Source organism: Amycolatopsis sp. NPDC051371, from assembly GCF_040682155.1.
Classification (GTDB): domain Bacteria; phylum Actinomycetota; class Actinomycetes; order Mycobacteriales; family Pseudonocardiaceae; genus Amycolatopsis.
This window is the reverse complement of record NZ_JBFBAG010000040.1, coordinates 57,277-108,476: the sequence shown is the minus strand read 5'-3', so window position 1 is coordinate 108,476 and position 51,200 is coordinate 57,277. Positions and strand designations below refer to the sequence as shown.

Here is a 51,200-nt window from a genome sequence, read left to right as displayed (position 1 = left end):
CTGCGCGGTGATCGAGGGCGACCAGGAGACGCTGCTCGACGCCGAGCGCATCAAGGCGACGGGCGCGCCGGTCGTGCAGATCACGAACCCTGTTTCTCACTCACGACCGGCCGCGGCAGACCCGCTCAGGCGCGGGAGGTGGTGAGCAGCCCCTCGATGCCGTCCAGGACCCGGTCCAGGCCGAAGTCCACCCCGCTCGGCGCCGGGTACTCGCCCCGCGCGGTGAGCGCGGCCAGGTGTGGGTAGCCGCCGTCGGCCAGCAGGGGCCGCAGGAAGGCGCGGACGCCCTCGGCTCGTTCGGGGAAGTCCGCCGAGTCCGGGTCGGCGCGGGCGCGGCGGCGGTCGGCCGTCGCGCGGGCGAAGTCGGACACCAGCTGCGCGCAGCCGAGCGCGTCCGCATCGGACAGACCGGCGCCGGCCAGCGTGGCCAGCAGCCGTTCGGTCCACCGCAGCCGGTGCGGGGTGACCGCGCTGCCCCGGACCGGCAGGTCCAGCAGCCACGGGCGGGCCCGGTAGCGGTCCAGCGCGGCGTACGTCCAGTCCCGCGCGGTGGCGCGCCAGTCCGCGCCGGGTGAAGCCGGTGGCGGCGGACCGAACCCCGCGTCCTCCAGGAGGACCAGCAGTTCGTCCTTCGAACCGACGTAGCGGTACAGCGCGTTGGTGGTCAGGCCGAGCGACGCGGCGATGTTGGGCAGCGACGCCGCGGCCAGCCCGTCGGCGTCGGCGAGCTCGACGGCGGCGGCGACGATCCGGGTCACGCTGTGCGAAGGCTTGGGGCCACGGCGGGGCCGCGGAGCGGCACCCCACGCCGAAGCCAGTCCGGGCGGCAGATCCGGACGGTCGTCCGGCTCGGGTTCGGTGGGCATCTATCGCTCCGCGGTCCGTATCGGTAAACTGTGCAAGTCTTACACTAATCGCAGCTGGGGGCGAGTGCTTGTGAGCGAGAGCAGCCGGTTCGGACTGGGCCGGGTCACCGAGCTGGACCGGAAGCTGGCGGCCACCGAGATCGAACACGCCCGGTCCACCGGCGCGTACGACGGCGGGGAGGCCGCCCGGCGGCTGGCCCACGTGCGGCGGGCCGCCACCCGGGCCGCGCTGCGTGCCGCGGTCGCGGGCGGGGCCGGAACCGCCCCGCCGCCGGCGCTCGAAGCGGCGCCGCGGATCGCCGGCGCGTTGTGGGCGGCCGTCAGTGCGGCCAACTTCGTCATCTGGCTGTTCATCGGGCTGATCGGCGGTCAGTGGGACCCGCTGTGGCTGATCTGGGTGGTGCTCGGCGGCGGCGTCCTGGCGGTCGGCGTCTGGGGTGCCCGCGACCGGGATCGCCGCATGCGGACAGCCTCGGAGAGCGCCCCCTAGCCGGGGTGGCTTCCCCGGATGGGGGCACTGCGCTAAACTGTGTATGTCTTGCACTATTAATCCGACCGTGCGGCCGGCCACCGATATGTGGGGGAGCTTGATGTCCGAAAGCGCAGAGGGAAGCCGGCCCCCGGGCGGTCTCGCCCGCCGCGTCGTCACGATCGTGTGGGCGGTCGTCGGCGGCATCCAGTTCGTGATCTGGCTGCTCATGTGCCTGATCAGCATGTCCTTCAAGGCGCCGTTCTGGCTGTGGACGATCGTCGGCGGCGGCCTCGTCCTGGCCGTGTGGTGGTACCTCGACCCGGCGCGGCGCGCCCGGGAAGGATCGGAGTGAACGACGTGCCCACGATGACTTCCGTCGAGTCACCGGTCCAGCTGGACGCGGTGCACAAGACCTACGGTTCCGGCGAAAGCGCGGTCGAAGCGCTCGCCGGGGTCACCGTCGACTTCCCGGCCGGCACCTTCACCGCGGTGATGGGCCCGTCGGGTTCCGGCAAGAGCACGCTGCTGCACTGCGCGGCGGGCCTGGACCGGCCGACGTCCGGCCGGGTGACCCTGGTGGGCACCGACCTCAAGGGCAAGAACGAGACCAAGCTGACCGAGCTCCGCCGTGAGCACGTCGCGTTCATCTTCCAGTCCTTCAACCTGATGCCGGCGCTGAACGTCGAGCAGAACGTCACCCTGCCGACGCTGCTGGCCGGCCGCGAGCCGGACCGGGCGTGGGTCGACGAGGTGATCGCGCGCGTCGGGCTGACCCAGCGCGTCAAGCACCGCCCGGGTGAGCTGTCCGGCGGCCAGCAGCAGCGCGTCGCGATCGCCCGCGCGCTCGCCGCCCGGCCCGCGGTGGTCTTCGCCGACGAGCCGACCGGCGCGCTCGACACGAACACCGCGCTCGAGGTGCTGAACCTGATGCGCGAGCTGGTGAGCGCGGGGCAGACCATCGTGATGGTCACCCACGACCCGGTCGCGGCGTCCTTCGCCGACACCGTGCTCTTCCTGGTGGACGGCCAGATCGTCACGCAGCTGGCGGCGCCGGGCGTGGAGGCCGTCGCGTCGACCTTGGCCCAGCTGGGTGCCCGGGCCAAGCAGGCACGGGGTCAGCGGTGAGCTCGCGGCGGGTGGTGGTCAACCTGGCCCTGGCGAGCCTGCGCTACCGCGCGGCCGCGTCGCTCGCGTCGTTCGTCGCGATCCTGATCGGCTGCGGCCTGCTCATCGCGTGCGCCGGGCTGTTCGAGACGGCGATCGTGCTGCAGGCGCAACCGCAGCGGCTCGCCGCGGCGCCGGTCGTGGCCGGCGGTTCGTCGGCGTTCAAGCTCCCCGACGAAGAGTCGGAGGTCGTCCCGTACGCCGAGCGCGCCGGGCTGACCGCGGACCAGCTCGTCAAGATCGGTGCGGTGCAAGGCGTCCAGCGCGTCGTTCCGGACGTGTCGTTCCCGGCCGTGCTGCTGAAGGACGGCGCGCCCGCGGACACGTCCGTCCTTTCCGGACACGGCTGGGACTCCGCCGCGCTCGGTGGTTACCACCTGCGGGAGGGGAACCAGCCGCAGGCGCCGGGCCAGGTCGTCATCGACTCGGCCACGGCGGACGCGGCCGGGATCAAGGCGGGCGCCCCCGTCGATCTCGCGGTCGACGGGCGGAAGCAGACCTTCACCGTCGCGGGCGTCGCGGAACCGGGCCAGGCCGTGCAGTCGCCGGCGTTCTTCTTCTCCGCGCCGGACGCGCAGCAGTTTTCCCCGCACCAGGGCCGGGCCGACCTGGCCGGCGTGTTCCCGGCCGAGGGCGTGGACGCGGGCGAGCTCGCCGCGCGCGTCGCGGAGCAGGTGCCGGGCGTCAGCGTGCTGACCGGCGACGACCGCGGTGCGGCCGAGTTCCTCGGCGTCGACAACAGCCGGCTCCCGCTGATCCTGCTCGCCGCGGTGTTCGGCGGCATGGTCCTGGTGGTCATGGCGCTGGTCGTCTCCGCGACGATCAGCCTCACCGTGCGCCAGCGCCGGCAGGAACTCGCGCTGCTGCGGGCCACCGGGGCGACGCCGAAGCAGGTGCACCGGATGGTGCTCGCCGAGACCATGGCCGTCGGCGCGGTCGCCGCGCTGTGCGGCGTGGTCCTGGGCAGCCTGCTCGGCAACCGGATCTTCGCCACCAGCATGTCGCTCGGCATCGTGCCCGACGAACTGGTGTTCCGGCAGGACATCATCGCCTTCGGCGCAGGAATCGTCGCCACGCTCGTGATCGTCTACGCCGCCGCGTGGTTCGCCGCGCTGGCCGCGTCGCGGGCCCGGCCGATCCAGGCACTGGCCGAGGCCGCGATCCCCAGTGCCAAGGTGAACCCGTTGCGCCGCACCGGGGCCGCGGTGTTCGGGATCGCGACGGTGCTGCTCGCCGGCACCACGTTGTTCATGCCGGCGGACACCGCCAGCGCGATCGGCGGCCCGGCGGTGCTCACCGGCGCCATCGCGGTGGCTCTGCTCGGCCCGGAGATCATGGTCTACGTCGCGAACCGCTTCGGCCCGTTCGTCCGGCGGGTCGCGGGCCGGGACGCCACCCTCGCGGTGATCAACTCGCAGGCGCGCGCCGTGGCCTTCGCCGCGGTGCTCACGCCGATCACCCTGGCCACGGCGGTCGCGCTCGGCAACGTGTACTCGGAAACCACGGCGCAGGAAGCGCAGATCGCGGCTTACGCCGACCAGTTGAAGGCCGACGCCGTGATCAGCAGCGCGACCGGCGGGATCACGCCGGAGGCGCTGGCGCAGATCCGGAGCACGCCGGGCGTCGCCACCGCGTCGCCGCTGGTGACCAGCTCCGGCTGGATCGAACAGCCCTACGACGGGAACGGCAGCGACCCGCTGCGCCTGCTGGGCGTCGCCGCCGAGGACCAGGGCGGCACGGTGCTCGCCACCGAAGTCACCCAGGGGTCGCTGAAGAACCTCACCGGCGACGCGGTGGCGCTGCCGGAGGACGTCGCCGACGACCTCGAGCTCAAGGTCGGGGACAAGATCACCATGCGGCTCGGCGACGGGGCGCAGGCGCAGGTGACCGTCGCCGCGCTGCTCGACAGCCCGTCCAGCTACGCGAGCATGGTCCTGCCCGCCGATCTCCTCGCCGCGCACACCACGAGCGGCATGGCGGCGCAGGTGCTGGTGAAGGCCGCCGACGGGAGCGACGTGGTGTCCGCGCTCACCGACCGGCTGAAGGACTGGCCGGGCATCACGGTCGGCGACGACGGCGCGCTGCTGGAGAGCTTCCAGGCCGGCGCGGACGTCGAGGCGATGATCAACTACCTCCTGGCGGTGCTGGCGATCGCCTACGCGGCGATCGCGGCGGTGAACACCCTCGCCGTGGCCGTGCTGGCCCGGCGCCGGGAGTTCGGCGCGCAGCGGCTCGCGGGAGCGGATCGCGGGCAGGTCCGCCGGATGCTGTTCATCGAAGGCGGCATCGTGGCGGTGGCCGGGCTCGTCCTCGGTATCGTGATTTCGTTGTTCACGGTGCTGCCGATGGCGATCAGCACGGGCCAGATCATCCCGTCCGGGCCGATCTGGGTGTTCCTCGCCGTGGTGCTTTCGGTGTTCCTGATCATCTGGCCGGTCACTTCGCTTTCCGCGCGGCTGGCGATGCGCAAGAGCCCGATCGAAGCGGTGACGCTGCCGGGCCAGTAAATGTTTTCGTAGGGGTTCGCGGGCCGGACCGGCGCGGATAGTGTCGAATTCGACTATCCGCACCGGGCCGGCCCGGTTTCCTTTTCTGGAGTGGATCCCATGCGCGTACTCCTGGCCGCCCCGTCGTCGCCCGCGCGGCTGCACAACCTGGTCCCGCTCGCGTGGGCGCTGCGGACCGCGGGGCACGACGTGAAGATCGCCGGCCGGACCTCGTTCGTCGACGAGATCCTCAGCACCGGCTGCGTCGCCGTCGACCTCGAAGACGGCGACGGGACCGACCTCGCCGAGTCCGCGGCGCTCGTGGAGTTCGCCGAGCTGTGGCGGCCCGGGGTCGTGGTGTCCGACGCGGCGGCCCCGGCCGGGACGGCGGCCGCCGAGGCGGTCGAGGCCGTCGCGGTCCGGCTGCTGGGCCCGCTGGACGAGCCCGGCGCGGGTTTCGACACGGTGCCGCCGTCGCTGCGAGACGGGGCCGCCGGTGCCCGCCCGGTCCGGCACGTGCCGTACTTCGGACCGGTCGTGGTGCCGGGGTGGTTGCGCCGCAAGGCAAGGCGTAACCGGGTGCTGCTGTCCCTCACGGACGCGACGCCGGCCGGACCGGTGTTCGACGCCGTCGCGAGCCTGGACGCGGAGGTCCTGTGGGCGACGGATCCGGCGCGGATCCCGGCGGGGGTGACGATGCCGCCGAACGTCCGGCTGGTCGACGCGGCACCCCCGGCGGCGGTCCTGCCGACGTGCACGGCGGTGATCCACGACGGCGACGCGAACCTGGCGCTGGCGGCGGTGACGCACGGGCTGCCCCAGCTGTCGTTGACGGAGACGGCGATCGGCGCCCGCATCGCCGCGGCGGGGGCCGGGGAGGTGGGCCCGGCGGAGCGGGCCGGCGAGCTGGCTTCGTGGCGCGGTGGGGCGGAGGCGGTGCGGGACGAGATCGCGGCGCTGCCCGCGCCGCGTGCCGTCGTGGCGGAGCTGCTCCGCGCGTAGCGGATCCCGGCTCGCCTCCTGACCCGCTGATTGTGGGGCCGTTAGGGGTGGGGCGGCACAAAGACCGTCGGTAGCGTTTTCGACGTGGCACCTTCCACCCCATTCGCGGTTAGGTGGTCGATTACGTGAGTACCGTTTTTCCTGCCATTTCCCGGCCACGCGCCGGAACGGGGGTAATGGCGTGAGCGCCGAGAACGAACGGAAACTGCTCGACTACCTCAAGCGCGCGACCGCCGACCTGCGCGAGGCCAAAGGGGCCCTGCACGAGGTCCGGCGGCGCGACACCGAGCCGATCGCGATCGTGGGCATGGACTGCCGCTATCCCGGCGGGGTCTCCTCGGCCGACGACCTCTGGGAGCTGGTCGCCACCGGGACCGACGGCATCGGCGCGTTCCCGGCCGACCGCGGCTGGCCCCTCGACCGCCTCTACGACCCGGCGGGCGAGCGGCCCGGCACCACGAACACGCGGGAAGGCGGCTTCCTGCGCGACGCCGCGGAATTCGACCCCGAGTTCTTCGGGATCTCACCCCGCGAGGCGCTCACCATGGACGCCCAGCAGCGGCTGCTGCTCGAGACGTCCTGGACCGCGCTGGAGCGCGCGGGCATCGTGCCGGAAACCTTGCGCGGCAGCAGCACCGGCGTCTTCGCCGGCGTGATGTACCACGACTACCTCGGCCACGCGGCCGCCGGCAGCGTCGTCTCCGGCCGGGTCGCCTACGCCCTCGGGCTGGAAGGCCCCGCGGTCTCGGTCGACACCGCCTGCTCGTCCTCCCTGGTCGCCCTGCACTGGGCCACGCAGGCGCTGCGCCGCGGCGACTGCTCGCTGGCCCTCGTCGGCGGCGTCACGGTGATGGCCACCCCCGAAACGTTCGTCTACTTCACCGAGCAGCGCGGCCTGTCCGACGACGGCCGCTGCAAGGCCTTCGCCGCGGGTGCCGACGGCACCGGCTGGGGCGAAGGCGTCGGCGTCCTCGTCGTCGAACGGCTCTCCGACGCCCAGCGCCTGGGCCACGACGTTCTCGCGGTCGTTCGCGGCAGCGCGGTCAACTCCGACGGCGCCTCCAGCGGCTTGACCGTCCCTAATGGACCGGCACAGCAGCGCGTGATCCGCCAGGCCCTCGCGACCGCCGGACTGTCCACAACGGACGTCGACCTCGTCGAAGGCCACGGCACCGGCACGAAGCTCGGCGACCCGATCGAGGCGCAGGCGCTGCTGGCCACCTACGGGCAAGACCGGGAAGAGCCCCTGTGGCTCGGCTCGCTCAAGTCCAACATCGGGCACACCCAGGCGGCCGCCGGGGTCGGCGGCGTGATCAAGGTCGTCCAGGCCATCCGGCACGGCGTCCTGCCGAAGACGCTGCACGTCGACACGCCGTCGCCGCACGTCGACTGGTCGGCCGGCGCCGTGGAACTGCTCACCGAGGCTCGCGCATGGCCGTCGGTGGAGCGGCCTCGCCGAGGCGCGGTGTCGTCGTTCGGCATCAGCGGCACCAACGCCCACGTGATCATCGAGCAGGCCGAGCCCGCGCCCCGCGAATCTGCCGGGGTCGAACTTCCCGTCGTCGCGTGGCCGATCTCGGCCGACTCTGCGGACGCTGTCGCCGCTCAGGCGCAGCAGCTTGTCGACCACGTCGGAGACTTGGCGGACATCGGGTTCTCGCTGGCCACGACCCGCTCGGCGCTGGACCACCGCGCCGTCGTCGTCGGCTCCGACGCCGCCGAGCTGCGCGCCGGGCTGGCCGCGCTGGCCGCCGGCGAGAACGCGCCCAACGTCGTCCGCGACCGTCGCGGCACCGGCCGGACGGCCTTCCTCTTCACCGGCCAGGGCGCCCAGCGCGCCGGCATGGGCAAGGTTCTCGCCGCGAAGTACCCGGTCTTCGCCGAAGCCCTCGACGCCGCGTGCACCCGCCTGGACCTCGACCGGCCGATCCTGGACGACGCCGAAGCCCTGCAGCAGACCGGATTCACGCAGCCCGCGCTGTTCGCGTTCGAGGTCGCGCTCTACCGGCTGCTCGAGTCGTGGGGCGTCCGGCCCGACCACCTGCTGGGCCACTCGATCGGCGAGCTGGCCGCGGCGCACGTCGCCGGGATCCTCTCGCTCGACGACGCCTGCACGCTCGTCGCGGCCCGCGCCCGGCTCATGCAGGCCCTGCCCACCGGTGGCGCGATGGTCACGATCCCGGCCACCGAGGCCGAGGTGACCCCGCTGCTGACGGCCGGCGTGAGCATCGCGGCGATCAACGGCCCGAACTCCCTGGTGGTTTCGGGCGCCGAGGACGAGGTCGCCGCCGTCGTCGCGCACTTCGAGCGGCCCAAGAAGCTGCGCGTCTCGCACGCCTTCCACTCGCCGCTGATGGAGCCGATGCTGGCCGAGTTCGCCGCCGTGGCGGAGAAGCTCACCTACGCGAAGCCCGAAATCCCGATCGTCTCCACGGTTTCTCTTGATGCTGACCTCGCTTCGCCGGAATACTGGGTGGAGCAGGTCCGCGCGACCGTCCGGTTCGACGACGGCGTGCGCGCACTCGTCGCCGAGGGCGTCCGGACGTTCGTCGAGATCGGCCCGGCCGCGGTCCTGACCGCCGCCGCGAGCACCGCGCTGGACGACGACACGCTCGCCTTCGTCCCGGCCGCCCGCAAGGACCGCGACGAGGCTCAGGCCGTCGTCACCACGGTCGCGACCCTGCACGCCCGCGGGATTCTCGTGGACTGGCAAGCGTTCTACGCCGGTGCCCGCCGCGTCGAGGTGCCGACCTACGCGTTCCGCCGCACGCGCTACTGGCTGTCGGCCACCACCACGACCGGCGACGCCGAGGACCACGGCCAGCAGCCGGCCGCGCACCCGATGCTCAGCGCCGTCGTCCGCGTGCCCGAGTCGGACACGGTCGTGCTGACCGGACGGCTGTCGGCGGACACCGTGCCGTGGATCGCCGACCACGTCGTGCTCGGCACGATCCTGTTGCCCGGCACGGCGTTCGTCGAGCTGGCGCGCGCCGCCGCCGACGAGGTCGGCTGCACCGGCATCGAGGAGCTGACGCTGCAGGCGCCGCTCGTCCTGAGCCAAGGCGCCGCACTGCAGGTGTCGCTCGGCGCCGAGGAGAACGGACGCCGCCGCGTCACCGTCCACTCGCGACCCGACGGAGAGGACGCCTGGACGCTCCACGCCGAAGGCTTCGTGACCGCCGAAGCCGCCGCGCCGTCGTTCGACCTCACCGAGTGGCCGCCCGCGGGCGCCACCGAGGTCGCGCTCGCGGATCCCTACGCGCAGCTCGCGGACCTCGGCTACGACTACGGCCCGGCGTTCCAGGGCCTGCGGGCGATGTGGCGGGCCGGCGACGACGTCTACGCCGAGGTCGCCCTGGCCGACGCCCGCGACTACGGCCTGCACCCGGCCCTGCTCGACGCGGCCATGCACGCCCAGCTGCTCGGCCCGGTCCCGGCGGACGGCGAAGCGAAGCCGATGCTGCCGTTCGCCTTCAGCGGCACCACCTGGCACGCCGCGGGCACGTCCGCGCTGAGGGTCCACGTGTCGCCGGCCGGCCCCGACACCATCACGCTGCGGATCGCCGACGCCGCCGGCGTCCCGGTGCTGTCCGTCGATTCCTTGGCCGCCCGGCCGATCTCACTCGAAAAGCTCGCTCCCAGCTCGCTGTTCCGCGTGGCTTGGGAGCCGGCGCCCTCGGGCACCGCGGTCGTCGCGAAGGTCCTGGAAGTGTCCATATCGGACGGCTCGGTTCCGGAGCGAGCACGCGCGGCCGCCCGTCAGGTGCTGGCCGCCATCCGGGACTCCGAGGACCGCCTGGCCGTCGTCACGCGCGGCGCGGTCTCGGTGGCCGGCGAGGACGTCGACCCGGCTCTCGCGACGGTCTGGGGCCTGGTCCGGGCGGCCGAAGCCGAGAACCCGGGCCGGTTCGTGCTCGTCGACGGCGACGACGTCAACGCCGCGCTGGCCACCGGCGAACCCGAGGTGGCCATCCGCGACGGCAAGGTTCTGGTGCCGCGCCTGGTCGCGGCGACGCCGACCGGCGACCTGGGCTGGAACCTGGACCGCACGGTCCTGATCACCGGCGGTACCGGCGGACTCGGTGCCGTCGTCGCGAAGCACCTGGTGACGAACCACGGCGTCCGGCACCTGCTGCTCACCAGCCGCCGCGGTGCCGACGCGCCCGGCGCAACCGAACTACGTGACAAGTTGCAGTCTCTGGGCGCCGAAGTCACGATCGCGAGCTGCGACGTCACCGACCGCGCGTCGGTCGCGGCGCTGGTCGACGGCGTCGAGCTGACCGCGGTGGTGCACGCGGCGGGCGTCCCGTCCGCCGGCCGCATCGAGAACCTCACCGCGGAAGAACTCGACCGCGTCTTCGCCCCGAAGGTCGACGGCGCCTGGAACCTCCACGAGTGCACGGCGGACCTCGACGCGTTCATCCTGTTCTCGTCGGCCGCGAGCACGGTGCTGGCCGCCGGGCAGGCCGGATACGCCGCGGCCAACGCGTTCCTCGACGAACTCGCCCGCCACCGCCACGCCCAGGGCCTCCCGGCGACGGCGCTGGACTGGGGCGCCTGGGCCGAGGACGGCGGGATGGCCGGCGAGCTGGTCGAGGCCGACTTCCGCCGCCTGCGCCGCCTCGGCACCCCGCCGATGGCCACCGCCGACGCGCTCGCCCTGCTCGACGCCTGCCTGGTCGCGGAGGACGCCGTCCTCGCGCCGGTCAAGCTGGACCTCGCGGCCCTGCGGTCCCGCGCGGACTCGCTGCCGCCGGTCCTGCGCGGCATGGTCCGGCCCGCGGCCCCCCGCCGGACGGCGGCGAAGAACGACGGCGCCGTCACGGCACGGCTCGCCACGTTGCCGGAGTCCGAACGTCAGGCGTACCTGCTGGAAGTCGTATCCGACCAGGTCAAGGCGGTGCTGGGGCTCGGGTTCGTCGAGCCGGAGCGCGCCTTCCAGGAGATGGGCTTCGACTCCCTGACATCGGTGGAGCTGCGCAACCAGCTCGGCGCTCTGACGGGCCTGAAGCTGACGGCGACGATCGTGTTCGACCACCCGACCCCGGCGGCGCTGGCCGCCCGGCTGCACGCCCTGCTGGGCCCGAGCCGCGGCGCGGCCGACTCGCTGCTGGCCGAAATCGACCGTCTGGAAGCACTCCTGGCCGGCGCGGGATCGCTGAACGGCTCGACGGCGAAGGTCACCGCGCGCCTCGAGGCGCTGTCCCGCAAGTGGACCGAGGCGAACACGGGCGTCCCCGAAGCGGCCGACCTGGACGAAGCCACCGACGACGAGCTTTTTGCCGTGCTGGACGAGGAATTGGGCATCTCATGAGCAACGAGGACAAGCTCCGCGACTACCTGAAGCGCGCGACGGCGGACCTGCAGGCGGCCCGGCGCCGGGTGCAGGAGCTCGAGGCCAAGCACGCCGAACCCATCGCCATCATCGGCATGAGCTGCCGCTACCCCGGGGACGTCCGCACGCCGGACGACCTGTGGGACCTCGTCGACCAGGGCCGCGACGTCATCGGGGAGTTCCCCGCCGACCGCGGCTGGGACCTCGAGGGCATCTACGACCCCACCCCCGACCGGCCCGGCAAGACCTACACGCGCCACGGCGGCTTCCTCTACGACGCCCCGGGTTTCGACGCCGAGTTCTTCGGCATCAGCCCGCGCGACGCCCGCCGCGCCGATCCGCAGCAGCGCATCCTCCTCGAAGCCTCGTGGGAGGCCTTCGAACGCGCAGGGCTCGACCCGCACGCGCTCAAGGGCAGCCCGACCGGGGTCTACGCCGGCGTGATGTACCACGACTACAGCGGCGGCAGCCCCGACGGCAGCCTCGTCTCCGGGCAGGTCTCCTACACCCTCGGCCTCGAAGGCCCGTCCGTGTCGGTGGACACCGCGTGCTCGTCGTCGCTGGTCGCGCTGCACATGGCCGCGCAGGGCCTGCGCGACGGCGACTGCACGCTCGCGCTCGCCGGCGGCGTCGCCGTGATGGGTACCCCTGAGATGTTCGTCGACTTCAGCGGCCGCCGCGGGCTCGCCGCCGACGGCCGCAGCCGGTCCTTTTCGGACGATGCCGACGGGACGTCGTGGGCCGAGGGCGTCGGCGTCCTCGTGCTGGAGAAGCTTTCCGACGCGCGCCGCAACGGCCACCGCGTCCTCGCGCTGCTGCGCGGCTCCGCGATCAACCAGGACGGTGCCAGCAACGGCTTCTCCGCCCCCAACGGCCCCTCTCAGGTCCGCGTGATCGAAGCCGCGCTGGCCGACGCCGGGCTGTCGCGGTCCGATGTGGACCTCGTCGAGGCGCACGGGACCGGCACCGCGCTCGGCGATCCCATCGAGGCGCAGTCGCTGATGGAGACCTACGGGCAGCGCGCCACCGGCGAGCCGCTGCTGCTCGGCTCGATCAAGTCCAACATGGGCCACCCGCAGGCCGCGGCGGGCGTCGCGGGCGTGATCAAGATGGTGCAGGCGCTGCGGCACGGCAAGGCGCCGCGCACCCTGCACGTCGGCACGCCGTCGACGCACGTCGACTGGACGGCCGGCGCGGTCGAGCTGCTCACCGAGCCGCGCGACTGGCCCGAGGTGGGCCGTCCGCGCCGGGCGGCGGTCTCGTCGTTCGGCGTCAGCGGCACCAACGCGCACGTCATCCTGGAGCAGGCTCCCGAGACCGACACGGTCGAGGCGCCGAAGGCCGCCGTCCACCCGCTGGTCCTGTCGGCCAAGACCGCGGCCGCGCTCGCCGAAGCCGCCGGCCGGCTGGCGTCCCAGGTGGACACCGACCTCGTCGACGTCGCCCACACCCTCGCCACCGGCCGCGCGCAGCTCGACCACCGCGCGGTGGTGCTCTCGACGGACGCCAAACAGGCCTTGGAGACGCTGGCCGCGGGCGGTTCGCGGCCCGACGTCGTCACCGGGACCGCCGACGTCCGCGGCAAGACCGTGTTCGTCTTCCCCGGCCAGGGCTCCCAGTGGACCGGCATGGCGATCGAGCTGATCGAGCAGTCGCCGGCGTTCGCCGCGCGGATGGCCGAGTGCGACGCCGCGCTGAGCGAGTTCACCGGCTGGTCGGTGGTCGCCGTGCTCCACGGCGAGCCCGGCACGCCGCCGGCCGACCGCGTCGACGTCGTCCAGCCGATGCTGTGGGCGGTGATGGTGTCGCTGGCCGCGCTGTGGCGCGCGCACGGCGTCGAGCCGGACATGGTGATCGGGCACTCGCAGGGCGAGATCGCCGCCGCGACCGTCTCCGGTGCGCTGTCCCTTCAGGACGGTGCTCGCGTGGTCGCGTTGCGGAGCAAGGCGATCGGGGACGTCCTCGGCGGACGCGGCGGCGGCATGCTGGCCGCCGGCCTCCCCGCCGCCGAACTGCTGAAGCGACTGGAAGCCTGGGACGGCCGGATCTCCCTGGCCGCCGACAACGGCGCCACCTCGGCCGTGCTGTCCGGCGACGGCGAGGCCCTCGACGAGCTGCGCGACCAGCTCCTCGCCGAAGGGTTCCGCGCCAAGCGCGTACCGGTGGACTACGCGTCGCACTCCGCGCACGTCGAGCACCTCGTCGACCGCCTGCTGGCCGACCTGGGTCCGATCACGCCCGGCGCCGGGAGTGTCGCGATGACGTCCACGGTGACCGAAGAGCCCGGGGCCACCATGGACGCGCGGTACTGGTTCACCAACCTGCGCACCACGGTCCGGTTCGCCCCGGTCGTCGCGAAGCTCGCCGAGGCGGGCTACACGCGGTTCGTCGAGATCAGCCCGCACCCGGTGCTGGCCATGAGCATCCAGGAGACCCTCGACGAAGGCGGGCACAGCGGTTCCGTCACCGGCACATTGCGTCGCGACGAAGGCAGTCTCACGCGCTTTGCGACCTCGCTGGCCGAGCACTCCGTCCGCGGCGGCGCTGCGGACTGGGCCTCGCTGGTGCCCGGCGGCCGGATCACGGACCTGCCGACCTATCCCTTCCAGCACAAGCGCTTCTGGCTCGAAGAGGAAGCAGGCACTCCCACCGCACCCGCGAGTGTCGCCGACCAGGACTTCTGGCAGGACGTCACGAGCGGCGACGTCGACGGCCTCGCGGAGCGGCTCGGCGTCAAGGCCGCCCCGCTGGCCGAGGTCGTCCCGGCCCTGGCCGCGTGGCACGGACGCCGCACCGAGCTGTCCACAGTGGAATCGTGGCGCTACCGCGTCTCCTGGGCGCCGGTGAGCGTCACGGGCGGGTTGACCGGCGCCTGGCTGGTCGTCGTGCCCGCGGACGTCCCCGCGGCGGCCGAACTGGCCGACGCGCTCGCCGGGCAAGGCGACGTCGTGCGGGTGCTCGCGACGGCCGACCGCGAAGCCCTGGCTGAACTGCTCACGGAAGCCACGGCGCTGCGGCCGTTCGACGGCGTGCTGTCGCTGCTCGCCCTCGACACCCGCGAACACCCGGAACACCCCGCGCTCAGCACCGCGGTCGCCGCCACCATCGCGCTGCTGCAGGCTCTGCGCGACACCGGCGTCGACGCTCCCACCTGGGTCGTCACCCGCGGCGCGGTCGCGGTGGACGCCTTCTCCGACGCCGACCCGGCCGCCGCGGCGGTGTGGGGCCTCGGCACGGTCGCCGCGCTCGACCTGCCCGCCACCTGGGGCGGCCTGGTCGACGTCGACGGCCCCGCCGACGCCGCCCGCCTGGCCGCCGTGGTGTCCGGTGTGGACAGTGAGGACCAGGTGGCGATCCGGCCGTCCGGGGTGTTCGCCCGGCGGATGGTCCGCGCCCCGCTGAAGGGCACCGCGGGCGGGTGGGAGCCGCGGGGGACCGTCCTGGTCACCGGCGGCACCGGCGCGGTCGGCTCACACGTCGCGCGCTGGCTGGCCGGCCGCGGTGCCGAGCACATCGTGCTCACCAGCCGCCGCGGTCTCGACGCCGAAGGCGCGCGTGAGCTGGTCGACGAGCTGGGTGCCACCGTGGTGGCCTGCGACGTCTCCGACAGGGAACAGCTGAAGGCTCTACTAGCCGAGCACCCGCCGACCGCCGTGGTGCACGCCGCCGGTGTCCTCACCGCCGAGTCGCCCTTGGCCGACGTCACGCCCGCCGAGTTCGCCGCGGCCACCCGCGCCAAGGTCACCGGCGCCGCGCTGCTCGACGAACTGCTCGGCGACACCGAGCTGGACGCGTTCGTGCTGATGTCCTCCGGGGCCGCCGTGTGGGGCACCTCCGGCCAGCCCGCCTACGCCGCGGGCAACGCCTACCTCGACGCGCTCGCCCGGCGCAGGCGCGCCGCGGGCCGCACCGCGACCGCGATCGCCTGGGGTTCCTGGGGCGGCGGGGGCATGGTCGACGCCGAGGCGAGCGACCTGCTGCGTCGCATGGGCTTGGCCGAGATGGCGCCGGAACTCGCCGTCGAAGCGCTGGGCCAGGCCCTGGACCACGACGAGACCCAGCTGGTCGTCGCCGACATCGACTGGGCCGCGTTCGCCCCGGTCTACCAGCTCGCCCGCCCGCGGCCGCTGCTGCGCGCGCTGCCCGAGGTCGCCGAGGACAAGACCGAAACCCAGGCCGACAACGGCGATCTCAAGGCGAAGCTGGCCGCTCTGACCCCCGCCGAGCAGCAGCGGACGTTGCTGGAGCTGGTCCGCGGCCAGGTCGCCGTGGTGGCCGGCTACGACGGCGGCTCGGCGGTCGAACCGGCCCGCGCGTTCAAGGAGCTGGGCTTCGACTCCGTCACCGCGGTCGACCTGCGCAACCGGCTCGGCGCGGCCACCGGCCTGAAGCTGCCGGCGACCGTCGCCTTCGACCACGTCAACCCGCAGGCGCTCGCCGAGCACCTGTGGACCCAGCTGGGCGGCGAGGCCGCGGTCCCGCTCGAAGTCGAGCTGGACCGCCTGGAGGCGGTGGCCGCCGGCCTGGACGCCGCCGAGATCGACCGGTCCCGGATCGTCGCCCGGCTGCAGGCGATGGTCACCACCCTGCACAAGACCCTGTCCGGCACCAAGACCACCGATGTGCTGGAGACCGCGACCACGGATGAGCTGTTCGCCCTCATCGACAACGAGCTTGGCGCCTGAGAGGTATCTGACCGATGACTGACGAAAGCAAGCTGGTCGACTACCTGAAGCGGGTGACCGCCACCCTGCAGGAGACGCGGGAGCGGCTGCGCGAGGTCGAAGCCGCGGACGCCGAGCCGATCGCGATCGTCGCGATGGGCTGCCGGTACCCGGGCGACGTCCGTTCACCGGAGGACCTCTGGGACCTGGTCGCGGACGGCCGGGACGCCATCGGCGCGTTCCCGACCGACCGCGGCTGGGGCCTGGACTCGATGTTCGACGCCGACCCCGACAGCCCGGGCACGAGCTACGTGAGCGAGGGCGGCTTCATCCACGACGTCGCCCAGTTCGACGCGCCCTTCTTCGGCGTCTCGCCGCGCGAAGCGCTCGCCATGGACCCGCAGCAGCGGCTCGTGCTGGAGCTGGCGTGGGAGACGTTCGAGCGCGGCGGCATCGCGCCCCATTCGTTGGCGAAGCAGCAGGTCGGCGTGTTCCTCGGCAGCGGCGACCAGGACTACTACGACGAGCTGCCGCCGTCGGTGCTCGCCGGCGAGGTCCAGGACTACCTGAGCACCGGCAACGCCGGCTCGGTCATCTCCGGCAGGATCGCCTACGCGCTGGGCCTCGAGGGCCCGGCCATCACGATCGACACGGCCTGCTCGTCTTCGCTGGTCGCCCTGCACCTCGCCGTGCAGGCCCTTCGGCAGCGCGACTGCGCGCTGGCGCTGGCCGGCGGCGTGATGGTGATGTCGCGCCCCGGCCCGTTCGTCGCGTTCAGCCGCCAGCGCGGACTCGCCGCGGACGGCCGCTGCAAGCCGTTCTCCGACAGCGCCGACGGCACCGGCTGGGCCGAGGGCGCGGGCACGCTCCTGCTGGAGCGCCTGTCCGACGCGCGCCGCAACGGGCACCCGGTCCTCGCCGTCGTGCGCGGGTCCGCGGTCAACTCCGACGGCGCGTCCAACGGTCTCACCGCGCCCAATGGCCCGTCCCAGCAGCGCGTCATCCGCCAGGCACTGGCCAACGCACAGCTTTCCGCGTCCGATGTGGACGCCGTCGAGGGCCACGGCACCGGCACCACGCTCGGCGACCCGATCGAGGCCCAGGCCCTGCTCGCCACCTACGGCCAGGACCGCGACCGCCCGCTGTGGCTCGGCTCGATCAAGTCGAACATCGGCCACGCCCAGGGCGCGGCCGGCGTCGGCGGCGTGATCAAGATGGTGCAGGCGTTGCAGAACGGCGTCCTGCCCAAGACCCTGCACGTCACCGAGCCGACCACCGAGGTCGACTGGACGGCCGGCAACGTCGAGCTGCTGACCGAGGAACGTTCGTGGGAGGCGGGCTCGACGCCGCGTCGTGCGGGTGTGTCGTCGTTCGGGGTGAGCGGCACCAACGCGCACGTGATCATCGAGGAAGCGCCCGCCATCGACGTCGAGGACGTCACGCCGAGCTGGCCCGCGGACGTGCCGGTCCCGTGGCCCCTCTCCGGGCACGGTGCCGCCGCTCTGAAGGCTCAGGCAGCCCGACTGTCCGATGTGGACGCCTCGGCACTCGACATCGGGTTCTCGTTGGCGACGTCCCGCTCGCCGCTGAGTCACCGTGCGGTGGTGTTCGACGGCAAGGCGGGTCTTGCGGCCGTGGAAGCCGGCACCCCGGTCGAAGGGCTGACCGCGTTCCTGTTCTCCGGCCAGGGCGCGCAGCGCGCCGGGATGGGGGCCGAGCTGGCCGCCGCGTTCCCGGTCTTCGCCGCCGCGTTCGACGAGGTCTGCGCGGAGCTGGACCAGCACCTCGACCGCCCGCTGAAGACGGTCGTCTTCGACAAGCCGCGCCTGATCAACCAGACCGGCTACACCCAGCCCGCGCTGTTCGCGATCGAGGTCGCGCTGTTCCGGCTGCTGTCGTCGTGGGGCCTCAAGCCCGACTTCCTGCTCGGCCATTCGGTCGGCGAGCTGGCCGCCGCGCACGTCGCCGGGGTGCTGTCCCTGGCCGACGCCTGCACGCTGGTCGCCGCCCGCGCGAAGCTCATGCAGGCGCTGCCCACCGGCGGAGCGATGGTCGCGCTGCAGGCGACCGAGGACGAGGTCACCCCGCACCTGACCGACGGCGTCAGCATCGCCGCGATCAACGGCCCTGACTCCGTCGTGCTCTCCGGCACCGAAGACGCCGTCACCGCGGTGGTCGCGCAGTTCGAGGGCCGCAAGTCGTCGAAGCTCAAGGTGTCGCACGCGTTCCACTCGCCGCTGATGGAGCCGATGCTGGCCGAGTTCGCCGAGGTCGCCCGCACGCTCACCTACTCCGAGCCCACGATCCCGCTGGTGTCCAACGTCTCCGGCGCACTGGCCGGAGGAGAGGTCGCCACGGCGGAGTACTGGGTCTCGCACGTCCGCGCGGCCGTCCGTTTCCACGACGGGCTCACCGCGCTCAGCGACCAGGGCGTCTCGCGGTTCGTCGAGGTCGGGCCCGACGGCGTGCTGTCCGCTCTCGCTCGCCAGAGCTTCGACGCCGTCGTCGTGCCGGTCCTGCGCAAGGACCGGCCCGAGCCGCGGGCCGCGCTCACCGCCCTCGCCGAGCTGTACGTCAGCGGGCTGGCCCCGGACTGGGCCGCGGTGTTCGAGGGCCGCGGCGCCCGGCGCGCCGACCTGCCGCCGTACGCCTTCCAGCGCAAGCGCTACTGGCTCGACGCCCGCGCCAACCGCGACGAAGTCACCGCCGCGGGCCTCACCTCCGCCGGGCACCCGCTGCTCGGCGCGGCCATCGCGCTCGCCGACACCGACGGGGTCGTGCTCACCGGCCGCCTGTCCCTCGAGACCCACGCGTGGCTCGACGGGCACCGGCTCGGCGACGTCGCCACCGTGCCCGGCACGGCCTTCCTGGAGCTGGCGATCCGCGCCGGCGACCAGGTCGGCTGCGGCCGGATCGAAGAGCTGACGCTCGGCAGCCCGCTGGTCGTCCCGGACCGCACCGGCGTCCAGGTGCAGGTGACGGTCGGGATCGCCGACGAGCACGGCGTCCGTCCGGTGCAGATCCACTCGCGTCCCGAAGACACCGGTGTCACCGGCGAGCCGTGGACGCTGCACGCCGGTGGCACCGTCGCGCCGCAGACCCACCGCGGCACCGAACTGACCGAATGGCCGCCGTCCGGCGCCGAGCCGGTCGCGATCGACGGCATCTACGACGACTTCGCCGACACCGGCCTCACCTACGGCCCCCTGTTCCGCTCCCTGCGCGCGGTCTGGAGCCGCGGCCGCGAGGTCTTCGCCGAGGTCGTCCTGCCCGAAGACAGCGACGCCGAGCGCTTCGGCCTCCACCCGGCCGCACTCGACGCCTGCACGCACGCCCTGCGCGTCGCGGGCGGGGGAGACGGCGGAGTCGGCCGCGTCCCGTTCTGCTGGACCGGCGTCGAACTGCACGCCACCGGCGCCTCCGCGCTGCGGGTGCGCTTCACGCCGACCACCGAGGACGGCTTCGCGGTCGCGCTCGCCGACACCACCGGGGCGCCCGTCGCCACTGTCGCCGAGACTGTGTTCCGCGCGTTCACCGCGCCGGTCGCGGCGGAGGCGCCGCTCTACAAGATCGAATGGCAGCGGATCGCCGCCGAGTCCGCTGTCGACGTCTCGAACGTCGAGATCTTCGAGTGCGCGGCCACCGACACCCACGAGCTGACCCACCGCGTTCTGGCCGCGCTGCAGAACTGGCTCGCCGACGAGCACCCGGAGGACGCGCGCCTGGTCGTCGTCACCCGCGGGGCCGTCGCGGCCGCCGGGGGAGTCACCGATCTCGCCGCGTCTGCCGCCTGGGGTCTCGTGCGCTCGGCGCAGGAGGAGAACCCGGACACGTTCGTGCTCTTGGACCTGGACACCGAAAGCACCGTGACCGAGGTCCTGCCGCAGGTCCTCGCCACCGGTGAACCGCAGGCTGCCGTCCGCTTCGGCACGGTCCTCGTCCCGCGGCTGGTGCGCACCGCGGCGGCCGCCGAACCGGCGTACTTCCACCCGGGCGGCACCGTCCTGGTCACCGGCGCGTCCGGCGCGATCGGCGGCGCGCTCGTCCGGCACCTGGCCGCGCAGTACGACGTCCGACGGTTCCTGCTGGTCAGCCGCCGCGGCACGCCCGAGCTGGAGAGCCTGGGCGCCGAGCTGGGCGTGCACGTCGACATCGCGCTGTGCGACGTCGCCGACCGCGCGGCCCTGGCTCAGGTACTGGCCGCGATCCCCGCCGAGCACCCGCTCACGTCCGTGGTGCACGCCGCCGGCGTCCTCGACGACGGCGTCATCACCGCGCTCACGCCCGAGCGCATCGACACCGTGCTGCGGCCGAAGGTCGACGGCGCGCTCAACCTGCACGAACTCACCCGCGACACCGCGCTCTCGGCGTTCGTGCTGTTCTCGTCGGTCTCCGGCGTGCTCGGCGCCCCGGGCCAAGGCGGGTACGCCGCCGCGAACGCGTTCCTCGACGGCCTCGCCGCCCACCGCGTCGCGCACGGCTTGCCCGCGCAGTCGCTGGGCTGGGGCCTGTGGGGCGAGGTCGGTGGCATGGGCGGCACCCTGTCCGCCGCCGAAGTCGCCCGCCTGGGAGCGGGCGGCATCGTGCCACTGTCCACTTCGGACGCTCTTGACCTGTTCGACCGCGCGCTGGCTTCCCGCCAGGCCGCCGTCGTGCCGGTGAAGCTCGACCTGCCGGCGTTGCGGAAGCTGGACTCCCTCCCGAAGACCCTCGAGGAGCTGGCCGGACGGCCCGCCCGGCGGGTCGCGGCCGGAACGCGGACGGTGGTCGACTCGTTCGCCGCCCGCGTCCGGGCCTTGCCGGAGGCGGACCGGGCCGACGCCGTCCTGGACCTGGTCCGCGGCCACGCCGCGACCGTGCTCGGCTACGGCGGCGCGCACGAGATCGAGCCCGGCGCGCAGTTCCAGTCGCTCGGCTTCGACTCGCTCACCGCGATCGAGCTGCGCAACGGCCTCACCGCGGCGACCGGGCAACGGCTGCCCGCGACCCTCATCTTCGACCACCCGACGCCGTCGGCGCTGGCCGCGCACCTGCTCACCGAACTGGTGGGCACGGTGGAAGAGATCGCCACGGCGTCGTCCAAGGCGTCCGACGAGCCCATCGCGATCGTCGGCATGGCGTGCCGGCTGCCCGGCGGCGTCACCTCGCCGGAGCAGCTGTGGGAACTGGTCGCCAACGGCCGGGACGCCATCGGCGACTTCCCCGCCGACCGCGGCTGGGACGTCGACGGCCTGCTCGACCCGACCGGCCGCCGCCCCGGCACGACCTACGTCGCCCGCGGCGGGTTCGTCCACGACGCCGGGGACTTCGACGCGACGTTCTTCGGTGTCTCGCCGAAGGAAGCACCGGCCATCGACCCGCAGCAGCGGCTCCTCTTGGAAGCCTGCTGGGAGGCCCTCGAGCGTTCGGGCATCGACCCGTCCTCGCTCAAGGGCAGCCCGACCGGCGTCTACGCGGGCGTCCAGTACCACGACTACGTGGGCGCGAACAGCGCCGGCTCGATCGTCACCGGCCGGGTGTCCTACACCCTCGGGCTGGAGGGCCCGGCCGTCAGCGTCGACACCGCGTGCTCGTCCTCGCTGGTCGCGATGCACATGGCCGCCCAGGCCCTGCGCGGCGGCGACTGCACCCTCGCCCTTGCCGGCGGCGTGACCGTGATGGCGACGCCGGAGACGTTCGTCGAGTTCAGCCGCCAGAAGGGGCTGGCCGCCGACGGCCGCTGCAAGGTGTTCTCCGACGACGCCGACGGCACCACCTGGTCCGAAGGTGTCGGCGTGGTCGTGCTGGAGCGGCTGTCCGACGCTCGCCGCCTCGGCCACCCGGTGCTCGCGGTGCTCAAGGGCAGCGCGGTCAACCAGGACGGCATGTCCAACGGCCTCACCGCCCCCAACGGCCCCGCCCAGCAGCGCGTCATCCGCGCCGCGCTGGCCGACGCCGGCATCACCGCGGCCGACGTCGACGCCGTCGAGGCGCACGGCACCGGCACGAAGCTGGGCGACCCGATCGAGGTCCAGGCCCTGCTGGCCACCTACGGCAAGGAGACCTCGGCCGACCGCCCGCTGTGGATCGGTTCGGTCAAGTCGAACCTCGGTCACACGCAGGCCGCGGCCGGTGCGGCCGGGGTGATCAAGATGGTGCTGGCCATGCGCCAGGGCGAGCTGCCCGCGACGCTGCACGTCGGCCGCCCGTCGACCGAGATCGACTGGTCGTCCGGCGCGGTGCGGGCGCTGGTGGAGCCGGTGAAGTGGCTGCCCAACGGGCACATCCGCCGGGCCGGGGTCTCGTCGTTCGGCGTCAGCGGCACCAACGCCCACGTGATCCTGGAAGAAGGCGACCGCCGCGAAGTCACCGGTGGCCACGACTACGAAGGTCCGGTCGCCTGGCCGGTCTCCGGCCGCGGCGCGGCGGCGCTGCGGGCGAAGGCCGAGCAGCTCATGTCCTATGTGGACGAAGACCCGGAGGGCAGCCTCGCCGACATCGGCTTCTCGCTGGCCACGACGCGCAGTGCATTCGACCGCCGCGCGGTGCTGATCGGCCAGCGCTCGCCGCAGTTCGTCCGCGGCCTCGCCGCGTTGGTCGACGAAGAGGAGGCGCGCGGCGTCGTCAGCGGTATCGCCACCGCGGGTGGGCGCACGGCGTTCCTGTTCGCCGGCCAGGGCGCGCAGCGCGTCGGCATGGGAGCGCGGCTCGCCGAGCAGTTCCCGGCCTTCGCGGCCGCGTACGACGAGGTCTGCGCGGAACTCGACCGGCACCTCGACCGCCCGATCCGCTCGGTCACCGACGAGCTGGACGAAACCCGCTACACGCAGCCCGCGCTGTTCGCGCTGGAGGTCTCGCTGTTCCGCTTGGTGCGGTCGTGGGGCGTGAAGCCGGACGTCCTGCTCGGCCACTCGATCGGCGAGATCGCCGCGGCCCACTGCGCGGGCGTGTTCTCCCTGGCGGACGCGGCCAAGCTGGTGGTCGCCCGGGGTGCGCTGATGCAGGCGCTGCCGACCGGCGGTGCGATGGTGGCGATCGAAGCGACGCCGGAGGAAGTTCGCGACGACAGTGTCGACATCGCCGCGGTCAACGGGCCGAACTCCGTCGTGATCTCGGGGGCGGCCGACGCCGTAGCCGCGGTGGCGGCGAAGTTCGAGCGCACCAAGCAGCTGAAGGTGTCGCACGCGTTCCACTCCCGCCTGATGGAGCCGATGCTCGAGGAGTTCCGCGCGATCGCCGCGGAGCTGACCTACGCGTCGCCGCGGATCCCGGTCATCTCGACGGTCGCCGAGGGTGCCGACCTGACCTCGCCGGAGTACTGGGTCCAGCAGGTGCGCGAAGGCGTCCGGTTCGCCGACGCGGTTACCCGCGCCGCGGCCGGGGGCGTCAACCGGTTCCTGGAGCTGGGCCCCGACACCACGCTCGCCGCGATGACGGCCGCGTGCTTCGACGAACGGCCGGAGGTCCTGGCTTCGATGCTGCACAAGGAGAACGACGAAGCGGTCGCCGCCCTGACCGGCGTCGCGCAGCTGCACGTCAGCGGCGTCGACGTCGACTGGAACGCGGTGTACGAGCCCACCGGCGCCCGGCCGGTCGCGCTGCCGACCTACCCGTTCCAGCGGCAGCGCTACTGGATCGAGAGCACGGTCGGGTCCGTGAGCCAGGAGGACCACCCGCTGCTCGGCGCGGCCCTCGAACTGGCGGGCGCCGACGGGCTGCTGTTCAGCGGACGGCTGTCCGTGGGCACCCACCCGTGGCTGGCCGACCACGTCGTCGGCGGCTCGATCCTGTTCCCCGGCACCGGGTTCGTCGAGATGGCGATCCGCGCGGGCGACGAGGCCGGCTGCCCGCGGCTCGACGAGCTGACCCTGGAGTACCCGCTGGTCGTGCCGGAGCGGACAGGCGTCCGCGTCCAGTTCGCGCTCGACGCACCGGGCGCCGACGGCACCCGCGCGTTCAGCGTCCACTCGCGGCCCGAAGGCTCGGCCGCAGCGTGGACGCGGCATGCGACCGGCAAGCTCGCGAAGGCGGGCAAGGCTGCGGACTTCGACCTGACGGCCTGGCCGCCCGCCGGCGCCGAGCAGGTGCGCCTGGAAGGCACCTACGAGGAGCTGGCCGCCGACGGCTTGGCCTACGGACCCGCGTTCCGCGGGCTCGTCGCGGCCTGGAAGCGCGACGGCGAAGCGTTCGCCGAGATCCGGCTCCCGGCATCGGTGTCCGATGTGGACCGCTACGGCGTCCACCCGGCCGTGCTCGACGCCGCGTTGCACACGATCGGCGTCTCCGGCGCGGCCGGTTCCGAGCCGGCGCTGCCGTTCGCGTGGGAAGGCGTGCGGCTGCACGCCGTCGGGGCGACGACGCTGCGGGTCCACGTCCGCCCGGTCGGCACCGGCGCGGTCGCGCTGGACGTCGCCGACGGCGCCGGGGCTCCGGTCGCGTCGGTGGAGTCGTTGCTGCTGCGCCCGATGTCCGCCGTTCCGCAGGCCGCGGCTTCGGGCGGCGGCGACTCGCTGTTCCGCGTCGCCTGGGAACCCGCCGAGCTCGACGCGGTCGCCGAGGTCACCGACTGGTCCGTGCTGGGTCCCGACTCCTTCGGCCTCACCGAAGCTCTGGGCGCGAAGGCGGTCTCGGCTTCGGACGCGACCGGCCTGGCCGTGCTCGCCGCGGGCGGCGCAGACCTCCACGCCGAACTGCATCGCGTGCTCGGCGAGCTGCAGACCTGGCTGGCCGGCTCCGGGGAGTCGCTGATCGTCGTGACCCGCGGCGCGGTGGCCGCCGAGGCGGGGGAGGACCCCGACCCGGTCGGCGCCGCGGTGGCGGGCCTGGTCCGCTCGGCGCAGGCCGAGCACCCGGACCGGATCACCCTCGTCGACCTCGGCGCGGGCACCCCGGCGGGCCGGACGCTCGCCGCGGTGGCGGCCTCCGACGAGCCGCAGGTGGCGCTGCGGGCGGGCGCGGTGCTGGTGCCGCGGCTGGCCCGGGCGGCCGACGCGGCCACCGCACCGGTCTGGGACCCCGAAGGCACGGTGCTCGTCACCGGCGCCACCGGCGCACTCGGCTCGGCCGTGGCGCGGCACCTCGTCACCGAGCACGGTGTGCGGCACCTGCTGCTGGTCAGCCGCCGGGGAGCCGATGCTCCCGGCGCGGCCGAACTGGCCGCGCTCGACGCCGACGTCACCTTGGCCGCCTGCGACGTCGCCGACCGCGACGCCGTGGCCGCGCTGCTGGCCGGGATTCCGGACGAAGCGCCGCTGCGGGCGGTGGTGCACGCCGCCGGCGTCCTCGACGACGGCGTCCTGACGTCGCTGACCCCGGACCGGCTCGACACCGTGCTGCGGCCGAAGGCCGACGCTGCGTCCGTGCTGCACGAGCTCACCCGCGAGCTGGACCTCACCGCGTTCGTCCTGTTCTCCTCGGCCGCCGGCGTCCTCGGCCCCCCGGGCCAGGGCAGCTACGCCGCGGCCAACGCGTTCCTGGACGCCCTCGCCGTCCGGCGTCGGGCCGAGGGGCTCGCCGGTACGTCGCTCGCGTGGGGCCTGTGGGCCGGCGGCATGGGCGAGGCACTGGACGGCGCCGACGCGCACCGCATCGGCGAGACCGGTATCACCGCACTGTCCACTGAGGACGGACTGCGGCTGCTGGACTCGACGGCCGGTGCCGCGGAAGCGTTGCTGGTGCCGATCGCGCTGGACACCCGGGTGCTGGCCTCGTCGGGAGACGACGACCTGCCCGCCGTCCTGCGCGGGCTGGCGGGCACCCCCGGCCGCCGCGCGGCGCAGGACGAGGCCGAGGACACCGAGAAGCTGGCCGGGAAGCTGGCCGGGCTGCCGGTGGCCAAGCGCGTCCCGACCGTGCTGACCCTGGTGCGCACGCACGCCGCCGCCCTGCTCGGCCACGCCGGGCCGGAGGCGGTGGAACCGGACCGCTCGTTCAACGAGGTCGGCTTCGACTCGTTGTCCGCCACCGGGTTCCGCAACAAGCTCAGCCTCGTCACGAGCCTGAAGCTGCCGGTGAGCCTGATCTTCGACTACCCGACCCCGCGGATCCTCGCCGAGCACCTGGTCGGCGAACTGGCCCCGGCCGAGGTCGAGGTGGTCGAGGAAACCGTGACCGAGCAAGGGGTTCGCGACGCGCTGGCGGCCATTCCGCTGGAGAAGCTGCGCGCCGCCGGACTCCTGGACGGGCTGCTGGAGCTGGCGGGCGTGCGCCTGCCGGAGGAGACCGTCGAGCCCGACGCCGTCGAGGAGGCCACGATCGACGACCTCGACACCGACGCCCTGATCAGCATGGCGATCGGTGGTGGTGACGACGATTAGTCGACCCCTATTCCCGCCCGCCCCGGCCATTATTGCCCGGCCCGATCCGGCTGTGGCCCACTGGTACGGAAGGTTTCCCGTGCTTCACCAGAATCTTGACCCGAATGAGGAGAGGTAACCCCATGGTCACCGGCTACGCAATCGAAGCACGGGGGCTGCGCAAGTCCTATGGCGACGTGAACGTCCTGGAAAGCGTCGACCTGAGCGTGCAGCGCGGCACGATGTTCGCGCTGCTGGGCCCGAACGGCGCCGGAAAGACCACGACCGTGCGGATCCTGAGCACCCTGCTGGACGCCGACGGCGGCTCCGTGACCATCAACGGCCACGACCTCGGGGGGCCCAAGCGGAAGGTGCGGGAGCAGATCGGCCTCACCGGCCAGGACACCGCGGTCGACGAGCTGCTCACCGGCCGCGAAAACCTGCAGATGATGGCGCGGCTGTTCCACCTGGGCACGGCCGAGGCGAAAACCCGCGCCATCGAGCTGCTCACGCAGTTCGACCTGACCGACGCCGCCGACCGCCAGGTCAAGACCTACTCCGGGGGCATGCGCCGCCGGCTCGACCTGGCGATCAGCCTGATCACCTCGCCGCCGGTGCTGTTCCTCGACGAGCCCACCACCGGCCTCGACCCGCGCAGCCGCTCGGCGATGTGGGACGCGATCCGCGAGCTGCTCGACGGCGGCACCACGATCCTGCTCACCACGCAGTACCTCGAGGAGGCCGACCAGCTGGCCGACCGCATCGCGGTGATCGACAAGGGCCGCGTCGTCGCCGAGGGCACCGCGGCCGAGCTGAAGCGCAAGGTGGGGACCGAGCGGCTCAAGCTCACCTTCGCCACCTCCGCCGAGGCGGCCCGCGCGCACGGCATCACCGGCGGCGTCCTGATCGACGACACCGTCAGCGTCGCCATCGACCAGCCCGGCCAGGTCCGGCAGGTGCTCAACCAGGTCGCCGACGCGGGCCTCGAGACCACCGGGCTCGAGCTGTCCGAGCCGACCCTGGACGACGTTTTCCACACCCTTACCGGAACCACGGGAGAGAAGCGATGACCCAGACCCTGTCCAGGGAGGTCGAGGGGACGCAGATCCCCGACACCCCGAGCCGATCCTCGTTCGCACTGGCGCTGTCCGACTGCCGCGTGCTGGTCGGGCGCAACGTCAAGCACATCGCCCGCAACTCGGAGATGCTGATCCAGGCGGTCTCGCTGCCGATCGTGCTCCTGCTGCTGTTCCGCTTCATGTTCGGTGGCGCGATCACCGTGCCGGGCATGGCCTACATCGACTACCTGCTGCCCGGCCTGCTGGCGATCAGCATCGCCTTCAACTCGACGTCCACCGTGGTGGGCGTGGCCGCGGACCTCACGCAGGGCCTGGTCGAGCGGTTCCGGTCGATGCCCATGGCGGGCCCGGCCGTGCTCGTGGGGCACGTCGTCTCCGGCGTGCTGCGCAGCCTGCTCTCGTTCGTGGTGATGGCCGCGGTCGGCCTGGCCGTCGGGTTCCGTCCCGCGGCCGGCGTGCTCGGCTGGCTCGGCGCGATCGGCCTGCTGACGCTGTTCGCCACCGGCGTGTTCTGGCTCGCGACGCTCCTGGGCTCGATCGCCAAGACCGTCGAGGGCGCGGGGGGTCTCGGCATGATCCTCGTCTTCGTCCCCTACGCCACCAGCGCGCTGGTGCCCACGGCGTCGATGCCGTCGGTGCTGCGGGCGGTCGTCGACAACCAGCCGGTGACCGTGCTCATCGACGCCGTCCGCGGCCTGATGAACGGCACGGAGCTGGGCTCGACCGGCTGGCTGGCGCTGGCCTGGTGGGTCGTCATCACCGCCGGGGCCGCGTACCTCGCGATCCGGAAGTTCCACCAGCGCTCCCGCGGCTGACCTCCCGCGACACCCAGGCGGCCCGTGCTCCGCGCACGGGCCGCTTCGGCGTGCGCAAGGTCGACTTTAGGTCGGTCCGGCACTCTGCGTAGGGAGCATCCGACCAGTCCGTGAAGTGAGGTGGCCCCGATGCCGACCCGCATCGCCGAGAAGCCGGCCGTGACCCTCGACGCCTGGTTCGCCCCGCTGGCCGCTGACCCGGCCGGCGCGGCGGCGTTCGTCGCCGAGATCGCCGACCGCGTCGCCCGGCGTCCCCGCGTGCTGGTCCCGGGCGGTGGCTCGGTGGCGGACGCGCTCGCGGCGAGCGGCTACGCGGTCACCGAAGACGCCACTGTGGGCCTCGAAAGCCTGCGCGGTCAGCGCTTCGACGTCGTCTACGCGGGTTCCGACGTCCTCTCGCGGCTGCTCGTGCAGCGTGAGCAGGTCCACCTGGTCCGCCGGCTCGCGACGCTGCTGCGTCCCGGCGGCGGCCTGGTCGTCCAGGGGTTCCACCCCGACCCGGCCCGCTGGGCGGCGCACCCGCTCGTCACCGGGCACGACTGCGCCCGCCAGACGCTGTTCCTGAGCGATGGTGTGCCGCTGCGCTACGTGTGGCCCGCGGAGCTGGACCTGATGGCCGAGCTGGCCGACCTCGCGCTCGACAGTCGTTGGGGCGGTTGGTACGGCGAGCCCGCCGCGTGCGGCGAGCAGGTCGTCTCCCTCTACCGAAGCTGACAGTGCCGTAAAAGCGGCCCGGGTCCCCGCTGGTGGCGGGGACCCGGGCCGCTGGGCCGGACGCGGAGGAGGATCAGACCGCGTCCGACATCTCGCCGACGAGGATGCTGTGGTGCAGCTTCCGCAGCGAGCTGCCGGGCTCGATGCCCAGCTGCTGGACGAGGTGGTGCCGGGCGGAGGCGAAGGTCTCCAGCGCTTCGGCGCGCCGGTTCGACCGCAGCAGCGCCGTCATCAGGTACTCGTAGAACGTCTCGCGCAGCGTGTGCTCCTTCGCCAGCGCGGAAAGCTGCCCGACGACCTCGCGGTGCCTGCCGATCAGCAGCTCCGTCTCCATCAGCAGCTCCAGGCACTCCAGCCGGGTCTCCTCCAGCAGCGTGGCGTAGGCCTGGACGTCGGGGGAGTCGGTGAAACCGCCGAACGCCTCGCCGCGCCACAGCTTCGCGGCTTCGCGCAGGACGGCCGCGGCCTCCTTGTAGTTGCGGTCCCAGTGCAGGGCCCGGCCGCGCTCGTAGAGACGGGTGAAGCGGTCGGCGTCGAGCTCGCCGTCGGTGACGTGCAGTGAATAGCCGCGCGGGCTGGTCACGACCGGGCTGTCGTCCGCGTCGTCACCCGTGCCGCGCAGCAGCTTCCGCAGCTGCGAGACGTAGACGTAGAGGGCGGCGCTCGCGCGGGCCGGCGGGTGCTCTCCCCAGAGCTCGCCGATCAGGTGCTCGGTGGTCGCCACCTGGTTGCGCTTGACCAGCAGCACGGCGAGCAGCGTCTCGATCTTGCGTGCCCGCGGGGCGCTGACGCCGGGCCGCCCGCCGACTTTCAGCTGCCCCAGTATCTCGTAGTCCATTTCCAGTGCCTCCGGTGTCCGCGTCGATCGGATCTGCCCGGCCTGGCGCCCCCAGTGTGTCCTCCAGCGCCCATGTGCCCGGTCCCACCTCGGCAGCGTACTAAACCGGGAGGTCGGTTTTCAAGACAAAACCGGGAGGTCGGTCGGTTTGTTCTGCGAGCGGTCGCGAAGTACCTTGGTAGGGGCCGGTTTTCGGGGTTCCCCTAGTTGTAAACCGGGCGGTTGGTATGTAATCATGATCGGGAAGCGCAGGGTCCCCTGCGCCGGACGGCTCGAAGCTGAGGGGACCGACGGTGACCAAGCAGGCACGCTCGGAACAGACGCGGCGCCTGTTGCTGGAGGCCGCGGCCGTGCTGCTGCACCAGGACGGCTACGCCGCCACCAGCATGGTGGGCATCGCGCAGGCGGCCGGCGTCACCAAGGGTGGCCTGTACTTCCACTTCTCCTCCAAGGACGAGATCTGCGACGAGGTGCAGATCGCCGCGACGGAGGTGCTGCGCGCGCACGTGGGCCGTCAGCTCACCGTGCCCCGGCCGGCGCTGCGGCGCCTGGCCGAGCTCAGCCGCGCCCTCATGCAGTGGCTCGACAGCGACCCGAAGGTCGGCGCGAGCTTCCGCATGGCCCGCGAGATGGGGTCCGTGGACGAGCGGTTCGTCGTGTTCTCCCGCAGCTGGCTGGCCCAGGTCCACGAGTGCGTCGCCGACGCGATCGACGGCGGCGAGCTCGGCGCCGACGTGCCGCTCGAGACCGCGGAGCTGCTGGTGGTGGTCACGTGCGTGGGTCTCGAATCCGTGGTGGCCAGCCGGATCGTCGTGCCGGACAGCGACCTCGCCGTCACGCTGGGAAAGCTGTGGCGGCTCATCGAGCTGGCCGAGCGGTCACCGCGGCCGACAGCGGGCGCGGGAGCCTGAAAGGGCGACCCGTACCTCGTGCGTGGGTCAGACGGAAGCGGACTCGGCGAGCGAGCCCTGCGGCACGAACCGGTGCAGTCGCCGGGGCGGCACCACGGAGACCAGGATCATGTTCCACATGAACGTGATCCGCTCCAGCAGGTCCGTTCGTCCGGTGAGCACCTGGGAGCTCAGCTGGATCCCGGTGAACGACGCCTGCACGAACTGCGCGAGGTCGTGCGGGTTGACCTCCTTGCGCAGATCACCCGCCGCCTTCGCGGCGAGCAGGCAGCCGTGGATCGTGTCGATCCACCGCTTGTACGCGTTGGCCGCCGGCGCGATGAACGAACCCTGCTCGATGACGAGCCGGATGCTGGCGCGCACCCGGACGTCGGACTGCAGGCTGGCCGCCATGCCCTGCGTGAGGTCGATGACGGTCTGCAGCCCCGGGTTCTCGACGTTCTCGAGGGGGTCCGAGACCGTGAACTGCTCGTCGATCAGCGCGTCGGCCAGATCTTCCTTCGACTTGAAGTGGAAGTACAGCGCACCCTTCGTGACACCCGCTTCGGTCAGGATGTCCGACAGGCTCGCACCGAGGAAGCCGACGGCGTCGAAGCGGGAGGCCGCCGCCTCGAGGATCGCGTTCCGTGTCTGCTCCGCGCGTTCTTGGCGAGCCACGTCCAGCCCCTCTCGCTAGTGCCGGTCAGTCCACAGTAGACCATTCGGCGGTACCTCGTGCGTCAGTACGCCAGTCTACGTCCCGTCGCCCGGGAAAGCCACTAAAAAAAACCGCTCGGTTGGTATGGTTTTAGGTGTCCGGTTCGGCTACAAATGGAGCGGGGGAGTACTGGGGTACTGGGGTAGGACATTCTAGGAGGACCGTCATGGTCGGCACCATCCTTCAAGAGTCTGTGCGCGAAATGCCGGAAACCAAGATCATCGACATGCCCGCCGTGCGGGCCGTCGACTTCCAGCAGACGATCCCGCGGAGCCTCGTGCACCGCGCGGCCGTCTCGGAAGTCTTCGTCACCGATTTGAACATCCTCGGCGAAGGCCGGTTCGAGGTCGGCGCGCAGTGGCCGCGCCGGCACAGCTTCTTCGGGCCGCGGACGCCGGTGTTCCACGATCCGATGCTGTACGCGGAAACCATCCGCCAGGCGGCGCTGCTGATCGCCCACCGTGCCTACGGTGTGCCGCTGAGCTACAGCTTCCTGTCGGACCACAAGGAATACGCGGTCGAGCAGACCGGGCTGGCCACCGTGGGCCGCCCCGTCGACGTGGTCCTGCGGGTCAGTGCGCACGAGATCGAGTACCGCGGCAAGAACGTCGGCGGCATGCGGCTGGACTTCGAGTGCTTCCGCGACGGCCACCGCATCGGTACCGCTTCCGAGCGCTGGCGCTGCGTGTCCTCGGCGGTGTACCGCCGGGTGCGGGGCGACCACTTCGCGGCGACCCCGTTCCAGGCGGAGGTCCTGGCCCCGGTCGCCCCGGCGTCGGTCGGCCGCGACCGCGCGGACGACGTCCTGGTGGCGGCGACGCCGACGGACGGCACGTGGGCGCTGCGCTTCGACCCGGACCACGCGGTGCTCTTCGACCACCCGGCCGACCACGTGCCGGGCATGGTGCTCATCGAAGGCGCGCGCCAGGCGGCCCTGCTGGCGATCGGCGACCCGTACGCGCTGCCGGCGACCGCGGAGTTCCGCTTCGACAGCTACGTGGAGTTCGACTCCGAATGCCTGCTGGTGGTCCACCCGGAGGAGGCCGGCCCGGACCGCACGCGGACGGTCCGGGTCGAGGTCCGCCAGAAGGGCGCCACGGCCGCGAGCGGCACGCTGGCGATGCGTTTGTCGTGACGGCCGGTGAGCCGGACATCCTGGTCACCGGCGCCACGGGCTTCGTCGGCACGGCGGTGCTGCGCGAGCTGGTCGGGCGAGGACTGGGCCCCCGGGTCCGCATCCTCGTCCGGCGGCCGCCACCGGAGTGGATGACCGGCGCGGGTGTGACGACGTGGGCCGGCGACCTGACGGACGCCCCGGGCCTCGCCGGGGTGTGCACCGGCATCACGACACTGGTGCACCTGGCATCCCAGGTGGGCGGGGACTTCGAGCGGTGCACGGCGGTCAACGAGGTGGGCACGGCGAACCTCTTGTCGGAGGCCCACCGGGCCGGGACGCCGAGCGTGCTGTACCTGAGCACGTGCGCGGTGTACCGGGACGGAGTCCACCGGGGGCCGAGGGTGCCGGAGGACGACGGGGGAGCGTCGTCAGGCCGGGGCGGGCTGGGGGCCGGTTCCGGGCTGACGGCGAATCCGGGATCGTTCCGGGGTCAGCGCTCGAGTGGGGCCGGGTCGGCGGATCAGGGGTCGCTGACCAGGGGGGACGGGTCAGCGGGTGAGTGCCGGGGGAGCGGATCCGGGTTGGCGGCGGATCCGGAGTTGCTGACCGGCGGGGGCCGGTCGGAGGAGGAGCACACGGGAGTCGAGTCCGGGTTGGCGGCGGATCTGGGGCCGTCGGCGACCCGGACCGGCTCGGCGGGGGAGTGCCCGCGTGCGGGGTCCGAGCCGGTGGCGGAGCTGGGGCCGCCGACCGACCGGATCGGCCTGTCGGGCGAGCGCCCGCAAGCCGGGCGCGGGTTGGCAGTGGATCCACAGCCGCCGGCCACCCGTGCCGGCCCGGCGGCCGAGCACCTGCACCCGGGTCCCGAGCTGGTCACCGACCCGGCCTCCCCGACCAGCCGCAGCAGGCTGGCCGGCGAGCGCCTGGTCCGGGCAGCCGGCGGCACCGTGCTCCGCCCGCACCTGATCCACGGCCCCGGCGACCGGCACGTCGTCCCGGCACTGGTCCGCTGGGTCCGCGCGGTCCCGGCCTGGGCCGCGGGCGGTGCGGCCCGCACGTCGGTCGTCGCCGTGGCCGATCTGGCCGCGGTGATCGCGGTGCTGGCCCTCGAGCCCGGCCTGAGCCGGCCGGGCGAGGTCTTCCACGTCGCCGATCCCCGCCCGGTCACGATCCGCGGCCTGGCCACGGACGTGTGCGGGCTGCTCGGCCTGCCACTGCCCACGACCGACCTGCCGCTCGCCGAGCACCGAGCCCGCACGCGAACGGCCCTCCCGTCGCTGACCGACCACCAGTACTCCCTGCTCACGCGGGATCACTGGTACGAGAGCAGCCGCATCTGGGAACGGACCCGCGTCTCGCCCGGCCCGCGCCTGGCCGAGGCGGCGGACTGGTACCGCGAGTCACTGGGCGTCCCCGAAAGCTGAAGCCATCCTCGGATCGTGCGACGGGTCCGCATAAAGCGGCGGGCAGCCGTGCTCGACGGCCTCGGGACGCAGTTCGTAGTGCCAGGGTTCGTTGCGGTAGATCTGGCAGAGCCCGTACGCGGCGCCGTGCGAGGACAGCCACGCCCAAGCCGACGAAGGCCCGACGTCGACCGCGTCCCCCGAGACGTGCGCGGACGTCTCGGGCGTGGCCACCCACCGGGCGGCCTCCCTCTCCGAACCGTACTTCGAGATCGCCGCCGCGAGCAGCCGCGCCTGGTACTCACGCGAACGCCAGCCACCGTTGACGACGAGCTCGACGCCGTCGGCCGCGGCGTCCGTCGCGGCCCGGCGCAGGGCACCGAGCAGCGCGGGATCGAGGTTGGCCACGGCCGGAGTCTCGTCGTCGAAGACCCGCACCGGGTGGGGGACAGCGCCATGAGTCCGCATGCCCGCAGTCAAGGCAACGCGGCGTTGCCGGTGCGTATCCGGCTTTCGATATGCCGCCGATATGGTCCGGCTCGTAGCATCGGGAACGTGCGCGTGCTGATCGTCGAGGACGAGCCCTACCTGGCGGAAGCCGTCCGCGACGGCCTGCGCCTGGAAGCGATCGCCGCCGACATCGCCGGTGACGGCGACACCGCCCTCGAGCTGCTGGGCGTCAACGCCTACGACATCGCCGTCCTCGACCGCGACATCCCCGGCCCGTCCGGTGACGAGGTCGCCGAACGCATCGTCGCCTCCGGCAGCGGCATGCCGATCCTCATGCTCACCGCCGCGGACCGGATCGACGACAAGGCGTCCGGGTTCGAGCTCGGCGCCGACGACTACCTCACGAAGCCGTTCGAACTCCGGGAGCTCGTGCTCCGGCTCAGGGCGCTCGACCGCCGGCGCGCCCACAACCGGCCACCCGTCCGCGAAATCGCGGGCCTGCGCCTGGATCCGTTCCGCCGCGAGGTCTACCGCGACGGCCGCTACGTCGCGCTCACCCGGAAGCAGTTCGCGGTGCTCGAAGTGCTCGTCGCGGCCGAAGGCGGTGTCATCAGCGCCGAAGAGCTCCTGGAGCGGGCGTGGGACGAGAACGCCGACCCGTTCACCAACGCCGTGCGCATCACGGTTTCGGCCCTGCGCAAGCGACTCGGCGAACCCTGGGTCATCGCCACCGTGGCCGGCGTCGGCTACCGCATCGACACCTGAGGAGACCGTGGACCGGAAACCGGGGCTGAGCGTCCGCCTCAAACTCACCCTCAGCTACGCCGGGTTCCTCATGCTCGCCGGCGCGTTGCTGCTCATGACTGTGTGGGTGTTCCTGCGCAGTCACCTGCCCGATGTCGCGGTCATGCCCGGGGGCGTGCTGAACCGCGCCACCCTGATGAGCACCTTCACGTCGGCCGCGGGCGTGGTCGTGGTCTTCCTGCTGGTGTTCGGGCTCCTGGGCGGGTGGATCCTCGCCGGCCGCATGCTCGCCCCGCTGACCCGCATCACCGACGCCACCCGCATGGCCACCGACGGATCGCTGTCGCACCGGATCCGGCTCGACGGCCGCAAGGACGAGTTCCGCGAACTCGCCGACGCCTTCGACACGATGCTCACCCGGCTCGAAGCGCACGTCGCCGAGCAGCGGCGGTTCGCCGCCAACGCCTCCCACGAACTGCGCACTCCCCTGGCCATCTCGCAGGCACTCCTCGAGGTCGCCCGCAGCGATCCGGCGCAGGTCACCGGTGAGCTCGTCGACCGCCTCCACGCCGTCAACACCCGGGCGATCGACCTCACCGAAGCGCTGCTCCTGCTCAGTCAGGCCGACCAGCGTTCCTTCGCGCGGGAACGCGTCGACCTCTCCCTCGTCGCGGAAGAGGCCACGGAAACCCTGCTCCCGCTGGCGGAAAAACGCGGCCTCACCCTCGAGAACTCCGGCGAAATCGCCCCTACCCACGGCTCGCACGCGCTTCTGCTGCAGCTGACCACGAACCTCGTGCACAACGCGATCGTCCACAACCAGCCGGACCGCGGCACGGTGTGGGTGACGACCAGCGTCCAAGCCAAATCCGTGGTGCTCACCGTCGAAAACACCGGCGAGACGCTCACCCCGCAGCTGGTTTCCACGCTCGTCGAACCGTTCCAGCGCGGCACCGAACGCATCCGCGCCGACCACGCGGGCGTCGGCCTCGGCCTGGCGATCGTCAAGAGCATCACCCAGGCCCACGACGGGATCCTCACCCTGGCTCCCCGTCCCGGCGGCGGGCTCCGCATCACGGTGCGGCTGTCACGGTGGTGGCTCCGGTGACTCCTTGCGGTAGGTGTGCGAGGTCGACATCCGCCGGTACCCGAGTCCCTCGTAGAACGGGTGGGATTCGGGACGCACGACGTTCGAGCGGACCACGATCGTGTGCAGGCCCTGCCGCGCCGCCCATTGTTCGGCGGCCCGCACCAGAGCGCGGCCGACGCCGGTCCGGCGGGCCGCCGCCTCGACGACCAGCCCGGTGATCTCGATCCGCTCCTCCTGGTGCAGGAGCGCCGGCCGCCGCTCGACACCGACGTAACCGTCGATGCGGGAGTCGTCCTCGGGCGTCGCGACCAGGACGCACTGGGTGGCCGAAGTCAGGATGCCCGCCAGCCGCCGGGTCACCGCGGCCAACTCGCTCGGGTACCCGAGCTCGGTCAGCAGCCCGGTGACACGCGGGGCGTCGGCGGCACGCACCGGCCGGATCACCCGGCTAACCGACGGGGAAGTCAAAGTACGTGTCCGGGAAGGGCTCGTCCCGCAGCGTGTAGTGCCACCACTCGCGTTCGTACCGCCGGAAACCGCAGGTCTCCATGAGGGAACAGAGGTGGTGCCGGTTCGTCGCTTCGGCCGGCGTGATCCCCGTCGCGCCGTGGTGCGAGATCGGATCCATCAGGTCGTGGTCGCCGCCCATGGCCGCGAGCTCACCGGTGGTCAGGTGGTAGAGCGTCAAGTCGACGGTGCTGCCCCGGCTGTGCCCGGACTTCGCGGCCACATAGCCCTTTTCGAACATCTCCGCCCGGTCGATGTTCGGGTAGTGCCGCCGCTTCGTCCGGCCGTCCTCGGGCCGCCGCGACCAGCGCAGGAAGCAGTCCACGGCGCGTTGCGGGCGGTAGCCGTCCCACAGGAGCAGGCCGAAGCCGAGCGACTCGGCCTTTTCGTGCGCTCTTTCCAGGGCCTCGCACAATGCTCTCGTGCCGACGACCCGGTTCGCCAGGTACCCGTCCACCGGTTTGCCCGTGAAGTTGTCCCAGGTGGCGTACTTGGCGTCCCACCGTATTCCGGGCGCGAACTCGTCCACGAAGACGAAGTCGTCGTTCACTGGATTTTCCCGGTCAGGGCCAGCGACACCAGCCGGTCGAGCACCTCGCCGAGCGGCAGCCCCGCGGCCGCCATCATCCGCGGATAACGGCTGTACGAGGTCAAGCCGGGCAAGGTGTTGACCTCGTTGAGGACCACGGTTCCGTCGTCCTTCAGGAACAGGTCCACCCGAGCCAGCCCCCGGCAGCCCAGGGCGCGGTAGATGGCCTTCGCCGTTTCCTGCACGAGCGCGCGCGATTCCGCCGGAATGTCCGCGGGAACGATGAACGTCGAGTTCTCGGAACCGCTTTCCGGGTTGCTCTCCTGGTGGATCTTGAAGAAGCCGTGGGAGAGCGCGACCCGGTCCAGTTCGCCCGCGAACAGATCCTGGTCGTTCCCCAGGATGGAACAGCCGATCTCGTGGCCGGCGACCGCTTCTTCGATCAGCACTTTCGAGTCGTACTGCCGCGCGGCCTCGATCGCACCCGGCAGTTCTTCGGCGCGGGACACCTTGCTGACACCGAAAGAAGACCCTGACCGGGCCGGTTTGACGAAGACCGGATAAGTGAGTTCACCGGGATCGATGTGCTCATCCACCGTGACGGCCCGGAACTCCGGCGTCGCGATCCCCGCGTTCTTGGTGACGAGGTAGGTGAGGGACTTGTCCATGCACAGAGCGGAACTCGGGACGTCACAGCCGGCGTAGGGGACGCCGGCCAGTTCCAATAAACCCTGTGTCGCACCGTCCTCGCCGAGCCTGCCGTGCAGGAGGGGCAGGACGACGTCCAGCCTGATCGTCTCGTACCGTCCCTGCTCCAGGACGAGCAATCCGTGGACGCCGCGATCCGGCGACAACACGACCGGACGACAATCGGTGCTCTCCCAGCCGGCGTCGGGGCCGTCGCACAGCTTCCACTCGCCGTTCTTCGTGATCCCGATCCAGAACGGCTCGTACTTTTCGGTGTCGAGGTGTTTCGCGACCTCTCGCGCGGACTTGACGGAGACGGGGTGTTCTTCGGTCGAGCCCCCGAAGATGATTCCGACCTTCAACCTATCCATGCTGCTTCCCGCTTTCAAAGGTCAGGCAGTTGACGAGACTGTTTTCGACGGTGTCGCTCAGTGCGTGGTCCGTGTAGTAGGCGGTGTGCGGGCTGATCAGCACGTTCGGCATGCTTTGCAGCCGCAGCAACGCTTCGCTGCCGATCGGTTTGTCCCGCCAGTCGGCGTAGAAGATCCCTTCCTCTCCTTCGAGGACGTCCAACGCCGCGCCGCCCAGCTTTCCGCTCTCCAGCGCCGGAACCAGAGCCTCGGTGTCGATGAGGGAACCGCGTCCGGTGTTGACGACGACCGCGCCGTGTCGCATCTGCTCGATGCGCCGGCGATTCAGGAGATGATGGGTTTCCGCGTTGAGTGGCGTGTGGAGCGTCACCACGTCGCTCTGCATGAGCAAGTCGTCGAGCGGAACGTAGTCGGCGGAGGTCTGCGGACGGCTGTCGTAGGCCAGTGTCTGGCAGCCGAAACCCCGCAGCCGGTCGATGACGGCGGCGCCGATGCGTCCGGTGCCGATCACCCCGACGGTCAGGTCGCGCAGTTCTTTCCCGCGTACGTCGCTCAACCGGTAGTCGTGCGCCTCAGTGCGCCGGAAGACGCTTTTCGCGTGCCGCGCCATCATCAGCATCAACATCAGGGTGAAATCGGCGACGCTGTCGGGGGAGTAGGCGACATTTCCCACGGAAATGCCGACGCGCTCGGCGTAGGGCACATCGATGTGGTTGAACCCGATGCTCCTCGTGGAGATGTACTCCACGCCGGCTTCGCTCAGCGCGAGAAGGGTGGAGCCGGTGATCCGGGTCTTGTGCCCGACGCTGACGCACCGGTTGCCGAGCGCCAGTTCGGATGTGGCTTCGGACGCCGCGGCGTCGGTGATGGTCGGCACCACGCCGAAGCGAGGCGCCATCTCCCGGAACAGCACGGCCTCGTCCGGTTCGCACCCGTAGATCGTGATCCCCGTCGTGGTGGCGGGTGGGGCCGGCGATCGGACCGCGGTACGTGCTGGTTCGCCGAAGGTCATGCCGGCCAGTCAAACCAGCGTGGTGTTGCGGGCTCGTATGCGGTTTTCGATAAGCCGGCGATAGGTGCGCGACCGGTGGCGGCGCTAGTGTCGCCTGATGGGGTTCAGTGAGCGGGCGCGCCGGGTGCGTGATGGGCGTTTGGCGCACGGCCGGCGGGTCGCGGCGCTGTGTTCGTGCGTGCGTCTCTACCACCCGATCGGTCACCGGGCGACGTTGAGCTTCCTCGCCGAGCTGGCCGGTCCGTACCAGCGGCACGAGCGGGCTCTGGTGAGTGCGCTGGAGGCGTTGGAGGCCAGTCGCGCGGTGTGGCGCGCCGAGGCCGCGGCGTACGCGAACTCGCGTGTGCGGCAGAAGCGGCTCGGCCGGCGTGTGCCGTCACCCGGCGACCCGCCACCGAGCAGCATGGGCGGGCACTGGTACGCGTCGGTGCCCGACGTGTCGCGACGCGCGGCCGTGCACGCGCTGAAGCTGTGGGAGGGGGATCTCGAGCCGGGCTCCGCGAACGACGAGGTCCGGTCCCTGGTCCGGTGCTGCATCGCCACCGGTGGCCGGCTCACCGCCGAGCAGCTGGACACCGTTTCGAGCCGCCGGGCGCAGGACGAGACCGAGGATGTCAGCTGGCCGCTGACCCTCGTGGCATCGGCCGCCGGCGTGCGACGAGACGGCCCCCCAGCGACCCGGCGGCGATCGAGACGGCCAGCAGCGTGATGCTGCCCGCGACGTCGAGAACGTAGTGGTTCGCGGTGGTCAGCACGACCGCGATCATGAGCAGCGGGAACGACCACGACACCAGTGCCAGGCGAGGGTGCGTGCCCCGGAGCGCGGTCCACCCGGCGTACGCGCACCACAGCGACCAGCCCACGTGCATGCTGGGCATGGCCGTGTAGTGGCTGGGATGCGTCCAGCTGTCCTGGCTCAGGATGTCGTACCCGGCAACGATGTCGACGGCACCCGGTAGAGCGAAACGCGGCGGCGACATCGGCACCGCCCAGTAGACCGGCAGCACGAGGGCCATCATCGCGACCATCGTCCGGCGGACGTTGCGGTAGACCTCGGCGTGCCGGACGAACACCCACAGCAGCGTGCCGGCGACCACCACGTAGTACAGCCGGTACACATAGACCGCCAGTTGACTGAGGACCGGATTGCCGGTCAGCCAGTCGTTCGCGCTCCGCTCGATGTCGATGTGCACCGCGTGTTCCGCGGACTGGAGGGCCAGCGCGTTGGCGTTGGCGGTCGCGAGGTCTTTGCCCACGGCGGCGTCGAGCCGGATGAAGAGCAGGAACCAGAGCACCAGGAAGATCAGCTCGACGAGCACGCCAGAACCGCGGAAACGCGCGCTCGCCCAGCTGCGTTTGCCGTCCGGCGGCGGGTGCACGGGGTGACCATAGCGCCGGACGCGGGCACCTGACAAAGTGGACGGATGCTGAAGCAGGTGGCCGACGGTGTCTGGGTCCGGCAGAGCGAGTGGGTGTGGAGCAACGCCGTCGTGGTGCGCGGAGAAGCCGGGTTGACCCTGGTCGACCCCGGCATCGACGGGTCCGACCTGAACCAGCTCGCCGACGACGTGGACCGGCTCGGCATCCCGGTGGTCGCCGGGTTCGCCACCCACCTCCACTGGGACCACCTGCTCTGGCACGCTCGGTTCGGCGACGTGCCGCGCTACGCCACCTCGGCTTGCGCCCAGGCTGCCCCCGCGGTCCGGGAGCGGGCGCAGGCGATGGCGGCGGAGAGCGCGTCGGGCATCCCGCTGGAGCTGATCGGGCTCGTCACCCCGCTGCCCGCGGACGGCGGAGGCGTGCCGGGCGAGCTCATCGAGCACGACGCGCACGCCATCGGCCACGCGGCGGTCCTGCTGGCGGACCGCGGCGTCCTGCTGGCCGGCGACATGCTGTCCGACGTCCTGATCCCCATGCTGGACCCGCGCCGCCCCGATCAGGTGAGCGTCTACCAGGCGGCCCTCGACCGCCTGGGTGAGGCCGTCCGGAACGTCGACGTCGTGATCCCCGGCCACGGCGCGGTCGCGGAGGGCCCCGAGATAGCGGCCCGCCTCGCCGCCGACCACGCGTACATCGACACGCTGCGGCGAGGAGAGGAACCGGCCGACGCCCGTCTCGAGCGAGACTGGCTCGCCGGGCCCCACCAGGCGAACCTGAAGCAGGCCCGGCAGCCGGCCGGATGAACGTCGGGAGCTGACGCCAGTGGCACGTCTTCATGTCGGCTGCGCGATGTGGACCCACAAGGCGTGGCCCGGGCGGTTCCTGCCGCCGTCGCTGCCGGCAAAGGAGCGCCTGCGGGCCTACGCCGGCTGGTGCAACGCGGTCGAAGGCAACACCACCTTCTACGCGACTCCCAGCCGGGACACCGTCGCGACTTGGGCGCAGCAGACCGATCCCGGCTTCCGGTTCGTGGTGAAGCTGCCCAAGCTCGTCACGCACGAGCGCCGGTTCGCCGGGGTCGAGGCCGAGATGCGGGCGTTCCTAGACGCGATCGAACCCCTCGGCGAACGGGCGGTCCTGTGGACCCAGCTGCCCGGCTCGTTCGGCCCGTCCGACGTCGATGCCCTCGGCCGCTTCCTGCGTCGGCTCCCCGCCGACCGCCGGCGCGCCGTGGAGGTACGTCACCCCGGGTTCTTCACCGACGCCGGCTCGACGTCGCTGCTGGAGGGCGCCCTCGCCGACGCGGACGCCGAGTGGGTGCCGTTCGACACCACGGTCTTCTTCCAGAGCCCGCCGACCAGCGAGGCCGAGGAGGACGCGTGGGCCAAGAAGCCACGGCTGCCGCGGCGGACGCGGGCATTGACCGACCGGCCGATCGTCCGCTACCTGGGCCGGGACTCGGTCGAGGAGACGGTCGAGGGGTGGCGGCCGTGGACCGCGGTGGTCGCCGGCTGGCTGCGCGAGGGCCGGTCGCCCACGGTTTTCGTGCACACCCCCGACAACGTCGACGCACCGGCGCTCGCCCGCCGCTTCCACGACGACGTGCGAGCGCTGGTGCCCGGCCTCGACGCACTGCCCGAGCCGGAGCCGATCGAGCCCGCGACCCTGTTCTGACCGAGACGGCAGCGGGTGACCACCGCGTGGATCACTGGGTCATGAACTCGTCCGTCCGCAGTGCCCGGTTCACGATCCGGACGTCGCCGATCCAGCCGTGGAACACGTTGTCGAGCACGCCGCCGTATTCGTGGCCGCCGAGGAGCCACGTGAGACCGAGGGAGGCGATGCCGACGGAGTCGGTGAACGGGTTGTCGGCCACCGGGGAGCTTTCGACGTAGACCTTGGTGTGGTGTCCGTCGTTGACGACCGCGATGTGCCACCACTGGTCTTCGGCCAGTCCGTGGCTCCAGTTGGTGGTCGGGTAGGTCTGGCTGAGCGGGTAGCAGTTGAACTGCACCTCACGGCCGTTGTTCGTGGTCATGAGCTGGGCCACCGGCTCTTTCGGGTCGGTGTTCTTGCCGTGCTTGCCCGCGTCGCCGGACGCACCGCGGCGGACCAGGACGGCCATGTTGCCGTTGGTGCCGCCGTCCCAGTCGCGCGGGATCTTCACGAACGTCTCGATGGTGTAGCCGTGCTCGAACGTCTCGGTGTTCAGCGGCGCCCGCGAACCCGTGGCCAGGTACGCGCCGTGCAGCGGGTTCTTGCCGCCCGCGAACCGCAGGCTGGCGTGGCCCGGCTGGTCGGGGTGGTGATCATCGGTCCAGGTCAGGGCGTCGGGGGTAGTGCCGGCGACGGACTGCAGCGTGAGGTCGTTGCCGCGGCCCGACAGGTCGCGCACCTTCTGGCCGGAGGTGACGGAGCTGCCGTTCGCGCCGACGTTGTCGAAGCGCCAGTACGCGAGCGTGCCCGGCACGAGCACCTTGCCGGCCGGACGCGCCGGGCGGACCGGCACGGGGATGAAGCCGGCGAAGCGCTGCTCGAAGTCGAACGGCATCGAGAAGCGGTCGACGGACGTGGTGAGCCGCGACTCCAGCACCTCCATGCGGTTGCGCTTCGCGGGGTCCTTCTCGAGGATCCACGGCGAGATCGTCTCGACGTCGATCGTGTCGCGCTCGAGGTCGAAGTGGTACAGGCGCAGCATGCCGCCACCGCTCATGTACCGGTTCTGGTAGTTCGTGATGTGCAGGTGCACGTCGTTGCCGGCGGCGTTCTTCTTCGTCATGCGGCCCGAGGGCCAGTAGTGGCCGTTGAGCGTGAGGAAGATCTGGTCGTTGTCCTTGATCAGCGAGTCCCACACGGTCTGGCCGTAGCCGGTGATCTCGGCGTTGTTCTCGGCGTCGCCCGACTCGTACGGGTAGACCTCGTCGCCGTAGGTCGGCGCGACGATCTCGTGGCAGGTCAGGATCACCGGCAGCTGCGGGTGCTTCTTGATCACGTCGTTCGCCCACGCGAAGCCCGCGGCCGACGTGCGCCAGTCCATGGCCAGCAGCAGCCACTCGCGCCCGGCGGCGCGGAAGACGTGCGCGGTGTTGTAGCCGCTGGCGTCGGAGCCGAGGAACGACTTCCGGCGGCGGAACCGCTGCGGGCCCATCGTCTGCAGGTACGGCGTGCTGCCGCGCGTGTCGTCCCCGGACACGTCGTGGTTGCCCGCGAGCACGCTGTAGGCGACGTCGGCCGAGTCGGCGATCTTGAACGTCTTGTCCACGGCCTGGAACGACGTGACGTCGGCGTCCTGCGTCAGGTCGCCGAGGTGGGCCAGGAAGACGATGTTGCTGTCCGGTTTGCCGCTGTTCTCGATCACGTACCGCAGCGATGCTTCCTGCGGTTCCGGGTTGATGCTGTTCTGGCTGCCCCAGTAGAGGTACTGGGTGTCCGGCATCACGGCGACGGTGAACTGGCGGCTCTCGCCGTCCGGGTTCCACCGGCCGCCGCCTCTGTTCGCGCTGTTCGCGGTGTCGGCTTCGGCCGGTGCGACGCCGAGCGCACCCAGCGCCGTCGCGCCGACGCCGGCCAACCCCGCGTTGCGCAGGAAGGACCGTCGGTTCGGGCCCGCCTGATTTTCGCGCATGATCTGCCTCATTCGGTTTTCCGGGGAGAATTCTTCAGCGCCCCGGACGCTATTCCCGCCTGCTTGAGCCGACGCGAACACCAGATGACCTGCTCACGTCGGGTGCCTTACGTCGCGTTTTGACAATTTCTGTCTCGCTCCGGAATTCGGCGCGCGCGACCAGCGGCGGTCCTGCACCCGGTGACGGCGGCTCGATGACGCAGCGCGCGATCACTCCACCGGAGCCGCACCCAAGTCGCCGCATTCCGCCGTTATCTCGGCCGTCGCCTGCGCCGCCGTGACGAAGGCGTCGACCAGCGGCGAGGTGCGTGCTGCCGCCACCGCTAGGCACACCTGGTCGGGCGCGAGTTCCGGAATGGGTACGTAGCTGACGTCCGGACGCGAGTAGAACACGGTCTCCGAACGTCCCACGAACGAGATGCCCCGGCCGGCCGCGACGTGCTCGAGCTTCTCCTCCACCCCGCGCACCCGGACCCCTGAGTCGGGGTGCGGGCGCCTGGTGGGCTGCGTGCTCGGGCCGGCGTGCCAGACCAGCGGCTCGCCGGCCAGGTCGGCCTCGGTGACCTCTTCCTTGCCGGCCAGCCGGTGGGCCGCGGGCAGCACCACCATGAGCGGCTCGGTGTACAGCGGAGTCACCCGCAGACCGGTCTCGTCGATCGGCAGCCGCACATAGCCGACGTCGACGCGGCCGTCGAGCAGCATCGAGGCCTGGTCGTCCCACTCCATCCGCTGCACGTCCACGGCCACGTCCGGCTGCCGGGCCTCGAACGCCCGCGCCGCCGGGATGACCGGGATGCCGGTCCGGAAACCGACCACCAGCCGCCGGCTGCCGCGGGCGGCCGCGGACACCCGGCGGCGGACCGCGTCCGCGGAGGCCAGCAGCGGGCCGGTGTCGGCCAGCAGCTGCCGGCCCGCGTCGGTCAGCACCACGCCGTGACTGTCCCTGATGAACAGCGGGGTGCCCAGATCGGTTTCCAGCGCGCGGATCTGCCTGCTGAGCACCGGCTGAGCGATGTGCAGCTCATCGGCGGCGCGGCCGAAGTGCAGCGTGCCGGCGACGGCGGCGAAGTAGCGCACCTTGCGCAGGTCCAGATCCATGGCGCCTCCCGGTCCGGCGATGCCTTCAGGGTATCGCGACGGCTGAAAGAAGTCTTGGACACCCACTCAGGCCGATGGCAACCTGAATAGGTAACCGAATCGGGCCGAAGCGAATTCGGCAGCACATCAGGAATCGAACGCCGACGACACAACTGTCGACGACGGCGTGGCGTCTTTGTTCAGCTCCGGAAAGCAGGCACGGCAATGAGCAGCATCAGTGTTATCGGCGTGGGGAACATGGCCGGCGCTTTGGCCGAACGTGCGCTCGCCGGCGGCAACGCCGTCGAGATCATCGGCCGCGATCAGGCCAAGGCCAAGGATTTGGCCGCCGCACTCGACGGCGCCACTGCCGGGACGGCCGGCGCCACCCCGGCCGGGGACATCGTTGTCCTCGCCGTGCCGTACACGAGCGCGGCGGTGGTGGTCAGCGAGTACGGGGACGCACTGCGCGGCAAGGTCATCATCGACCTCACCAACCCCGTTTCTCCCGATTTCAAGGGCTTTGTCACCCCGGAAGGCAGTTCCGGCGCGCAGGAGATCGCCAAGGCCGCCGCCGCCGGCGCGCCGGTCGTCAAGGCGTTCAACACCCTGTTCTCCCATGTTCTGGCGGCCGGCCCAGTCGAGGGTCGCCCGCTGGACGTGTTCATCGCGGGCGACGACGCGCAGGCGAAGGCAAGCGTGTCGGCGTTCATCGAGAGCATGGGACTGCGCCCGATGGACATCGGGGAACTGCCCATGGCGCGGGCGCTGGAAAACGTCGCCCTGCTGCAACTCGGCCTCGTCTCCCACTCTGTCAAGCACACCAACTTCTTCCTCGGCGTCAACATTCTGAGCTGAGCGCACCCGCACCACACCACTCACAAGGACCAGTAGCATGCGCGTTTTCGTCACTGGCGGGACCGGCCATTCCGGTTCGTACATCGTCCCCGAGCTCATCGCCGCCGGGCACGAGGTCACCGGTCTGGCCCGGTCGGACACGGCCGCGGCGGCGCTGTCCGCGCTCGGCGCGAAGGTGCGTCGCGGCGACCTCCAGGATCTCGACGGGCTCAAGGAGGCGGCCGCGGACTCCGACGGCGTCGTCCACGTCGCGCACCGGCAAGACCTGCTTCCGTCCGGTGGAATCGACGCCGTAGCCGCCGCGGAGCTCCCGATCGTGCTCGCGTACGGCGAGGCACTGGCGGGAACCGGAAAGCCGCTGGTCGCGGCGGGGAGCATCGGCTCACCAGGGAACCTGGGCCGCCCGGCCACCGAGGAGGACCCGGCCCTTCCCGCCGGTGATGAGCACAAGGGCACCCTGCGGGCTCGCAACGTCGTGGAAACCGCCGTGGTCGGCCTCGCCGAGCGGGGAGTGCGGTCTTCGGTCGTGCGGATCGCCACCATCGCGCACAGCACGACCGATCGTGCCGGCTTCCTCCTGCAGCTGATCGCGCTCGCGAAGGAGAAGGGCTTCGCCGGCTACCCCGGAGACGGCGCGAACCTGTGGAACGCCGTGCACATCCGCGACGCCGCCTCCTTGTTCCGCCTGGCGCTGGAGAAGGGTCCGGCCGGCAAGTACTGGCACGCGGTCGGGGACGGGGCCATCCCGCTGCGCGAGATCGCCGAGGCCATCGGCAGCCGTCTGGGCCTGCCCGCCGTGAGCGTTCCCGCGGACGAACTGATGGTGCCGGGATACTTCGGGTTCCTCGCGAACATAGTCACGCGGAACTACCCGGCGTCCACCCTCATCACCCGCCGGACCCTCGGCTGGGAACCCGCTCAGCCCGGCCTGCTCGCCGATTTGGACAACGGCCATTACTTCTCCGCCGGCTGAGGGAATTGAGACATCCATCCCGTTGCACGATGCGGCGTTTCATGGCCGGCGCCGGTGGAGTTGGTCCCCTGTCGGCGCCCTGACCTGCGGTAAGTCGCCTTCGATGGCAGAACGAGTACACGAATTCGCCGGTGAAGGTGGCCCGTCCGGCTTCCCCGTTGCGCGAGTCGGAATTTCGTGTCTTCTGTGGCGCGCCGTTAGCTTCGGATTCATGGAATCGAGCTTTCAGACGGCCGAAGAACTCGTTGCCGCGTTGCGCGCCGGTGCGGTGACCTCGGTGGAACTGACCGACGAGGCGATCGCCCGTATCGAGCGCGACGACGAGGTGATCAACGCGATCTGCGTGCCGGACTTCGACCGTGCGCGGGCGGCCGCACACCGTGCCGACCAGGCACGCGCGCGGGGGGAGGACCGGCCGCTGCTCGGCATTCCGGTGACGGTCAAGGAGTCGTACAACATGGCCGGGCTGCCCACGACCTGGGGGATGCCGCAGCACCGGAACTTCATGCCGGCCGAGGACGCGGTACAGGTGTCGCGACTCAAGGCCGCGGGCGCGGTGGTGCTCGGCAAGACCAATGTGCCGTTGGGGCTGCAAGACATCCAGAGCTTCAACGAGATCTACGGCACCACCACCAACCCGTGGGATCCCGGTCGCACGTCGGGCGGATCCTCCGGCGGGTCGGCGGCGGCCCTGGCGTCCGGGTTCGGCGCGCTGTCGATCGGCTCCGACATCGCCGGCTCGCTGCGCACCCCCGCGCACTTCTGCGGCGTCTACGCGCACAAGCCGACGCTCGGACTGGCGGCCGGCCGCGGCATGGTCGCGCCGTCCGAGCCGGCCTTGCCGACCGACCTCGACCTCGCCGTCGTCGGCCCGATGGCGCGCACCGCCCGCGACCTCACGCTCCTGCTCGACGTCATGGCCGGACCGGACCCGTTGACGCTCGGCTTGGCGCACCGGTCGGCACTGCCACCAGCCCGCCACGAGCGGCTCCGCGACTTCCGGGTCTTGGCCCTCGACGAGCATCCGCTCATCGCGACCGGGTCCGCCGTGCGGGCGGGCGTGAACCGGGTGGCCGCCGCGCTCGTCGACGGAGGCGCCCGCGTCGAACGGCACAGTCCGCTGCTGCCCGATCTGACCGAAGCCGCGACGCTCTACATGCAGTTGCTGATTTCGGGCTCCGTCGCGCGTTTTCCCACCGAATCGCTCGAGCGGCTGCGGACGCGCGTCGCCGGACTGAGCGCGGACGACCAGAGTCTCGACGCGACGCGGCTGCGCGCCATGGTGTTCAGCCACCGCGACTGGCTGGAGGCGAACAACCGCCGCGAGGTCCACCGCCACGGCTGGCGGCAGCTGTTCGCCGAGTTCGACGCGGTGGTGTGCCCGATCACGCCGACGCCCGCGTTCCCGCACGACCACCACCCCAATCCAATGGAACGGCGCATCGACATCGACGGCGTCGAGTACCCGTACTTCGACCAGCTCGTCTGGGCCGGCCTGGCCACCATGCCGGGCCTGCCCGCCACCGCCATCCCCGCGGGCCGGTCCCCCGAGGGCCTGCCGGTCGGAGTGCAGCTCATCGGCCCGGCGTTCGAGGACCGCACTCCGCTGCGGCTGGCCGAACTGCTCGAGCCGAAGACCGGCGGCTTCCAAGCACCGAAGTAGGGCGCACGGGGCGGGGACGGGCGTTGTCGAAACTCCCGTCCCTGCCGACCCGCGTTTGTCGGCATGAGCGCGCGTGTCGACTGCTACATCGGGAATACCGCCCGGAGGGCAGCCGAGATCGGTTCGAGGTCGGCGACGAGACGGTCGAGGTCCCCGGGGCTCAGGGCGTTGTACGGCGCCTCCGCGAGCCGGTCGGTCAGCGCTTCGACTCGTTCCTTCGTGGCTCGCCCGGCGGCGGTGAGCCAGCCGTCGGTCCCGACGAGACCGCGGGCGCGCATGCCGTCGATGACCGCGTTCAGCTGCGCGGCGGGGAGGTGCCAGACCCGGCCGAAGTCCTTCGCGGGCATACCGACGGACAAGGCGTGGAGCACGTGGGCTTCCGTCCCGCCGACGCCCTCGGCCAGCAACGCGACGGTGTGGCCGTCGCCGCGGTGCTCGCGCAGCAGGGTGGCCGCGTGCCAAAGCCGCGCCACCGGCTCGTGCGGTGCCGGGAGCGCGCGCAGGGCGGCGTAGACGGCGCGTCCTTCCACAGGTGCGCTGGTCGCCGCCTTCAACAGCAGGTCGCCGGCGCGAGCGACGCCGGGGTCGTCGGCGAGTTCGCCGAGGATCCGCCGCATGCCCGCGACGCACCCCCGCTCGCGGGCGGCCAGCGCCGCTTCGGGTGTGGTCAGATCCCAGACCCGCGGGATGTGGCGTGCCACCTCGCCGGGGGCGAAGTTGTAGAAGACGGCGTGGACCACCTCGGCCGGCACCGCCCGGCCGAACGGCGCGGCCCGTCCGGCGAAGTAGACGTCCCACGGGTTGCGCAGGCCCAGCGCCATCAAGGCCTCGTCCGACTCGTCGGCGAAGTACGGCACCAGGCCGAGGGGCTCGACCAGGTCGTACATGCGGCGGGCGACGGGCTCCGGGTGCGACATCTCATCCCCTGTGGGTACTGGCGGCGCCCTCGTGGTGGCCGCTCATCTACTCCACGAACGGCTCACCCCCGATCCGACACCCATTGAGACACATCGTGCTTGATACAGAACGCCTTACGCTGATGAGCGGACAGTCACGACCACAGAACGGCACTTGCGGATCACCTCGGTTGCCGATGCGTCAGTCGGTGAGCATTGCGAGCGCTGCCTCGATGTCCGCGCGTTCGTCACCTGTAGCGGACCGGAGCATCTCGCGCAACGGCTCGATCGCGCGGCGGACGCCGAGCCGGCCCGCGGCCCTGACCGCACGCGGATCCTTGTCGAGGCGCAGAAGGATCAGATTGTGCACCAGGAGTAACGCCGGGGCGGGCAGGTCGAGCAGCCCGGCGATCGGGAAGTCCGGCTCGTCGCCTTCGATGCTCTGGTCGAAGCTGGACAGCGGCTCCTCGTCCCGGTCGACGCGCGACGTCAGGCCCAGGTCTCCGGCGGTCTCACCAGCGTCGATCCGGGCCAGGATCTCGCGTAGCTGGTCCCCTGCCTCCTGCCGCACGGAACGCAGGGTCGACATCATCCGTCCGGCGATGCCCAGCAGGGCATCGCCGCCGCTCGTGACGCGGTCACCCAGGCCCCACGCGGTGAGCACCGCGTCGACGGCCGCGGCGCGGACGATCGGGTGCGGGTCGAAAAGTGCCACCTCCCACAACAAAGTCTTGTCCGGCTCGAGAAACTCGGCCAGCAACCGGACGGCTTCGTCACGCTCGTCCACACGCTCGGTCGGGTTGCGCAGCATGGCGACCAGGGCGGCCCGGCCCGACTCGTTTCCCAGTCGCAGCAGCGCTCTCGCGGCGAACACCCGCATCAACGGCGCCGTCGATTCGGTGGCCGACCTGACCAACGCGGGAATGGCACGCACACAGCCGAACTCGGCCAGCGCGACCGCCGCCCGGCCGTCGTCCTGCTCGACCTTGGAGATGAGAATGTCCTCCGCCGCGATCCGTTCCTCGCCCTCCAGCAAAGGCAGGAGCCGGACGCCGGGAAGGTCGTCGATCTCGTCACGCCGAAACCGCAGCGGGGCGTTCACCCCGGCCTTGAATCGCTTGAACAAGGAGGATTCTGCCATCGTGGGTCATCCTCACCGTTGCGGTTCCTTGCCGGGCGGCGCTTGTTTGTCTCTCTGCTTCTTGTCGAAGCGGGCCTTGGCGACCTGCGTGGCCTCTTTGAGGCCGGACTCGTCCAGCTCCTGTTGCTTGCCCTTGGCCAGTTCGTCGCCGTCTCGCGTGAGCTCTCGCCAGTATCGCGGCACCGCGCTGTCCAGTATCCGCCGGGGGTCGTCGCCCCACGCCATGCCGTGGAACTTCAGCGTGATCTCGCGGCCCGACACCTTCTGGACTTCCCTCACCGCCTCGAGTTCGACTCTGACCATGATCGAATTCGGCTTCCAGAGGCGCATGAACAGGTGGATCACCTTGCGGAGTCTTCC

The 51,200-nt window shown here is 71.9% G+C and carries 36 protein-coding genes (1 of these 36 running past the window's edge); 22 read left to right on the top strand and 14 right to left on the bottom strand.

The genetic code is table 11. The features are described 5' to 3' along the window. Nucleotides 1–125: 125 nt before the first annotated feature. Complete coding sequence (locus AB0M59_RS38410) at nt 126–866, bottom strand: TetR/AcrR family transcriptional regulator C-terminal domain-containing protein (protein WP_364625300.1); 741 nt, start codon at nt 864–866, stop codon at nt 126–128. A 70-nt stretch (nt 867–936) separates the two neighbouring features. On the opposite strand from AB0M59_RS38410, the gene AB0M59_RS38405 reads away from it, so the two are divergent. The 11 genes from AB0M59_RS38405 to AB0M59_RS38355 all read left to right on the top strand — a co-directional run bounded on the left by AB0M59_RS38405 (nt 937) and on the right by AB0M59_RS38355 (nt 28,871). Next, on the top strand, nt 937–1,356 hold the full coding sequence (locus AB0M59_RS38405; RefSeq protein ID WP_364625297.1) for a hypothetical protein: 420 nt from the start codon (nt 937–939) through the stop codon (nt 1,354–1,356). Nucleotides 1,357–1,456: 100 nt separating this feature from the next. Further along, complete coding sequence (locus AB0M59_RS38400) at nt 1,457–1,690, top strand: hypothetical protein (RefSeq protein WP_364625295.1); 234 nt, start codon at nt 1,457–1,459, stop codon at nt 1,688–1,690. A 14-nt stretch (nt 1,691–1,704) separates the two neighbouring features. Continuing rightward, on the top strand, nt 1,705–2,463 hold the full coding sequence (locus tag AB0M59_RS38395) for an ABC transporter ATP-binding protein (RefSeq protein ID WP_364625293.1): 759 nt from the start codon (nt 1,705–1,707) through the stop codon (nt 2,461–2,463). Next, entirely contained in the window at nt 2,460–5,009 is a 2,550-nt protein-coding gene (locus AB0M59_RS38390; RefSeq protein ID WP_364625290.1) for an FtsX-like permease family protein, read from the top strand. Before AB0M59_RS38395 ends, AB0M59_RS38390 begins: the two co-directional genes overlap by 4 nt. Nucleotides 5,010–5,108: 99 nt before the next feature. Continuing rightward, nucleotides 5,109–5,990: a nucleotide disphospho-sugar-binding domain-containing protein gene (locus AB0M59_RS38385; protein ID WP_364625287.1), complete on the top strand. Its 882-nt coding sequence runs from the start codon at nt 5,109–5,111 to the stop codon at nt 5,988–5,990. A gap of 181 nt (nt 5,991–6,171) precedes the next feature. Then, nucleotides 6,172–11,304 carry an SDR family NAD(P)-dependent oxidoreductase gene (locus AB0M59_RS38380; RefSeq protein WP_364625284.1) on the top strand — a complete coding sequence of 1,711 codons (5,133 nt, stop codon included), beginning with the start codon at nt 6,172–6,174 and terminating at the stop codon, nt 11,302–11,304. Continuing rightward, nucleotides 11,301–16,010: a type I polyketide synthase gene (locus tag AB0M59_RS38375; RefSeq protein WP_364625281.1), complete on the top strand. Its 4,710-nt coding sequence runs from the start codon at nt 11,301–11,303 to the stop codon at nt 16,008–16,010. The genes AB0M59_RS38380 and AB0M59_RS38375 overlap by 4 nt, the downstream gene beginning before the upstream one ends. Nucleotides 16,011–16,024: 14 nt before the next feature. Continuing rightward, nucleotides 16,025–26,284, top strand: coding sequence for a type I polyketide synthase (locus tag AB0M59_RS38370; RefSeq protein ID WP_364625279.1), 10,260 nt, complete (start codon nt 16,025–16,027; stop codon nt 26,282–26,284). Nucleotides 26,285–26,406: 122 nt separating this feature from the next. Next, the gene (locus AB0M59_RS38365; protein WP_364625276.1) at nt 26,407–27,333 is read left to right on the top strand and encodes an ATP-binding cassette domain-containing protein; all 927 of its coding nucleotides are present in this window, start codon (nt 26,407–26,409) and stop codon (nt 27,331–27,333) included. After that, nucleotides 27,330–28,157: an ABC transporter permease gene (locus AB0M59_RS38360; protein ID WP_364625273.1), complete on the top strand. Its 828-nt coding sequence runs from the start codon at nt 27,330–27,332 to the stop codon at nt 28,155–28,157. Before AB0M59_RS38365 ends, AB0M59_RS38360 begins: the two co-directional genes overlap by 4 nt. Before the next feature lie 129 nt (nt 28,158–28,286). Then, nucleotides 28,287–28,871, top strand: coding sequence for a hypothetical protein (locus AB0M59_RS38355; RefSeq protein WP_364625270.1), 585 nt, complete (start codon nt 28,287–28,289; stop codon nt 28,869–28,871). Nucleotides 28,872–28,944: 73 nt separating this feature from the next. Here the strand turns inward: AB0M59_RS38355 and AB0M59_RS38350 are convergent, their stop codons facing one another. Further along, complete coding sequence (locus AB0M59_RS38350; protein WP_364625268.1) at nt 28,945–29,709, bottom strand: AfsR/SARP family transcriptional regulator; 765 nt, start codon at nt 29,707–29,709, stop codon at nt 28,945–28,947. Nucleotides 29,710–30,002: 293 nt separating this feature from the next. Here AB0M59_RS38350 and AB0M59_RS38345 point away from each other — a divergent pair, with 293 nt between their 5' ends. Continuing rightward, on the top strand, nt 30,003–30,620 hold the full coding sequence (locus AB0M59_RS38345; protein ID WP_364625265.1) for a ScbR family autoregulator-binding transcription factor: 618 nt from the start codon (nt 30,003–30,005) through the stop codon (nt 30,618–30,620). 27 nt (nt 30,621–30,647) lie between these two features. On the opposite strand, the gene AB0M59_RS38340 is transcribed toward AB0M59_RS38345, so the two are convergent. After that, on the bottom strand, nt 30,648–31,277 hold the full coding sequence (locus tag AB0M59_RS38340) for a ScbR family autoregulator-binding transcription factor (protein ID WP_364625262.1): 630 nt from the start codon (nt 31,275–31,277) through the stop codon (nt 30,648–30,650). 206 nt (nt 31,278–31,483) lie between these two features. On the opposite strand from AB0M59_RS38340, the gene AB0M59_RS38335 reads away from it, so the two are divergent. Both AB0M59_RS38335 and AB0M59_RS38330 read left to right on the top strand, forming a co-directional pair. Then, complete coding sequence (locus AB0M59_RS38335) at nt 31,484–32,452, top strand: ScbA/BarX family gamma-butyrolactone biosynthesis protein (protein WP_364625259.1); 969 nt, start codon at nt 31,484–31,486, stop codon at nt 32,450–32,452. Beyond that, complete coding sequence (locus AB0M59_RS38330; RefSeq protein WP_364625256.1) at nt 32,449–33,858, top strand: NAD-dependent epimerase/dehydratase family protein; 1,410 nt, start codon at nt 32,449–32,451, stop codon at nt 33,856–33,858. The genes AB0M59_RS38335 and AB0M59_RS38330 overlap by 4 nt, the downstream gene beginning before the upstream one ends. Here AB0M59_RS38330 and AB0M59_RS38325 read toward each other — a convergent pair. Next, nucleotides 33,835–34,305 (bottom strand): M15 family metallopeptidase, encoded by a 471-nt coding sequence (locus AB0M59_RS38325; protein WP_364625253.1) that lies wholly within the window; start codon nt 34,303–34,305, stop codon nt 33,835–33,837. The two genes, AB0M59_RS38330 and AB0M59_RS38325, sit on opposite strands and share 24 nt — an antisense overlap. A gap of 87 nt (nt 34,306–34,392) precedes the next feature. On the opposite strand from AB0M59_RS38325, the gene vanR-Sc reads away from it, so the two are divergent. Both vanR-Sc and AB0M59_RS38315 read left to right on the top strand, forming a co-directional pair. Further along, nucleotides 34,393–35,052: a VanSc-type vancomycin resistance response regulator transcription factor VanR gene (gene vanR-Sc, locus AB0M59_RS38320; protein WP_364625251.1), complete on the top strand. Its 660-nt coding sequence runs from the start codon at nt 34,393–34,395 to the stop codon at nt 35,050–35,052. A 7-nt stretch (nt 35,053–35,059) separates the two neighbouring features. Beyond that, nucleotides 35,060–36,139 carry a HAMP domain-containing sensor histidine kinase gene (locus AB0M59_RS38315; protein WP_364625248.1) on the top strand — a complete coding sequence of 360 codons (1,080 nt, stop codon included), beginning with the start codon at nt 35,060–35,062 and terminating at the stop codon, nt 36,137–36,139. On the opposite strand, the gene AB0M59_RS38310 is transcribed toward AB0M59_RS38315, so the two are convergent. From AB0M59_RS38310 to AB0M59_RS38295, 4 genes are read right to left on the bottom strand one after another with little or no spacing between them, the layout of a single operon-like run. After that, entirely contained in the window at nt 36,119–36,553 is a 435-nt protein-coding gene (locus tag AB0M59_RS38310) for a GNAT family N-acetyltransferase (RefSeq protein WP_364625245.1), read from the bottom strand. The two genes, AB0M59_RS38315 and AB0M59_RS38310, sit on opposite strands and share 21 nt — an antisense overlap. A 16-nt stretch (nt 36,554–36,569) precedes the next feature. Then, a complete protein-coding gene (gene vanX / locus AB0M59_RS38305) occupies nt 36,570–37,178 on the bottom strand; it encodes a D-Ala-D-Ala dipeptidase VanX (protein WP_364625242.1) in 609 nt (202 codons plus the stop codon). After that, complete coding sequence (gene vanA, locus AB0M59_RS38300) at nt 37,175–38,215, bottom strand: D-alanine--(R)-lactate ligase (RefSeq protein ID WP_364625239.1); 1,041 nt, start codon at nt 38,213–38,215, stop codon at nt 37,175–37,177. Before vanA ends, vanX begins: the two co-directional genes overlap by 4 nt. Beyond that, nucleotides 38,208–39,113: a D-isomer specific 2-hydroxyacid dehydrogenase family protein gene (locus AB0M59_RS38295; RefSeq protein ID WP_364625309.1), complete on the bottom strand. Its 906-nt coding sequence runs from the start codon at nt 39,111–39,113 to the stop codon at nt 38,208–38,210. Before AB0M59_RS38295 ends, vanA begins: the two co-directional genes overlap by 8 nt. A 211-nt stretch (nt 39,114–39,324) precedes the next feature. Between AB0M59_RS38295 and AB0M59_RS38290 the strand changes: the two genes are divergently transcribed. After that, a complete protein-coding gene (locus AB0M59_RS38290; protein ID WP_364625237.1) occupies nt 39,325–39,936 on the top strand; it encodes a hypothetical protein in 612 nt (203 codons plus the stop codon). On the opposite strand, the gene AB0M59_RS38285 is transcribed toward AB0M59_RS38290, so the two are convergent. Further along, complete coding sequence (locus AB0M59_RS38285) at nt 39,842–40,606, bottom strand: phosphatase PAP2 family protein (RefSeq protein WP_364625234.1); 765 nt, start codon at nt 40,604–40,606, stop codon at nt 39,842–39,844. The genes AB0M59_RS38290 and AB0M59_RS38285 overlap by 95 nt on opposite strands. Nucleotides 40,607–40,651: 45 nt before the next feature. On the opposite strand from AB0M59_RS38285, the gene AB0M59_RS38280 reads away from it, so the two are divergent. Both AB0M59_RS38280 and AB0M59_RS38275 read left to right on the top strand, forming a co-directional pair. Further along, nucleotides 40,652–41,410, top strand: a complete 759-nt coding sequence (locus tag AB0M59_RS38280) for an MBL fold metallo-hydrolase (protein WP_364625232.1) — start codon at nt 40,652–40,654, stop codon at nt 41,408–41,410. 46 nt (nt 41,411–41,456) lie between these two features. Then, the gene (locus AB0M59_RS38275) at nt 41,457–42,281 is read left to right on the top strand and encodes a DUF72 domain-containing protein (RefSeq protein WP_364625307.1); all 825 of its coding nucleotides are present in this window, start codon (nt 41,457–41,459) and stop codon (nt 42,279–42,281) included. Nucleotides 42,282–42,312: 31 nt separating this feature from the next. Here the strand turns inward: AB0M59_RS38275 and AB0M59_RS38270 are convergent, their stop codons facing one another. Both AB0M59_RS38270 and AB0M59_RS38265 read right to left on the bottom strand, forming a co-directional pair. Beyond that, the gene (locus tag AB0M59_RS38270; protein ID WP_364625229.1) at nt 42,313–44,232 is read right to left on the bottom strand and encodes a LamG-like jellyroll fold domain-containing protein; all 1,920 of its coding nucleotides are present in this window, start codon (nt 44,230–44,232) and stop codon (nt 42,313–42,315) included. Nucleotides 44,233–44,442: 210 nt separating this feature from the next. Further along, a complete protein-coding gene (locus AB0M59_RS38265) occupies nt 44,443–45,330 on the bottom strand; it encodes a LysR substrate-binding domain-containing protein (RefSeq protein ID WP_364625226.1) in 888 nt (295 codons plus the stop codon). A 204-nt stretch (nt 45,331–45,534) separates the two neighbouring features. Between AB0M59_RS38265 and AB0M59_RS38260 the strand changes: the two genes are divergently transcribed. The 3 genes from AB0M59_RS38260 to AB0M59_RS38250 all read left to right on the top strand — a co-directional run bounded on the left by AB0M59_RS38260 (nt 45,535) and on the right by AB0M59_RS38250 (nt 48,803). Then, nucleotides 45,535–46,167, top strand: a complete 633-nt coding sequence (locus AB0M59_RS38260; protein WP_364625223.1) for an NAD(P)-binding domain-containing protein — start codon at nt 45,535–45,537, stop codon at nt 46,165–46,167. A gap of 37 nt (nt 46,168–46,204) precedes the next feature. Then, complete coding sequence (locus tag AB0M59_RS38255) at nt 46,205–47,140, top strand: SDR family oxidoreductase (protein ID WP_364625221.1); 936 nt, start codon at nt 46,205–46,207, stop codon at nt 47,138–47,140. A 211-nt stretch (nt 47,141–47,351) separates the two neighbouring features. Then, a complete protein-coding gene (locus tag AB0M59_RS38250) occupies nt 47,352–48,803 on the top strand; it encodes an amidase (RefSeq protein ID WP_364625218.1) in 1,452 nt (483 codons plus the stop codon). 83 nt (nt 48,804–48,886) lie between these two features. Here AB0M59_RS38250 and AB0M59_RS38245 read toward each other — a convergent pair whose 3' ends face one another. The 3 genes from AB0M59_RS38245 to AB0M59_RS38235 form a co-directional block, all read right to left on the bottom strand. After that, entirely contained in the window at nt 48,887–49,720 is an 834-nt protein-coding gene (locus AB0M59_RS38245) for a MarR family transcriptional regulator (protein WP_364625216.1), read from the bottom strand. A 181-nt stretch (nt 49,721–49,901) separates the two neighbouring features. After that, a complete protein-coding gene (locus tag AB0M59_RS38240; RefSeq protein ID WP_364625213.1) occupies nt 49,902–50,840 on the bottom strand; it encodes a HEAT repeat domain-containing protein in 939 nt (312 codons plus the stop codon). A 12-nt stretch (nt 50,841–50,852) separates the two neighbouring features. Then, on the bottom strand, nt 50,853–51,200 hold the 3' end of the coding sequence (locus AB0M59_RS38235; protein WP_364625210.1) for a hypothetical protein. It continues 3,585 nt past the right edge of the window; 348 of the gene's 3,933 nt are visible here — the last part of the coding sequence; its start codon lies off the right edge, out of view — the gene reads right to left on this strand; its stop codon occupies nt 50,853–50,855.

Excerpts from the sequence above, each read along its gene's own strand:
- AB0M59_RS38365 (WP_364625276.1), top strand. The coding sequence starts at position 26,407 with ATGGTCACCGGCTACGCAATCGAAGCACGGGGGCTGCGCAAGTCCTAT.
- AB0M59_RS38400 (WP_364625295.1), top strand. The coding sequence starts at position 1,457 with ATGTCCGAAAGCGCAGAGGGAAGCCGGCCCCCGGGCGGTCTCGCCCGC.
- AB0M59_RS38280 (WP_364625232.1), top strand. The coding sequence starts at position 40,652 with ATGCTGAAGCAGGTGGCCGACGGTGTCTGGGTCCGGCAGAGCGAGTGG.
- AB0M59_RS38355 (WP_364625270.1), top strand. The coding sequence starts at position 28,287 with ATGCCGACCCGCATCGCCGAGAAGCCGGCCGTGACCCTCGACGCCTGG.
- AB0M59_RS38255 (WP_364625221.1), top strand. The coding sequence starts at position 46,205 with ATGCGCGTTTTCGTCACTGGCGGGACCGGCCATTCCGGTTCGTACATC.
- AB0M59_RS38240 (WP_364625213.1), bottom strand. The coding sequence starts at position 50,840 with ATGGCAGAATCCTCCTTGTTCAAGCGATTCAAGGCCGGGGTGAACGCC.
- AB0M59_RS38290 (WP_364625237.1), top strand. The coding sequence starts at position 39,325 with ATGGGGTTCAGTGAGCGGGCGCGCCGGGTGCGTGATGGGCGTTTGGCG.
- AB0M59_RS38335 (WP_364625259.1), top strand. The coding sequence starts at position 31,484 with ATGGTCGGCACCATCCTTCAAGAGTCTGTGCGCGAAATGCCGGAAACC.
- AB0M59_RS38385 (WP_364625287.1), top strand. The coding sequence starts at position 5,109 with ATGCGCGTACTCCTGGCCGCCCCGTCGTCGCCCGCGCGGCTGCACAAC.
- AB0M59_RS38360 (WP_364625273.1), top strand. The coding sequence starts at position 27,330 with ATGACCCAGACCCTGTCCAGGGAGGTCGAGGGGACGCAGATCCCCGAC.
- AB0M59_RS38270 (WP_364625229.1), bottom strand. The coding sequence starts at position 44,232 with ATGCGCGAAAATCAGGCGGGCCCGAACCGACGGTCCTTCCTGCGCAAC.
- AB0M59_RS38250 (WP_364625218.1), top strand. The coding sequence starts at position 47,352 with ATGGAATCGAGCTTTCAGACGGCCGAAGAACTCGTTGCCGCGTTGCGC.
- AB0M59_RS38370 (WP_364625279.1), top strand. The coding sequence starts at position 16,025 with ATGACTGACGAAAGCAAGCTGGTCGACTACCTGAAGCGGGTGACCGCC.
- AB0M59_RS38410 (WP_364625300.1), bottom strand. The coding sequence starts at position 866 with ATGCCCACCGAACCCGAGCCGGACGACCGTCCGGATCTGCCGCCCGGA.
- AB0M59_RS38275 (WP_364625307.1), top strand. The coding sequence starts at position 41,457 with ATGTGGACCCACAAGGCGTGGCCCGGGCGGTTCCTGCCGCCGTCGCTG.
- vanA (WP_364625239.1), bottom strand. The coding sequence starts at position 38,215 with ATGGATAGGTTGAAGGTCGGAATCATCTTCGGGGGCTCGACCGAAGAA.
- AB0M59_RS38265 (WP_364625226.1), bottom strand. The coding sequence starts at position 45,330 with ATGGATCTGGACCTGCGCAAGGTGCGCTACTTCGCCGCCGTCGCCGGC.
- AB0M59_RS38375 (WP_364625281.1), top strand. The coding sequence starts at position 11,301 with ATGAGCAACGAGGACAAGCTCCGCGACTACCTGAAGCGCGCGACGGCG.
- AB0M59_RS38295 (WP_364625309.1), bottom strand. The coding sequence starts at position 39,113 with ATGGCGCCTCGCTTCGGCGTGGTGCCGACCATCACCGACGCCGCGGCG.
- AB0M59_RS38260 (WP_364625223.1), top strand. The coding sequence starts at position 45,535 with ATGAGCAGCATCAGTGTTATCGGCGTGGGGAACATGGCCGGCGCTTTG.
- AB0M59_RS38395 (WP_364625293.1), top strand. The coding sequence starts at position 1,705 with ATGACTTCCGTCGAGTCACCGGTCCAGCTGGACGCGGTGCACAAGACC.
- AB0M59_RS38245 (WP_364625216.1), bottom strand. The coding sequence starts at position 49,720 with ATGTCGCACCCGGAGCCCGTCGCCCGCCGCATGTACGACCTGGTCGAG.
- AB0M59_RS38325 (WP_364625253.1), bottom strand. The coding sequence starts at position 34,305 with ATGCGGACTCATGGCGCTGTCCCCCACCCGGTGCGGGTCTTCGACGAC.
- AB0M59_RS38350 (WP_364625268.1), bottom strand. The coding sequence starts at position 29,709 with ATGGACTACGAGATACTGGGGCAGCTGAAAGTCGGCGGGCGGCCCGGC.